The following is a 56458-nucleotide window of genomic DNA, read 5'->3' as shown; positions in this document are numbered from 1 at the left end:
GAGAGCATCATGCCCGACGCGCTTGTGCAGGCGTCCGGGCCATCGTATTTAACCGCTGGACTCTCGTTATGATCGAGGGACTGCCGGGGGGCAGGTCACAAGCTGTCGCACAGTCGGGCCTTCATCGTCAGGGCCTACCTGCTCCAGACCCACGAGATGCTGTTCGATGCCCTGACCCAGGCGTTCAGGGTGCTGGGCGGAGTGCCTCGGCGCGGGATCTTCGACAACATGAAGACCGCGGTCGACCGGATCGGCGCCGGCAAGGTGCGCCAGGTCAACGCCCGGTTCTCGGCGCTGGCCAGCCATTACCTGTTCGAACCGGAGTTCTGTAATCCTGCCGCCGGATGGGAGAAGGGTCAGGTCGAGAAGAACGTCCAGGATGCCCGGCGCCGGCTGTGGCAGCCTTTACCCTCCTTCCCTGACCTTGCGGCGCTCAATGCCTGGCTCGAGCAGCGCTGCATCGAGCAATGGGGCGAGATTCAGCATGGCATCATGCCCGGGACGATCGCCGATGCCTGGGCCGACGAGGTCGCCAGCCTGATGCCGCTGGGGCGCACCTTCGATGGCTTCGTCGAGCATGCCAAGCGGGTCTCGCCGACTTGCCTCGTGCACTTCGAGCGCAACCGGTACAGCGTGCCGGCCTCCTTCGCCAATCGCCCGGTCAGCCTGCGCGTCTATCCGGACCGGATCGTCGTAGCGGCCGAGGGTCGGGTTCTGTGCGAGCATGAACGGATCATCGAGCGGTCCCATCATCTGCCCGGACGGACGGTCTACGACTGGCGTCACTACCTGGCGGTGATCCAGCGCAAACCCGGAGCCCTGCGCAATGGCGCTCCGTTCCAGGAGATGCCCGAGGCCTTCCGCCAGTTGCAGGGCCATTTGCTGAAGCGCCCGGGTGGTGACCGGGAGGTAGCCGAGATTCTCGCCCTGGTCCTTCAGCACGATGAACAGGCCGTCCTCAGCGCGGTCGAACTCGCACTGGACGCCGGCGTGCCGACCAAGACCCACGTGCTCAACCTTCTGCACCGGCTGACCGACGGCAAGACTGGCACACCACCGAAGATCGATGCGCCGCAGGCCCTGACCCTGCGGCGCGAACCCAAGGCCAACGTCGAGCGCTACGATGCGCTGCGCAGCAGGGAGAACGCCCGTGCGTCATGATCCTGCCAGCGCTGCCGTCGTGGTCATGCTGCGTGGCCTCAAGATGTACGGCATGGCCCAGGCCGTTGCGGACCTCATCGAACAAGGCGCACCAGCGATCGATGGCGCCGTGCCGATCCTGTCGCAGCTGCTCAAAGCCGAGGTGGCCGAGCGCGAGGTTCGTTCGATCGCCTACCAGACCAAGGCGGCCCGCTTCCCGGCCTACAAGGACCTCACCGGCTTCGATTTTGCTTCCAGCGAGATCAACGATGCCATGGTCTGCCAGCTCCATCGCGGCGACTTCATCGACGGGGCCAACAACGTCGTTCTGATCGGTGGGCCCGGCACCGGCAAGACCCACATAGCCACGGCCCTCGGGATCCAGGCCGTCGAGCATCATCGCAAGAAGGTGCGGTTCTTCGCCACCGTCGACCTGGTCAATGCCCTCGAGCAGGAGAAGGTGCTGAACCGGGCCGGGCAGCTCGCCGATCGGCTGCTCCGCCTCGATCTCGTGATCCTCGACGAGCTCGGCTACCTCCCGTTCAGCTCATCGGGCGGTGCGCTCCTGTTCCACCTGCTCAGCAAGCTCTACGAGCGCACCAGTGTCATCATCACCACCAACCTGAGCTTCTCCGAGTGGGCCGGGGTGTTCGGCGATGCCAAGATGACTACCGCGCTGCTCGATCGCCTCCCCCATCACTGCCACATCCTGGAGACCGGAAACGACAGCTTCCCCTTCAGGGCCAGCAGCGCCGCCCCACCCAAGACACGAAAGGAAAAATCACCCGCTTGACCCCACCCCCGCATCGGGGGACACATATCCAACCGGGTCAATTCTCAATGGAAATCCCGGGTCACTTCTCAGTGGCAATCAACAATATGCTTATTTTGTGAAGTTAAGTCGCGCTTCCCTGCTTTTCGCCTTACTATGTGCGCTATGTGGCTGTGTCGCACGGCCTTCTTCTCTGGCCTCGGTTCCTTCCACGAAGACGATCATGGCCATCGAAAGTGGATATGCTTTGGCTCAAAATCTGACTGTCGTCGGGGTAGCGGACGCGGCTTCGATGAACAGAGCCTCTCGGGTGAAAGTGCGCAAAACTGCCTGCGCTCGTGAAGGGGATGTGGCGGTTTGCATGTACGAGGCAGATCACTGCCTTGAGGGCGAATCCGATGCGGACGGCGATGGCTGGTGTCGGCCACCTGCTCGATCCGCCGCGCGACCATACGGCCCGCTTCGAGCACCACCGCCTGCCGCCCCGCCTTGCTCGCCTTGCCAGGGTCGGTGGCGGGGGCCTTCGCCACATCGTGCCACGCGCCCTCGGCATCACGCATGGCATTGGCCTTCATGGCAAAGCGCAGGGTATCGCGGTTAACCTGCTGGAGCAGGCCGCCGCCCATCCCGAAGACGATGTTGTCGATGGCAAAGCCTTCCTCGATCAGCCGGTCAATCAGCCGGGCGATGGAGCTAGGCGTCATTCCATCGCCCTGGATCACGCGCACGTGTGGGTCGAGCACGCGGTAGCCCTTGGCGTTGATGGTGCCGCCGAAGGCGTCCCAAAGCGTCTTGATCGTGCGCACCGGAGTTTCCACCGGATCGCCGCTGTCGGGCCGAAGCACCAGCGTCCCCTTGCGGGTCATCACTTTATCGCGAAGGCTTCCGCCCCAGATGCCGGTCAGTGCAGCATCCAGATCGTAGCTGTCCGACACGACCGCCACCAACTTGCCCACGCCCTCGAAGGCGTCGAGCATGTTGGCATAGGCCGCTTCCTCGCGCGCTCTTCCCCAGCTGGTCATCGTGCTGTGTTCGGCCGCCGGGATCGAGAAACCGGCCATGTCTGCACCATAATAGTGGCGCGCAGCGATCAGGCCTTCCATGGTGTCGGTGCCCATGAAGTTGACGAGGTGCGCCATGCCTCCCAGCCCTGCGCTCTCGCCGCTGCTGGTGCCGCGCGCACCGAAATCATGCAGCTTGAACGGCAGTTGGCCGAGGGCGTCCTCGCTGGTCTTCTCCAGCCCTGCACGGATTATCAGGCGGCACTGGCGGCTGAGCGTGGCGACTGTGGTCGGATACCAGATCGCGCGGAGCAATGCGGTCTCGATGAAGGTCGCGAGCCACGGCAGGCGCGGATCGGTGGTCTCGACCTGCACCATGGGCACGCCGGTCGGCACGATCATGCCTTCGGGCAGGGCGCGGATCTCGATCGGCAGGTATCCGCCATGCTCGTCGAGCACGATCTGCCAGCCTTCGCGGTTGAAGGGAACACCGTGCGCGCCACAGATCGCCTCGGCCTCGTCGATGTCGGCTTGCTTGATCGGCCGTTCTAGCCGGTCGATCAGGTAGGGCTGCAGGCCCATGAACAGCACTTCATCGGCAAAGTCGTTTGGCCGCGCCTCAATATAGGCGCTGATCGCACGCGCCTCGGGCGGGTACTGCAGGAAGTGGCTCTGCTTGTAGCTGTCTGTCGCCAGGATCAGGTTGGTCATGATGTGAACTCCTCACATGGTCGCCGGATGCAGGACTCCCCTGCGCGGCGGGTCGTTTTTCAAAGATCGGCCATTTCCTCGATGATGGCCCAGTGGTCCTCGAACAGCATTTCAGGCGAAAGATCGCCGAAGCGGTACCATTGCGCATGGGCCGCATCGTCGCCGCCCTTCACGCTGAACAGCTTGCGACGTTCGGGCAGGCGGAAAAGGAATGCGTGGGTGATGATCCGCCCGCGCATGGACCGGTTCGGCGCATCGAACACCCGCGTGCGAGCATCCTCGATAAAGCTGGCGAGCATGGCAGGCGGGATCTGACCCTTGCCGTCGCTGATCGCGGTTTCCTCGCGCAGTTCACGGATCGCCGCATCGCGGATGCGCTCAGCCGGATTGACGAAGCCGCCTGGCAGGGCGAGCAGCCCTTTGCCCGGCGCGCGTCCTCGCTCGACCAGCAAAATGTGGCCCGACTGGACGACCACCGCATCGGCGGTGACGAAGGGCCCCTTCCCCCACTGCGCCGGATAGGCAGCGAGAAACTCGGCTTCTTCAAGCAATGCCTTGAACATATCGCCCAGCATGAATTCGCGCAGGAAGTCGGCAACGCCCGCAGAGAGGATGCTGGCGGGCACTTCGGCGATACGCTGGAAGTAGCGCACGCGCACATCGCTTGACGAGAAGGTGCCGTACTGGCTGTCGACCTGCAGGTTCTCCCATTCTGGGAAGAGCTTGAGGTAAAAGGACGAGGCATCTTTGCCATAACCTGTCAGCGCCACGCGGAAATCACGCAGGCCGTGGTTCTGGAAGCCGTGACCGTTGCCATGCTCCAGCACCAAAGCACGCACCGTGCGCTGGACCTGCACGACCCACGCGGTGTCGGAATAAACGTGATCGTCGATCGGCGCGATGATCAGGCGGCCTTGCGCCACTTCATGCCGGAAAGCGGAGCGCAGCATGGCCTCACGCTCGTCATACGTGAAAGGATTGCGCGGATCGCGGGCGACATTGGCCGATCCCACCAGCACGATCAGCCGCTCGACCTGTTCGAGCGTGCGCGCGATGACGTGTTCGTGGCCGACGTGCAGTGGCTGAAAGCGTCCAATAAAGACGCCGAAATCAAACTTGCTCATATCCGAGGCTCCCCCAGATCATCAAAGCGAGGCGGCCTCCCCGACTCACACCAACCTTATATGCGCTAGACTTATATTTAGTAAAGATATAAGTATGGTTGTATGAGCTACCCACCCTTCGCCGTCACCGTCGACCTCGTACTGATGACCATTGGCGATGGCACTCTGTCAGTCCTGCTCCAGCGCCGGGCTGAGGAGCCTTTTGCCGATCGGCTCGCACTGCCGGGCGGGTTCGTCAGTCTTGACGAAACGCTGGATCGCGCAGCGCGGCGTGTGCTGGCGGACAAGGCAGGACTTGCCGCCCAGGACAGCGCCTGGCTTGAGCAGCTCTACACCTTCGGCGATCCGCAGCGCGATCTGCGGATGCGCACGGTCAGCGTCGCCTACTTCGCTCTGCTCCCGCATGCAGTGTTGGAAGGGGCCGTGGCATCGCGTTCAGATCTAGCGCTTCTCCCGGTTACCGACCCCAGAGAGTCACTGGCCTTCGATCACTCCGCCATCATCGCCGCCGCGCACGAACGGCTCCGAGGCAAGCTGGCCTACGCGCCTGTCGCCTTTGCGTTGCTGCCGGACCTGTTCACGCTGCGTGACCTGCAAACCGTGCACGAAGCTATCACCGGCACCACCTTCAACAAGCCCGCCTTCCGTCGCAGGATGCTCGACACCGGCTGGATCGAGGCCACCGGTCAGCGCGAAAGCGACACGCCGTTCCGACCGGCTGAGCTGTATCGTCTGCGGTCATAGGTGATGATCAGGTCAAGATCCCCACTGCCTCCTGCACCCGCTGCCAGGCTGCATCGGCTGGGGATTTCTCACCGAGAATGGCGAATGTGCCGTTCATAGCAAAAACACAGTGCCCATGGACGGTTGCGAGAAGCGACCGGGTCAGCGGTTCGGCTTCGTCTTGCCGGGCAGGGGGCAAGGCTTCGCGCACCTCGGCCACGACGATATCGAAGATCGCGCGCACTTCGGCCTGATACCTTTCGGGCGGGACGGTGTCTTCCGGCAGACGGAAATCGTAGATAGCTGCCCATGCGTGCCGGTGCGATGTTGCAAATTCGAAGTAGGCGGCGATCGCCTGACGCAACCTGTCCTGCTGCACATCGACAAGTCGGCGCACCAGATGATCGCGCCAGAGTGCGAGGGTGCGCCCGTTGATCGCCAGAATCAGCGCGTCGTAGCTACCGAACACATTGTAGATCGTGCCGATCGAATAGCCGATGCGCTTGGCGACCTCGCGCGCAGAGAAGTGCGCAAACCCGACCTCTTCCATGTGGCGATGCCCGGCGGCGACAGCGATTTCCCGCAATTCGTCGCGACTGTGATCCGATCTGCGTCCCATAGGAGCCAGACTGTAGGCGTTATACTGAACACTGTCCAATATATCAATTGAACAGTGTATATTTTTGAGTTATCCCTGCGATTCGAGGAAGGGGACCAAGGGTAAGTCCGGCTCTTAACCTCGCCGGAACCCATGGTCCGGTATGGCAGTGTCGAACACGCGAAAGGTGCACATGTCGTCTCCCGATCTCAGCCTGCTGACAAAGCGTCGCTTTGGACCGATTTTCACAGTCCAGTTCCTCGGTGCATTCAACGATAACTTGTTGAAGTTCGCGATGTTGTTCCTCGCAAACTTCGGTATCTTCGCAACCGATCCGGATAACGCAAAGTTACTGGCGGCAGTCGCTACCGGACTGTTCATCCTGCCCTACTTCCTGTTCTCGGCACTCGCGGGGCAATTGGCCGACGCGATCGACAAGGCGCGGCTGATTCGCTGGATCAAGGGCGCCGAAGTGGGGATCATGGGAATCGCGCTGGCGGGGTTCTGGTTCCTGTCGATCCCAGCGCTGCTCACCAGCTTGTTCCTGATGGGTCTGCACTCCACGCTGTTCGGCCCGGTCAAGTATTCGATCCTGCCCCAGCATCTGAAATCGGGCGAAGTCATGGGCGGGACCGGCCTGATCGAAGGAGGCACTTTCCTGGCCATCCTCGGCGGACAACTGCTCGCAGGCGTGATCCCGCCATGGGAAGCAGGGATCGCCGCAATGGGCCTTGCCGTCGTCGGCTTTCTCGCCAGCCTTGCGGTGCCTCCTGCGCCGCCCAGCGGAACATTGCATCACATCGACTGGAACCTGTGGCGCGGCACGAAGGAGATCCTTGCCACCGCTCGCACCGGGCGCGGCGTGTGGCTCTCGATCATCGGCATCAGCTGGTTCTTTGCCGCAGGGGCCGTGCTGGTCAGCGAATTCGCCCCGCTCGTCTCGGGCACGCTGGCGGCCAAACAGGAAGTGGCCACGCTGTTCCTCGTGGTGTTTTCGGTCGCCATCGCCATCGGCTCGCTGATCGTGAATCGTCTGCTCAAAGGTGAGGTTTCGGCGCGCTGGGTTCCGCTCTCGGCGCTTATCCTTGCGTTCGGCTTGATCGACCTGTGGATTGCCACCAGCGGCTTTGAAGTCCGCACCGCAGGCGCATCTACCGCGCAGTTCCTTTCGACGCCCGGCGCCTGGCACATCCTGATCGACCTTGCGGTGATCGCAGTTTCGGGCGGTATGTTCATCGTGCCTCTCTATGCGATCCTTCAGGTCGCCAGCCCCGAAGACAAGCGGTCGCAGATCATCGCAGCCAACAACGTGATCAACGCTGGCCTTACTGTCGTTGCAGTGCTCGCCATCACTGGCCTGCTGGCGGCGGGCGTGGACGTGCCGGGCCTGATCGGGGCGCTTGGCTTCGCCACGCTGTTCGTCGCCCTCGCCTCGGTCTGGCTCCTGCCCGAAACCCTGTTCAAGGACGTGATCCGCCTGACCTTGCGCGTGCTCTACCGCGTGGACGTGTCCGGCATGGAGCACATGCCGGAACCCGGTGAACGCGCGGTCGTCGTCGTCAACCACGTCAGCTTTCTCGATGGCGTGCTGCTCGGCGCGTTCCTCCCCGGCAAGCCCACCTTCGCGGTCAATACCCAGATCGCGCGCTCGATATGGATCAAGCCGTTCCTCAAGCTGTTCCGCGCCTTTCCGGTCGATCCAACCAACCCGATGGCCGCCAAGGCTATGGTCAAGGCGGTCAAGGAAGGCCGTACCCTCGTCATTTTCCCCGAAGGCCGCATCACGCGCACCGGCGCCTTGATGAAAGTGTTCGACGGTCCGGGCATGGTGGCCGACAAGGCCGACGCGCCGATCATTCCGGTGCGCCTCGATGGCCCACAATACACGCGCTTTTCACGGATGCAGGGCAAGGTCCGCCTGCGCTGGTTCCCCAAGGTGACGCTCACCGTCCTGCCCCCGCGCCGCTTTGCGATCGATGGCGAAATGACCGCCCGCCAGCGCCGCGCGATTGCCGGTCGGCGTCTGTATGACGAGATGAGCGCGATGATGTTCGCTACCTCGGACACCGGCCGCACCCTGTTCAGCGCCCTTGCCGAAGCCCGCGAGATCCACGGCGGCAAGGCGCTGGTGGTGGAAGACGTGAAGCGCGAACCGCTCAGCTACGACAAGCTCTTTGCCGGAACCACCGTTCTGGGCAAGCGCCTGGCCCAAGGCACGGTGCAAGGCGAAGCTGTCGGCCTGCTCCTGCCCAACGTGAACGGTGTGGTCGCCGCATTCTTTGCGCTGCAATCCATCGGCCGCGTGCCTGCCATGCTCAACTTCACCGTGGGCGTTGCCAACATGCGCTCGGCCTGCCTCACCGCCGCGGTCCGCACTGTCGTCACCGCACGCGCGTTCGTCGATCAGGCCAAGCTGCACGACGTCATTGCCGCCTTAGAAGCCGATGGCCTGCGCGTCGTCTGGCTCGAGGACATCGGCGCCACCATCGGCGGCTTCGAAAAGCTGCGCGCGCTGCTGGGCGCAGCCGGTGCAGAACGTCGCCACCGCAAGCTTGGCATTTCGCCAAATGCGCCCGCCGTGATCCTCTTCACCAGCGGATCGGAAGGCGTGCCCAAGGGCGTTGTCCTCACCCATCGCAACCTGCTGTCGAATTGCGCACAGCTGGCTTCACGGATCGATTTCAACGCGTCGGACATCGTGCTGAACGCACTGCCGGTGTTCCACTCCTTCGGCCTGACAGGCGGTACGTTGCTCCCACTCCTCAGTGGCATCCGCGTGGTGCTCTACCCCAGTCCGCTGCATTACCGCATCGTGCCTGCGCTCGCCTATGACGCCAACGCCACGATCATGTTCGGCACCGACACCTTCCTGTCAGGCTATGCCCGCATGGCCCATGGATATGACTTCTACTCGCTGCGCTACATCTTTGCTGGTGCCGAGAAAGTCCGTGACGAAACCCGCAAGACGTACGCAGAGAAGTTCGGTTTGCGCATCTTCGAAGGCTATGGGGCAACCGAAGCAGCGCCGGTCATCGCGGTCAACACGCCGATGCACTTCATGGCCGGTAGCGTGGGCCGCGCCCTGCCCGCGATCGAAACCCGCCTCGAAAACGTCCCCGGGATTGCCGAAGGCGGCCGCCTTTACATTCGCGGGCCGAACGTCATGGCGGGATACTTCCTCGCCACCGATCCCGGCAAGCTTCAGCCGCCACACGAAGGCTGGCACGATACTGGCGATATCGTCACCATCGACGATGCAGGCTTCATCACCATCCGCGGCCGCGCCAAACGCTTTGCCAAGATCGGCGGCGAAATGGTCTCGCTCCCGGCAGTCGAAGGCTATGCCGCAAAGTGCTGGCCCGGCTTCGACCATGCCATCGTCACCCGGCCCGATCCGAAGAAGGGCGAGCAACTCGTGCTGTTCACCACTGCGCCCGGCGCAGAGCACAGGGCGCTGCAATCCTGGGCAAAGGCCAACGGCGTAACCGAACTGATGGTCCCGCGCGACATCCGCGTGGTCGAGGCACTGCCCGTACTTGGCACGGGAAAGCTCGACTATGTGACGATGAGCGAGCTTGCATTGCAGTCTGCGGTGAAGGGTCCTGAAGAGGAAAGTGAACTGGAAGTAGCTGACGAGGCCTGAAACGGAATAACTGAACGGTGTCTATTATAAATTAGACATCGTTCAGTTTTTGTCGCATAGTCCTGATGTGGGGGATGCACGACGATGATCAGCCGCTTTGTCATAGCCGGATGGGGTAGTTATCGCCCACGCGAGATCGTAACTTCGGGGGATCTGGATCTTCGACACGGCCATCGCCCCGGCTGGACCCAACGCGAATTCGGCATCGCTGCGCGCCATGTTGCAGGTCCGGACGAGACGACGTCGATGATGGCTGCTGCAGCCGCTCGCGAGGCGCTTGACCGTGCGGCTTGGGATGGCCCGCCCGATGCGATCATCGGCGGGTGCGGGGTGATGGAACAGCCCATTCCGTCGACATCTGCCATCGTGCAGGATCGGCTCGGCCTTGGCCGATCGGGCGCACCCTGCTTCGACGTCAACCAGACATGCCTTTCGTTCGTGGCCGCGCTCGACGTGGCGGGGATGGGCATCGCCACTGGGCGCTGGCGGCGCGCGCTGGTCTTTGCCAGCGACATCGCCTCGGCCGGGCTCGACCCTGCAGAGCCCAAGACGCGATCGATCTTTGGCGACGGTGCTGCGGCGCTGGCTATCGAAGCCTGCGACGATCCCGGGCGCGGCCTTCTCTCGGTTGCCAGCGTGACACAAGGCGCGCATCACCGATTGGCACAGTTGCGCGCCGGTGGCACGCGGCTGCGGGTTGGTGAAGGATACGAAGCGCTGATAGCCGGATCGCACTTCGAAATGGATGCATTCGGCATCTTCAAGGCTGCCGCAAAGGCTCTGCCGGGAGTCATTGCGCAGGCCTTGGCCAAGGCGGACCTTTCGCACGAGGACATCGCCTGCATCGTCTGCCATCAGGCAAGCGCGCCGGGCGTGGCCCATGTGAAAAGGCTGTTCGCCCCGAACAGCGAACGCGTGCTCGATCTTTTTGCCACCACTGGAAACCAGATCGCCGCATCGATCCCCACCGTGCTTGCCCATGCGCTGGAAACCGGAGCCGCGCGGCAAGGCGATGCCGTGCTTTTGCTGGGTACCGCCGCCGGGATCAGTGCAACAGCGATGGTGCTGCGGCTTTGAGCGGGCGGCGCATTCTCGTCACCGGGGCGACCGGCGGGTTGGGGTTTGCGCTTGTGTGTGAAGCGCTCGCGCGCGGGCACAGCGTCGTCGCGACGGGGCGTTCGCGTGACGCAGGCGAAGCCCTGGCAGGAATGGGGGCAGAGTTCGCGCCCTTGGACCTTTCCGACCAAAGCGCGCCACTCGCATCGCTGATCCAGGGATGTGACGGTGTGATTCACGCAGCCGCGCTTTCTGCCAGTTGGGGAAGGCGCCGGGACTTCGTGGCGGCAAACGTCACCATGACCCGCAAGCTGCTGGACGTGGCCGCCGCATCGGGCGTGCAGCGCTTTGTCTTCGTTTCATCGCCCTCGATCTTCGCCTGTCACCGCGATCGCCTGTCCATCGGCGAGAGCGATATCCCGGAGCGGCCGCTCAATTTCTATGCGCAAACCAAGCTTGCTGCCGAGCGCCTGGTGTTGGCACCGCGCGGTGATGCCATGGCCTGCTGCGCCATCCGCCCGCGCGCACTGGTGGGAGCAGGTGACCGGGTCGTGCTGCCACGCCTTGCCGAACTTGCGCAGCGTGCGCGGATGCCTTTGCCAGGCGGGGGGGGGGCGCTGGTCGAACTGACCGATCTGCGAGACGCAGCTTGGGCGATTTGCGAGGCAGAGGAACGCGCACCTGCGCTTTGCGGACATGCCATCAACATCTCGGGCGGCAGGCCCGTCGCCGTGCGCGATCTGGCGATGCGCCTTGCTGAAAGTCTCGGGACCCGCCCCAAGCTTGTAGCAGTGCCGATCGGATTGGCGCGATTGCTGGCAGCTACTCTTGAAGGCATCGCCCGCGCGACAGGTTCCCGCAAGGAGCCTGTCCTCACGCGCTACACGCTTGCGACGCTCGGCTGGTCGCAGACTTTCAATCACGAACCGGCACAGCGCCTGCTTGGATACCAGCCCCGGTACGATGCGGTGGATAGCCTGCTGGACGAGGCTTCCAAGCTTGCACGGGCGGGGGGCTCGGCATGAAACGCGTCGGCTTTCGCTGGCTCGAGCGCGGATCGTGTCGCCATCCCGAGGGCATGACGATCGCCGGTGGCAGTCTGTGTGCAGTGGAATTTCCAGCGCTTGTCGGGGTGATCGAGCATCCCACGCGGGGCCTGTTCCTGTTCGACACGGGTTACGACCCCGCTTTCATCAAGGCCACGAAGCCATTCCCCGAACGTTTCTATCGCTGGACGACGCCCGTCTCCATTGGCGAGGCCGAGCGCTGGCAGGTTTGGCTGAAGCATCACCAGATTGACGAAGCAGCGATTGCGGGAACGATCGTTTCCCACTTCCATGGCGATCATGTCGCAGGCCTGCAGCATCTTGCGCACCTGCCAGTCCACTGCGCGAAGGCGGGACTCGACGCACTTCGCACCAAAGGCCGGATCGCTCGTGTCAGGAACGGGCTGCTGGCCGAACTCGTGCCGCATGACATAGACACCAACGCGCGGTTCTTCGAAGATGCCCGCCCAATTGCTCTGCCAACCGCCTTCGCGCCGTTTGGCCAAGGCCATGACATTCTCGGCGACGGCAGCCTGCTGGCGGTAGAACTGCCGGGGCATTGCGCAGGCCATTGGGGTCTTGCTCTCGAGACGCAGGAAGGGCGCCCCGTGCTGCTCGCGGCCGATGCCGTATGGTCTGGCCGCTCGATTGCCGAACGACTGCCCCCGCCACGTCTTACGACCGCGCTTTTGGGCGACACCCCGTGCTATCGCGAGACGCTTGACCTGCTGTGCAGCGCAGCGCGTTCCAACCCTGAGCTGGCGATCCTGCCATCGCATTGCGCCAGCAGCGCAAGAGCTTTTCGCGGCGATGGCGATGCAGCTTGAACGAATCGTGGCCTCGTGGCTGCGTACCCGCCGCGCTATGTCACTCACGAAAGAAGGGCTGGCACGGCACCGCCTGAAGCAGTGGGCCAAGCTCCAGCCTGCGCTTGCCCGGACCCCGGCACTAGCGCCCTTTGCGCGAAGGCCGATCGAGGCGTTTCCGGTAACCCCAGTTAATGCCATTCGCCGTGATTACGGCGCATGGAACAGCCTTGGCTTGAGCGACAAAGACCTCCGCCAGATGGCCGATGCTTCCGAGAGGGGGCACCAGCCAGCAGACATCAGTGCAGGCTGGTCTACCGGCAGCAGCGAAGCGACACGCGGGCTCTTCGTGGCGACCGGAGCCGAACGCGCCGACTATATCGGCCAGAGCCTTGCGCGCTTGCTGACCTTCTTCGCACTTCTGCGCTCGCAGCGACTGGCGCTGCATCTGCGAGCGAGCAATGCGCTGTATAGCGATGCGGCCCGCGGACGGCTGCGCTTTCACCATTTCCCGATCGAGGTTCCGATTGCCGAAACGGCCGAGGCCCTGTCGGGTTACGCTCCCACGATCCTGATCGCCCCGCCATCGCGCCTGATCGCGCTTGCGACAATGGGAATTGCTTTGCCCAGCTTGCGCCACCTGTTCTTCGGCAGCGAGCCGATGAGTGCGACCGAGCGCGATTTGATAACCGCCCATTTCGGGATCAGTCCAAGATCAATCTGGCAGGCGACCGAAGGCTTTCTAGGCGCCGACTGTGCCGAAGGCCGCTTGCACCTGAACGATCATTCGCTCGAGATAGAACTCCAGCCCGTTACTGGAACGCATGGCTTCCGCCCGATCATCACCGACCTGAGGCGCCGAAGCCAGCCCATCGTCCGCGTGGCAGGCGACGACTATATCGAGTTGGGCGAACGGGGTTGCTCCTGCGGATTTGCCGGACGCATAATCCGGCCGATTGAGGGGCGCGTTCAGGACATCTGGCGCCTTGCAACGCACTGCATCACCCCGCCGCAGGTAGTCGCAGCGGTCGAGCAGGTGCTGCTGCCAGAACTTCGCTGGCAAGCCTCGGCAGACGCGCGGGGAATAACGCTAGCGGTCGGCCCAAAGTGCCCTGCGGAGCTTGCTGTGCAGGCTGGCGCGATGCTTCAGCAGCTCACAGGCTTGGAGCCGCTTTTACGCCACGACTTGCTCGAATGGAGCGGGCCGAAACGAAACAAGGTGGTCTGGCGCGATGGCTAGGGCAGTGCTCATCACCGGTGCGAGGGCCGCTGCTGCCTTAGACCTTGCACGTGCGTTCCATGCCGCCGGGTGGGACGTCCACCTGGCTGACAGCGTCAAGGTGCGCATGGCGCGCTGGTCTCGGCTTCATGTCCGCCATCACCAATATCCTCCGCCGCGAAGCGACGCGCGCGGGTTTCGCGCAGTGATTGCCGGATTGGTCGAGCGCCACGGCATCGAACTGGTCGTGCCGACCTGCGAGGAGGTATTCCATCTTGCCGCACCAGCATTGCACCGTGCGCTGGGCAGCAGGCTCTTTGTCCCAGACATGGCTACGTTGCGGCTGCTTCACGACAAGTTCGCCTTTGCCACCGCCTGCCGGGAATGGGGCCTGAACGCACCGGAGAGCCATGCGATCAACAGCGCTGAAACGCTGGCATCGTTCCTGCCCACAAGCCAGGACTGGGTCTTCAAACCGCGCTTCAGCCGCTTTGGCGACCGCACACTGGTAGGCCCCACACCCACTAAGCTGGAGGCATCCGGTCTGATAACCGCAGGCGACTGGATGGCGCAGCAGCGGATCGAGGGCGAAGAGGCCTGCTTTCATGCCATCGCCCGCAACGGTGTTTTGACCGGCTTTACGGCATACAATTCGCGCTGGCGGCTGGCTGGTGGAGCATCCTATGCCTTCGAGCAGCTTGACGACTGCCGCGCCGAACACTTGCGCCGCATCGCCGCCAAGATCGCCAACAATGGCCACATCCATGGTCAGTTTGCCTGCGACGTCATTTTCGACTGTTCCGGACAGCCATGGTTGCTCGAATGCAATCCTCGGGCAACGAGCGGCGTCCATCTCCTGATCGCGCAAGGCGCAATTGTCGGCGCAATATCCGGCCAAGCGCAATGCGCCGCCATCACCGAGCCTCGGCAAGCATTTCTGGGACCGGCAATGTGGGCTCTCGGATTGCCGCAAGCCCTTCGAACAGGCAGGCTCAGCGAATGGCGCGCCACGATTTCACAGGGTCGAGACGTCATTTCGCAGCCGGGGGACCGCGCTCCGGCCTTGGGCGCGCTGGTCGATGCGGCAGTGTTTTCGCTCAAGGGGCTGGCCAAGGGAATTTCGACCAATGCCGCCACAACGTGCGACATCGAATGGAATGGTGAGGATCACGACTGATGGCCTTCCCTGATGTAGTGACCGATGCCTGGCACATGGTCGCCCTTGCCAGTGACATCCGCCCCGGTGCCGTCCGTAAGGTGATGCTGTGCAACACGCCGATTGCATTGTTCCGCAGCGCTTCCGGGTTAGGCGCCTTGATAGACCGGTGCCCGCACCGCAATTATCCGCTTTCGAGGGGGCGGGTCGAGAACGGAGCCTTGACCTGTCCCTACCATGGTTGGCGGTTCGCTATGGATGGAACCTGCGTTGAAGTGCCGGGCTGTCCGGCTGCGGCCCTTCCGCAGTCGAAGCTTGCTGCGCAGGCGCTGCGCGTGATCGAACGGCATGGCGCCGTTTTCGTGACCTTGAACGGTTCGGCGCCAGATGAGCCTGATCTGCCTCCCGATGTCGGCAATCCGGATCTCGATCATTTCTGGTGGCAGCATGGCACGTGGCAAGGGCGTGCCTTCGATGCGATCGAAAACGTGATGGACCCGTTCCACACCGGCCATCTGCATCACGGTTTCATCCGACGACGCGATCGCCGCCTTCCGGTAAAGCTGGTCGTCAGCAGCCATGGCGACAGTATTGAAATGGCAATCGAGCAGGATGCGCCCGATCTGGGCATCATGTCGCGATTTCTCGAACGCGATCGCCAGCGCAGTATTTCACGCTACTATCCGCCCACCATCGTGCAGGCGCGCTGGCAAGGGCGCGCCGGGTTGACGCTGTGTGTCACGGCGATCTTCACGCCCGCAACGGACGGAAGTTTCACGCCCTTCGCGCGCTTTTCCACGAGGAAGGGACTGGCGCCCGGCTGGCTGAAACAAGCGGCAATCCGGCTATTCCTTGCACCAGTGGTTGCCCAGGATCGCAAAGCGCTCGGACTTCAGCATGCGGTCATGACGCACTTCGGCCACCCGCAATTCGCCGAGGGACCGGGCGATATACTCGGCAACCGGCTGCACCGCCTCTGGTCAGGGCACCGTTTATCGCCAGGCGTGGACGATGGCGTCATGGCAGAGCTCTGAGATCATTTCAGATGCTGAAGGCAGTTTAGCGGAACGGCTGTTCTATCTCACTCGGCCATCTAACCGATTGCTGACTTAGTCCGCTTTGAAGTGCTCTGCGCTTGAGCCGCAATGACTGAAATTAGGGCGCATTGCCGAGCGCCTGCTTTGCCAGTTTGAATTGTCGGCTCTTGGGCCGTTTGCAGAAAGGCAGGTTTTGACTGGCAAAGGGCCAGAGCCGCAGGTCGGCTTTCGAGATGACCTTGCTAGGCCTGGCGTGACCGAAGCGGGGTGGATTTCTGCCGGTTTAGATTCGCTGGCTATCGCCTTCGCAAGAAGGGGCAAGAAGTTTCACAGTTCGGCAATATTGCAACCGCGCGCTTCCAGGATCGGCCGCATATCCCAATAGGCGGCGGGCGTGCGGGTGAGGGGTATATAGGGGTGGAGATGGTGGACAATGTGATATTGCATTCCCATCGAACCGATGTTGCCTAGGCGCGAGCGGAAACTGCGCGTGTCGCGATATCGCCCCTGCGCGCCGGAGTGATGCGGGGCCCATGACAGAAAGAACAGCAAATAGGTCGACCCGATCTGCGCCGGCAGCCACCAAAGTAAGAACGCTTCGAGTGCATGTCCCGTCCACGCCAGCGCGAATAGAATCGCAAAGTAGGCCAGCCGATATGTGAAGGACAACGCGATCAGGTCCTTGCGGCCGGCACGTTCGAGCGATGCGAGATAATTCTGCTGCCGTCTGCCATTGGGTTGGCGCTCGCGGATCGACGTCCAGATAGCGCTCCACGGCCCCTTGGCGCTGGTCTGATGGTCGGGATCGAGCAGCGGGTCATTAGGCATGGCGATGGTGATCGAGATGCGTAACCCTCAGCATTTCAAAGGGGTAGACAATCATCCAGCTGGTGCCATGGCCGACCAGTTCGTTGAGCCATCGCAGGCGTGTGCCGGGCCGTGCGATGATATCATGCTGCGCTTCATGCGTGGGCAAATAGACCAGCGACAGGTTGATCAGGGAAATCGGAAAAGCCGCCCACAGCGGCAAGGTGCCCGTGAACACCAGCGGCCACAGCGCCAGCCAGCATGCCATGTTGCCAAAGGCCCAGACAGGGATCAGCCACGGGAACATCCCGCTGTGCCGCCGCGCAATCTGCCGTTCCATCTTCAAAAGCTGCGCTGCGGAAAGCGCCGCCAGATCGGCCGTGTCAGCAGCCGCCTGTCCTGTCATATCCATCTCCCCATGAACTGCGCGATCAGACCCCAGCCGATTGCAACGCCCAGGCCAAACGGCAGGTTGCCGAATGACACGATCCAGCCGATCGCGGTCAGCGATTGTGAAATCAACGGCGCAAGAAAGCCCGCCGCAAAGATCAGAGGCAGAAATCTTGCGGAGTCAGCCATAAGCGAGGCGATGCTCATGCTGCTTCCTCCAGACCTGCGTGAAACGGCGGTTCAAGCTCGATGATCTTCGCGCGCAGGATGTCCCGGAATTGCGGGGCCGCATCGACGGCCAACGCCATATAGAGCCCGCGCAGCGCCCTTCGGCGAAACTCGCCGACGCTGATCAGTTGGTTGGCCCAGTCGCGGAACGGGCCTCTGAAACCGATAAATATCTGCAGGCCCAGCGTTTCGGCTGCAACATGGCCTTCTAGCAGGCGGGCGCCGTTGGCAGCACGACACGCCGCCGTCATCATGTCTATGGAAATCTGCGCCGCATTGGCAACCGAGGCAGGACCGTCACCAGCGGCGGCAAAGGCGCCCGGCACACGGTCAGACGCAATCACAACGGCGCGATAATAGGCCTCGTCCTCGGCCACGACACAAAGGGCGGTCTCAATGATACCCTCGGCGATGGCGAGGGGCGGAAGATCTTCGCCCAGGGTGGCTCGGCTGCCCACGCGCCCCACCCCGTCGGAAACCAACTGACGGATGATTTCGTTCTTGTCCCCGATCAGGTTGTAAAGCGTCGGCGCGGTGATGCCTGCTTCATCAGCCAGTCGGCGCGTGGTCAGCGCATCAAACCCATCGCGCACGATCAGCGTGCGGGCGGCATGCAAGATGTTTTCCCGGCGTTGTTCCATCTTCGGGGACAGTTTTGTCGCCACAAATCACCTCCATGTGACGCGACCCAGGCGCCATGGACGTAGATTTTATCATTGATAAAGGTTTTATCAATGATAAATTATTCGGCCCGGTTGAAGCGACCTTTGGCCACTACTGGCGGACACGCCAGTGTAGAAGGTTTTCGTCTGTTTCGGCGTCGCCAGCGGACATTCGCCTTTTATTCAGCAACTGAGATATTCTGCCTTTACGCCCTTACGGTCAAACCTTGTAGACCCGAGTGAGTACCCGCCAAAGTCCGGCGAACCGGTTGCCATGGCGTAGATACTTGGCGAGGCGCATCAGCACCGCCGGAAAGCCCAGTACGGGTATTGCCTTCTCTATGGCAGCCACCTGTTTGCGGGTAACGCCGTGCCGCACCATGCCCACGCTTGCGTCGATCCAGTCGCCCTTGCGCGCAGCGTTCACGATGTGGGCGTCTGGCCCTGCGAACGATAGCAGCTTGTGATGCCAGTGGATGATGTTGGCAACGAGCTCGGCATCGAGATGCGCCGCGTGCTGGGTGCGTACGCGCTCGGCCGCTGCTTCCGACGGCTCAAGATAGGCCAGTTCGTGGTCGGTCCACATGCCCACGTCATGGAACACCAGTGCGAAGGCGATGTGTTCGCGTCCCCTCGGATCGTCGCCGAGGAAGTGTGCTGCGTAGCTCAACACCCGGTATATATGGTTGCGGTATGCGGCAAAGTCTGCGCCGAGCGCCTCGGCGATGAACGGCAGAAGCCGCTCAACCGTCGGGTCAGAGACAATGGGCTCAACCATCGAAGGTCTCCATTGGGAACGCCGGGCAGGCGCGATGTCGAGCCTGCCCGGCCTGACGGGATCACTGTGAGCGCAAGAGGACGGGCCCGGCGCCCACCCGGATGCGGAGCAGCTCGTAAGGCTTGCGGCGCAAATCCCGCCCGCTGTTGAAGCCGGGCTGGCGGTGGAGCTGGTTGGCGGTGAAGTAGAGATAGCCGTCCATGCCGATCGACAGTGTGTCGGGCCAGCTGATGCGCGGGTCGCTGACCAGCGTCGACCAGCGCCCTTGATCGAGCATGCGGATCGCGTTGTTCTCGTAATCGCCGGCGAACACGCGGCCCCGGTCGTCTTCGGCTATCCCGTCCGAGGCGCCTTTGTGCCCCAGGCTGCGGACCACGCGGGCCAGTTCCTCTTCGGTCACCGAAGGGTCGCGCAGCATGGCGGTGGGGACCGCGTACAGCGTGCGACCCGATAGCGGTCCGTAGTACAGCAGGCTGCCGCCGTCGGTCTCGGCCTCGCCCGCGAGCGGGCACCGTAGCAAGGCCACTACTGGCCCGGTTGCGACGCCGCCCGCTCAGCAGGGACTGCGCCTATCTATCTGGGGGAGCCGGGCTATCGCGAAGGGCTCGACGGAGACGGTGACGGTGTCGCCTGCGAGCCCTACCACGGCAGTTCGCGGCGGTGGCAGCGGAGCCATTGGGGCACCTGACGTCGACGCAGGCAACGAAGCAGCAGCAGCTTGGAAGTTGTACACCTGATCAGCCTTTGAATCTTGCCGATTCTGGCAAACGCAGCGCTCAGCCGGTCTTGCCCGGTCCGGTCGGTGCTGCAACCCGGCTACACCGAGTCCTCCACTGGCGTTGCGGCCCTGCGGGTGAAGACCGACCTTTGCGACCAGGCGGCACGGCCTCGCGCCGCTGCCCTTGCCATCATGGCAGGACGGCAGACGGCCGGAGGTATGCCATGTCACCCTCGCAGCGCCATCTTCTGTGCCGCCTGCCACCACTGCCCCGCTGGATTACCCGGCGTCGCCTCAAGGCCATGCAGTCGGCGATCGACGCCCTGCCGGCGTTTCACCAGCTGGTCTTCCACCTCATGCGGTTCGAGAACCTGTCGATCAGCGAGGCCGCAGAGCAGCTTCAGTGTGAGCCCGCGACCGTGGAAGCCGCCTTTGCCGAAGTGCTGATTGCGCTGGTGCGCGCCGCCGATCCTTCACAGTAGCACGCTGCAATCCGATGCTGGCCAACGAGCGTCCTATCCTCGGCTCAGACCAGGTGATATATGAGCCTCAAGGGTGCAGAAGGAATCGTACCAGCTCCAGAATAAAGGCCAATTTTTGGGGACTTTTTTGGGGCATAATCGAAAAATCACATCACCTTTTCAATTTAGTATCAGATATATAAGCGATTTTCGCGGTTCCGTCCCCGTCCTTCAGAACGGCGACCGAACCACCTCAGCACGCAGGAAGGACGATAGCGGGAATGTGTGTTTCCGCAGCTGTTATCGGCTTGGACACACTCCGCCAACCTGTGCATCCACATTGACAGTGCCGCACCGCCCACCGAGCGCCATCCTTTCGGTCAGACTGCTGGCGCTCAGCCCGGCTCTGAGCTTCGGGAGCATCGGGCTGCCGTGGGTTCAGGTTCCCGCCACACAGGAAATCCTCATCCGCAATGCTGGAAAGCTGCGCACATTGAGGGCCACCGAGGCGGCCCTCTACATCCGGATCACGCTTTCAGGATGGCTTCTACGCTGCGATGGAACTCCACCATCTCGCGCTCCATGCCGCCACAGGTCATGTAGGGCACAACGCCACTTTTCGCACCCAAAGTGCCCAGTTCCGCTACCCAGAAGTCCTCCTTGGTGGTGAGCTGCGTCATCAGTGCCAGCGACTTGTCATAATGGGCGATCGCCTTTGCCGTTTCCGGCAACTGGTCCACCATCATGTAGTAGTTCACCACGGTGCGGTCGACCGCTTGGGGCGAAAGCAGCATGACGCTGATATAACTTGGGCTGGTGATGATGAGCGCCCCGGGCACGATGGTATAGTGCGCCACCGCCGTCTTGCGGAAATCCTCATAGGTCGCGATGTCGGCACCCTGGCGGTATTCCGCCCGGCCGGACATCACGCGCAAGTGCTCGCCCACCTTCTCGCACGATGTCTTGCGGTCCACGAACATGTTGCCCAGTGACTTCGAATGCAGGCGCGTGACGTGGTAGTTCTCCGAAAAGCTGTCGATGATCAGCTTCCAGTTGGCCTTCACCTCAACTCGCAGGTGATGGCACACTTTCTGTTCGCGCAGGCCAAATGCATCCAGGTCGGGCCCGACCTGTTCCGTCACCACCGAGAAATCGGCCTTGCGCCGGTGGTCTAGGTTCACCCAGATCAGCCCGCCTGCCTCCACGCATTCCAGTTCGACCAGCCCCATCTGCGACTTGTCGAGACCCGGGAATATCTCGGGGCGCGGCAGTGCCTTCAGGCGGCCCTTCATGTCAAAGCTCCACGCATGATACGGGCACACCACCAGCCCGCCCTTCTGCGTCTGGTGCGCCTGGCAAAGCTTGATCGCGCGGTGAGTGCACACATTGAAAAAGGCGTGCACCACCCCCTCTTCGTCACGCGTCAGCAACACGGACGTGCCGTAGTCGTCGATGGCGATGTGCGAGCGGGGCGTCGGCAACAGGGCTGATACGCCGATCGGCACGGGACGTCCGCGAAACAGCCTTTCCTGCTCCAGATCGTATCGCTCCTGCGAGGCATAGATGGCGGTGGGCAGGCGGTCGATTTCCCTGAACACGTCCGATGGGTTCGAATCCTCAAGCCCCGCCAATTGCGAGAGCTGGGCGGCAGTTAGTCTCCTGACGACGGGTGCTTCGGCTGCTTCAACCATGGGTTTACTCCGGTTCATGCCGTGATGCCAACGCGCCTCGGTCGGAATCACTTCGATAGATGTTACATAGTACGTATTTTGTAACATGAAAAGCGCCATTGGCATCCCGCCATATGCAGCACGCCAACACCGCGCCATTTGACAAAGCTGCCGCTCCGAGATAACTGGTATGCATCTAACGCACGTATGCGCGATTATCGCACAAAAACCTGGGAGGGTGTATTTAAATGAAGGACTTCAACCGTTCTGCTCGCTCTCGCTTCATGCTGGGAGGCGCAATTGCGGCCCTCGGCATGGCGGCAACTCCGGCCTTCGCTGCCGATTATCTGCAGACCACCGATGCCGCTGCCGCCCCCGCAGAAACGTCGCCCGAGATTATCGTGACCGCGCAGAAGCGCCGCGAAGCGCTCGACAAGGTTCCGATCTCCATCGCGGCGGTTTCATCCGAACAACTTGAAAAGCGGAACATTTCGCAAGTTCTGGACCTGCCACAGACTGTACCTGCGCTGCGCGTCAACTATGCAGGCACCTTCGTGCTGCCCACAATCCGCGGCGTCGGCAGTATCGTCGCACTTCCCGGCCTGACCCAGAACATCGCGACTTACGTCGACGGGTTCTATGTGCCTGCCCCCAGCTCCAGCAACTTCGACTTGGTCAACGTGGCCAGCATCAACGTTCTGAAGGGTCCGCAAGGCACCTTGTTCGGCGCAAATTCCACCGGCGGCGCGATCCAGATCAACACCAAGGCCCCCTCGTTCGACACCTCTGTTCTGTTCCGCGTGGGCTACAGCTCGTACGACACGGTCAGCTCTGCGTTCTATGGCACCACCGGCCTTGGCGACAAGGCAGCCATCGATCTGGCTGCAAGTTATGAAACCAGCGACGGTTATGTCCGCAACATCGTCACGGGCAACAACCACGTCGCAGCCTATGACAAGTATTCCATTCGCACCAAGCTGCTGCTGGAACCGGTGGAAGGCGTGAAATTCACGCTTGGCTACGAACACAATTTCTCGGACGATCCCATCTCGCAAATGGTGGTCCCGCGTGACGGCATCACACTCGGCGCCCTCGATCCCACCGTGCAGCTTAGCTACGACAGCCCCAAGCGCGTCGCGCTCGACAATCCCGGCTATGCGCGCTTCAAGACCGACGCGTTCATGCTCACGAGCCAGTTCGACTTCGGCTTCGCAACGCTGACGTCTTATACCCAGTATCGCAAGGAGAGCACCAACCAGGGGCTGGACTATGATGCCTCGCCCGCTCCGATCAACTTCTCGTTCTGGACCGTGCGTGACAAGACCTTTACCGAAGAAGTGAACCTTTCTTCCAACGGCGACGGCCGCCTCAAGTGGACCACAGGCCTGTTCTTGCTCGATTACAAGAATTCCTACGATTTCAACACGCACCTTTACGCCTTTGGCATCGATCTGGACGTGTTTGAGACGAGGAACCACACCAAGTCTTGGGGCGGCTTTGCCGACGCGACTTACGAATTGCTCGACAACCTGTTCCTCACCGGTGGCATTCGCTATACCGAGGACAAGCCCTCGCTCGATTTCGACCTGCAGGCATTCGGCCTGACGGGCGCTGGCTCGGCCAAGTTCCACAACACCTCGGTTCGTGGCGTCGCACGCTATCAGCTGACCCCGCGCTCAAACGTCTATGCCTCCTATTCGCAGGGCTATCGCTCGGGTGGTCTGCCTGGGTCTGCGTTCTCGACCATTCCGGTAAAACCCGAAAAGATCGACGCGTTCGAACTTGGCTACAAGAATGCCGAAGGTCCGCTCAACCTCAACCTTGCAGCGTTCTACTACAATTACCGCGATATCCAGGTGACCAGCTATGGAGCGGGCGGCCAGTCATTCACCGTCAATGCTGCAGCAGCGCACATCTACGGCCTCGATGGCGACCTGACCTATGCGTTCAGCCCGGATTTCTCGGTTACGCTGGCCGGCACCTACACCCACGCCAAGTATACCGATTTCCCGAACGCACTGGGCCGCTACCTCGATCCTACCGACACCAACCCGGATCATCCCTTTCTGGGTGCCTTTCAGGTGGATGCCTCGGGCAAGCGGGTCGAACGCACTCCCAGCTTTGCCGGCAGTGTATCGGCCAACTATGGCTTCGACCTTGCAGGCGGGCACATGGCGCTCAGCGGCAACGTGTTCTACACCGGCAGTTATTTCTTCGATCCGGCCCACCAGTTGAAGCAGCCTACCTATACGCTGGTGAACCTCAGGGCCACGTGGACGGATCCGTCGGACCACCTCGACCTGGCGATCTTTGGCAAGAATATTACCAACGCGAAGTACTACGTCGCCAACTTCGTCGATCCGTATTCGGCGCGCGCGCGGTTCGGTCAGCCGGCGATCTTCGGCGGCTCGATTTCCTACCGCTACTGACCGAAAACCCCCTCTGGCGCTGTCGGCGCCGGAGGGGCAACACACACCAACAAGAAGGGGCCGCACGATTATCGTGCGGCCCCTTTTCGCATCCATAAGCCAGCGCCTGGTCACACAATGTGCGATGGATGCCCTCCCAACAGCACGGTCTTCGTCTCCAGAAACGACAGCAGCCCTTCGACACCGCCCTCACGCCCCACGCCAGATTGCTTGAACCCGCCGAACCCGATGGTGAAGTCCACGAAATGCCCGTTGTGCCCGACGGTGCCGGTACGCAGTTGGCGCGCGATGGCATAGGCGCGATCGACGTCGTTGGTGAAGACCGATCCATTGAGGCCAAAGGGCGAGTCATTGGCGATCCGTACCGCATCCTGTTCATCTTCGGCGGCGATCACAACCAGCACCGGCCCGAAGATCTCCTCGCGCGCGATCGCGGCTGCATTGTCCACCCCGGCAAACACCGTCGGCTCCACGTAGAAGCCTCGCTCCAGATGACGCGGACGTCCGCCGCCTGCAACCACTCGGAACCCGTCTGCCCTCGCCCGCGCGATGTGCCCTTCCACCCGGTCGCGCTGGATGCGCGTGGCCAGCGGCCCCATCTGAGTCGCCGGGTCGAACGGATCACCCACCACGACTTGCGCAAAGTGTGCGCCAATGGCCTCGGCCACAGAGTCCGCCCGATGGCGCGGCACGATGACCCGCGTCAACGATGCGCATACCTGCCCTGACATGTCGCACTCGCGCGCGGCAAGCTCACGCGCGGCCGCTTCTGCATCATAGTCGTCAAGGATGATCGCCGCAGACTTTCCGCCCAGCTCCAGGGTGTAACGCGCCATCCGACCGCCGAGGATGGAGGCAATGCGCTGCCCCGTCGCACTGGAGCCGGTAAAGGCGATCTTGTCCACGTCAGGGTTGGAAACAAGCGCCTCAGACGCTTCGCGGTCGGCGATCACCACGTTGATGACGCCCTTGGGCAGACCCACCTTCTCCGCCACTTCGGCCATCAGAAGTGCATGGCCCGGCGCCTCGGGCGATCCCTTGATGACCACCGTGCACCCTGCCAGCAACGCCGGGGCCACCTTGAAGCAGGTAATCATGATCGGTCCGTTCCACGGGATGATGGCACCCACCACCCCCACCGGCTCGCGCACCAGCAGGCCGACCTTGGCGCCCGACACGGTGCAATGCTCCTCTTCGAAGGAGAAGCTGTCGGCCAGCCCGGCATAGTAGCGGAAGAACCCTCCAGCCCCCGGTGCAAAGGCGCTGGCCATGCTGTGCAGAATGCCCATCTCGTTGGGCCAGATCGCTGCAATATCCGCCGCCCGCGCTTCCAGCTCGGTGGCCATTTCAGTCATGTATCCGGCTCGCTCGGCATGGCTCATGCGCGGCCAGGGACCTTCGTCGAACGCAGTGCGCGCTGCGGCCACCGCGCGGTTCACATCTGCCACCTGTGCACTCGCCGTACTGAAATAAACCTCTTCGGTCGCGGGTGATACGACATCGATGAGCGCGTCGGTGGAAGGTGCGACCCACGCACCATCGATAAACAGCTTGCGCGGGTTCCTGAGTGGAACGACCCCGGGGCCAGTCATGGTAATTCATCCTCCGATACAAATGAAAGAAGTGCGATTATCGCCCTTGAGTTCTATTATCGGCGATACTAGCAATCCACTCCACGAAGGCAAGAACGGATAGGAGTCTGTATATGGCAACCAAGCGCTCGATCATCGTCACCGGTGGCGCCAGTGGCATCGGCAAGGCATGTGCCGAACTCGCTTGCGAACGCGGCTGGGCGGTGACCTTGGCCGACCGCGATCCGCAAGGCGCCACCGTGGCCGAGACCTTGCGCGCGGCAGGGGGCGACGTACGCTTTGTGGAAACGGACGTGACCAGCGAGGACAGCGTCCGGGCGCTGGTCCGCGCTGCGCTCGATGCTTGTGGCCAGTTGCACGGCGCCATCAACAGCGCGGGCATTGTGGGCAGTTCCAAGCCGATCCACGAAATCGACCTTGCCGCGTGGGATCGCGTCCATGCAGTCAACATGCGCGGCACGTTCCTGTGCCTGAAGCACGAGATTGCGGCGATGTGGGACCACCGCGCTGGCAGCGTTGTCTGTGTCTCATCGGCGGCGGCGATAAAGGGCCTGCCATGGAGCTCGGACTATTGCGGGTCTAAGGCCGGCATCAATGGCATGGTCCGCAGCGCGGCGATGGACTGCGCGGCACAGGGCATACGCGTTAACGCACTGCTGCCCGGGCCCACCATCACCCCTCTCGCGATGAACTCCTCAAACGCCAATCCGGCGCTTGCCAAGGTCCGCATCCGGCCAATGGAGCGTATGGCCGAACCGGTCGAGGTCGCGCGCGCCGCGATCTGGCTGGTCTCGGACGAGGCAAGCTTCGTCACCGGCGTTTCCATGCCCGTCGACGGTGGAATGGTCGTTGCCTGAAACAGCGACGCGGCCTCCGCCCCCCCGGCAGCCGCGTCGCCTTGCGGCGTCAGCCCACCACTAGCTGCGCCACGCGATCCTTGTGCGCGGCCGGACCGCCGAACATCTGCTGGCTCAGCTTCGCCCGCTTCAGAAACAGGTGGCAGGGGTGCTCCCACGTGAAGCCGATGCCTCCGTGCAATTGCACCGCATCGCCCGAGAACGCGGCATATACGTCACAGGCATAGGCCTTGGCCCCCGACGCGAGCGCGCTTGCATCCCATGCTGCCTCATCCAATGCAGCGCCCGCATGGCGCGCCAGCACCTTCACCGCCTCTATCCGAACCTTCCAGTCGGCGGCGCGATGCTTCAGCGCCTGGAATGAACCGATCGGCCGGCCGAATTGTTCGCGCACCTTCAGGTATTCAACCGTCCGTTCCAGCAGGGCATCCGCCCCGCCTGCCGCATCGCACGCAAGTGCTGCGGCGGCATGATCGGCGAGACGCTCCCAGCCCTGCTCGCCCGGCACGAGAACCGCCGTCGGCACCACGCCGTTCAGGACCACTCGCCCCGCGCTGCGCGTCAGGTCAACCAGCGCGCGCGTCTCTATGGAAAGACCAGACGCGCCGGCTTCCACCATCGCCAGAACCTGCACGCCATCGGCGTTACGTGCGGGCAACAGCAGGATTCCGGCTACGTCGGCAAAGGCAACGTCCTCCACCACGCCGTCCAGCGCCGCACCCATCACCGGAAGTCCCCCCCCGTCGGGCAAAGCCAGCGCGGCCAGGCATTCGCCTGCCGCGATCAGCGGCAGCCATCGCCCCTGCACGTCCGCATCGCCATGCAGAGCCAGCGCGTCTACCGCCAGCAGCGTGGACAGCATTGGCACCGAGGCCAGCTCGCGGCCCAGTTCCTCATGCAACACGCACGCGTGCGCCAAGCCCAGCCCCAGCCCGCCATGCGCTTCCGGCACCGTCAGACCCAGCCAGCCGAGGCCTGCCATTTCGGCCCAAAGCGCGGCGTCGAACCCATTCCCGTCGTCCCCGGGGACCGTTATCGCGCCGCCGGACCGATCCGACAGGACGCTCCGCACCGCCTCGCGCAGTTCCTCAGGGTTGATCGTATCGCTCATCAGCATCCCTCCGAAGCAAGCGCGGGCACCGATGGTTCGGGCCACCGCTTGTCGGCAATATCCAGCGCCATTCCGGTGATGCCGCCCGCCTCGGCCTGCAAGGCACGGATGCGATAGGTCCAGAAGTGCAGCGAATACTCCAGCGTCACGCCCATCCCGCCGTTGAACTGGTGCAGGTCGAACAGCAGGGCCTGAATTCCTTGCACCGCGTGGGCACCGGCAATGTCCGCATCCAGCACGCTGCCACTCCACGCAGCGCGCATCGCCAGATAGTACCCGGCCCGCACGGTGCCGTGACGTTGCACCAGGCGATGCTGGACAGACTGGAACGAACCGACAGGCCGGCCAAACACCTGGCGCTGCTTCACATAGTCGATGGTGAAATCGATCGCCGCCCGCGCAGCGCCGGCAATCTCGGCCGCGATGCCTACGCGCCACCACTGGCGCAAGGCCGCGCCCTTCCCGACAAACCGCTGCCCGCCCGCCAAGTCTGGCAGCGCGATCAACCTGCCAAAGGGATAGCCATAGATCGTCGGGACTGACACGACCTCTGCCTGATCCACCGGCAGCATCACCACATCGTCGCCGCAATCCACCAGCAGGGTACGTGCCACGGTAAGGTTGCGGATCGCCTTGCTGAGGTCGCGCTCCGTCACCAGCGCTACCGGCCCGGCCAGTTCCACGTCGGGCAGCGTCATTGGCGCCACGAGCCCACATACCATCGCCTCGATCGAGAACAGGCTCTTGGCGGTTTCATGCACCACCAGCGCCGCTTCGATCGGGCCGATGCTGCGCGCAGCCCCCAGAAAGCCGTTGTCTTCCAGCAGCGCCTGCAGCGCAGGATCGTGGCAGCAATAGGTTAGTCGCTCGCTCTGTGGCAGATCGGCATTGTCGGCCAGGATCGCCTGAACGGCGTCGACAAGGGCCTGCTGGTCGTCTGTAAGCTGGAAATCCATCGGTTAGGCCTTCGGCAAGCCAAGCCCGCGCTGGGCGACGAGGTCCATCTGGATCTCGTTGGTGCCCCCGGTGATGCCGGCGGGAATGTTGATGCGGTAATAGTCCTCCAGCAGCGCATCGCCGCCGGTCAGGCAATCGGGCAGGTAATCGGCCAGGAAGTTTGACATCTCGGTCACAGCTTCGAGTGACACCACGCGCGAAAGATTGGCGTCGGTGCTCGGTGGCTCGCGCTTCACCCTCTGGTCCACCACCAGATAGGTCATCATGCGCGCCGCCTCGAACTTCGCCACAAGCAGCCCCGCGCGGTATCGCATGATCGGGTCCGCCTCCCAGCGCCCGTCGGCCTTCAATCGCTCGACCGCGAGGTCCAGCGCATCCAGCCCGGTGTGATACCGCGGCACGCCCACCCGTTCATAGGCCAGCGCATGCGTTACGATCGACCACGCCTGCCCTTCCTCGCCCAGCCGGTTTGCCACAGGCACGCGCACGTCGGTGAAGAACACTTCGTTCAGATGCCCGTCCTTGATCAGGCCGGGAAAGCTGGTCACCGAAATGCCGGGGCTGTCCATGGGCACCAGCAGGATACTCACGTCCTTGCGCGCAGGACCCGTGCGCACCAGCAGGAAGCACCAGTCCGCCTTGCGGGCATAGCTGGTCCAGATCTTCGATCCGTTGACGACATAGTGATCGCCGGCCAGTTCCGCCCGCGTGCGCAGCGCGGCGAGGTCCGTCCCCGCGTTCGGCTCAGAAAAGCCCTGGCACCAGATGACGTTTCCGGCAGAAATGCCGCCCACATGCCGTGCCTGCTGTTCGGACGTGCCGTACTTCAGCAACGTCGGCCCGATCCAGTTGACGTTCATGTATTGCGAACCGCGCGGCTCGCCAGCGGCCTTCATCTCTTCGCCCAGAATGAAGTGATACCAGTCCGGACAATCGCTGCCGCCAAAGCGGGCGGGCCAGTGCGGCAGCAGAAGTCCGCGCTCCGCCAGTGCCGCACAGAACTCCCGCGAGTATTCCACCTGCAGATCCGATGCATAGCTTTCGGGCACGTACCGCTCGTCCCAATCGGGGGGCAGCAGTTCGTCCAGCGCCTGCTTCACCTTGCGGCGATATTCGATCTGATCGTCGGTCCAGCCAAATTCCATGGTTTCAGTCCACCCGTCTGGTCAAGCCGCTTGCGGCTCGCGCGGCAGCTTCAGCCCACGCTCGGCAATGATGTTTCTCTGGATTTCCGAGCTTCCGCCCGAGATCGTCCACGCCCACGAATAGAGGTAGTCCTGCATCCAGTATCCGGTCTCGTTGGCACCACCCATCAGCACGCCCTGCAGGAACTGCGCCTCTATGCCGCCGATCGAAACGCCCAGTTCGGTAAAGTCGCGCAGCAGGTCGCTGTAATACAGCTTGATCATCGAAGGCTCGACGCCCGCAGCCTCGCCCTTCAGCACTGCGGAAAGCTGATTGTTCACCAGCAGTCGTAGCGCCTCTATGCGGGTGCGCACGTCCACCATGCGGCGACGGATCTCGTCGTCCTCCAGCGGCAGGCGCCCGGCTCGCGTCGGCACTTTCGCTGCAGCGATCAACAGCTTGAACCCCTCGCGCATGCGCTCGGCCAGTTCCAGCACCGACAAGCCGCGCTCCGATGAAAGCGTCGATTGCGCCACCGCCCAGCCGCCGTGTTCGGGGCCGATCAGATTCTCCGCCGGGATCACCACGTCATCAAGGAATATCTCGTTGAAATGCGACGCCCCGGTCATCTGCTTGATCGGGCGCAGCGTTACGCCCGGGGTCTGCAGGTCCAGGATGAAATAGGAAATGCCGCGGGCCTTCGCCGCCGTCGGATCGGTACGCGCAAGCAGCAGGCAATAGCGGGCAAGGTGGGCGTTCGACGACCACGTCTTCTGACCGTTGACCACGAAATGGTCGCCGCGCCGTTCCGCACGGGTGCGCAGGCTGGCTAGGTCGGAGCCGGCGTTGGGTTCCGAAAAGCCCTGACACCAGATCTCGTCGCCAGCCAGGATTGCCGGCAGATGGCGCTGCCGCTGCTCCTCCGTTCCCCAGTGCAGCAGCGTGCCGGGAACGTGATGCAGCGCAATGAAGTACAGGATCAGGCGCGGGGCACCCGCGCGGGCGATTTCCTCGTACAGCACGATCTGCTGGGCAAAGCTCATCCCGCTGCCGCCCCATTCGACCGGCCAGTGCGGCGCGGCGTAGCCGGGCTCCATCAGTTTGCGGAACCAGGCCTTCTGGAAGACGACGTGGTCCGCCTCGTCCGCACCGGTCATTCTTTCGCGCCAGTCTGCAGGCAGGTTATCCGCCAGCCATTCTCGCACTTGAGCGCGGAATGGCTCCAGCGCGCTCAGTTCAGCCAGCACGTTGCTCATGCCCATCTCCGCAGACGTCCGCCCTCGCTTTCCGCCAGGACACGGATAGTCCCGGACGAAGGCAATATAACGAACTTTGTGCGATAAACGCTCTCTTGTTCCATATATAACCGATGGGCAGTTTGCGACATCAAGTCAACCCGCAAATCCGACCCAGCCCTCCATTATGTGCGATGATCGATGTTTTGCGCGATATCTGTCCAAACCATCTTATTGATATCGAGTCGGCCCGGACTGACCTGCATGGGGTTGAGCCAGACCAGGATCGGTCAAGCCTGCCCGGGAAGAGGTCAGAACCGCTCAATCACCAGCGCCGGCGCGAGGCCTCCGGCCGCGCACATCGTCACCAGCCCGACAGCCTTGTCCTGCCGTTCCAGCTCGTCCAGCAACGTGCCTGCGAGCATTGCCCCGGTCGCACCGATCGGGTGCCCGAGCGCCAGCGCGCCGCCGTTGACGTTCACGGTTTCCGGATCGATATTCAGGTCGCGCGCGAACTTGGCAGGCACGATGGCGAAGGCTTCGTTGACCTCGAACAGATCGACATCGGCCAACGCCATCCCTGCCTTGTCCAGCACCTTGCGTGCAGCGGGGACAGGGCCGTTAAGCATCAGCGTCGGATCGTCCCCCACAGTCGCGATGGCGCGGATCCGGGCTCGCGGCTTAAGTCCGTGCGCGAGCGCAAAGTCTGACGAGGCGAGCATAATCGCCCCTGCCCCATCGACGACCCCCGAACTGGTGGCCGCGGTGTGCACGTGATCAATTGCCAGATCCGGGTAGGCCCGCCGGACCAATGTGGCGAACGTCGTGCCCTCATCATCGATCGGGCGATCCATCATACCCGGAAAGGCGGGTCGCAGTCCGGCCAGAGTCTCGGCGCTGGTCTGCGGCCGTGGAAACTCCTCGCGATCCAGCAGGACGTGGCCTTGCGCGTCCTTGACCGGCACCGTCGAGCGGGCAAACCGCCCTTCGCGGATAGCGCGGTCGGCGCGTTGCTGGCTGGCGAGGGCCACGGCATCCATGTCCTGCCGCGAGAAGCCGTCAAGCGTGGCGATGATGTCCGCGCACAAGCCCTGGTGCGGTTGCGGAATGCGGGCCCGCAAATCAAGGTTGTTCGAATCCAGCATGAGTTCACGCTGCAGCGTACGGGTGTAGGACATCATCTCCACCCCGCCGGCAATGACCAGATCCTGGGCACCTGCGATGATGCCCATTGCGGCAAGGCCCACGGCGGTCAGGCCCGACCCGCAGAAGCGGTCGAGAGAGAAGCCGGGAACGGAGGCTGGAAAGCCGGCATGGAGCGCTGCCATCCGCGCCAGGTTCAGTCCCTGCTTGCCTTGCTGTGTGTTCACCCCGGCGACGATATCGTCGACATCGCCCGCGTCGATTCCGGTGCGTTCTACCAGTGCTTCAAGCACCTGCGCGAACAGGTGCTGGGGATGAAGCCCGGCTAGCGCGCCGTCGGCCTTGCCCTGTCCGCGCGGAGTGCGCACCGCATCGATGATCCATGCTTCGGTCATGTGTCTGCTTTCGTGAAGGGGGCAGCATCGGGAACTGACCCGAAATTACATCCGTATGGCGCCGTCGAGCCGGACGTGTTCGCCGTTCATGTAGGCATTGCGGCACATCTCCAGCGCAAGACTCGCGAACTCCCGCGGCTGGCCCATGCGCCGAGGGAACGGCACGCTGTCGCCCAGTTGCTGCCGCAACTCGGGCCGGGCGGTGGCAAACAGCGGCGTGTCCATGATGCCGGGCAGGATGGCATTGACGCGAATGCCTTCGCGCCGCAGGTCGCGCGCCACAGGCAAGGTCAGGCCAACGATGCCTGCCTTGGACGAGGCATAAGCCGCCTGCCCTGCCTGCCCATCAATGGCGGCAACCGAGGCAGTATTGATGATGCAGCCCCGCTCCCTGTCATCACCCAGCGGATCGAGCGTGAGCATGCCCGCCGCAGAAAGCGCCATGCAGCGGAACGTGCCGACAAGGTTCAGCAGGACGATCCGTTCGAACTGGTCGATGGGAAAATGCGTGATCTGCCCCGTATCGCGCGCACGTTGTGCGATCTTGAATGTGTTGCCGCGTCCGGCGCAGTTGACGAGGATGCGTTCCTGCCCCTGCATCGCGCGGGCCTTGGCAAAGCCTTCGGCTACCGAGACATCCTGCGTGATATCGACCTCGCAGAAGATACCATCCAGTTCGGCGGCGAGCGCTTCGCCCATCTCGCGGTTGAGGTCGAAGATGGCAACTCGCGCCCCTTCGGCGGCGAGTGCGCGGACCGTGGCTTCACCCAGTCCACTGGCGCCGCCTGTGACGACCGCGATTGCTCCATCGAGTTTCATCGTCTGCTCCCTTAAGGACGGATCACTTGGCGTTGCGAAAATGGCGGAACACGCCGCTCGCGCGCAGGACGGGATCACCGTCGGCATCGATCATGGCCGAGATGAAGCCGGTAGAGCGGGCGAGGCGGCTGAGCGTGACACGCGCCTCGACCCACGCACCAAGAGGCGCTGGCGCAAGGAAATCGAGCGAGAGCGTGATCGTGGGGATCGGCGCTGGCACGTCACCCGCCATGCGCAGACCGCGCGCCAGCGCTATATCGGCAAACGTGGCGAGCATCCCGCCATGGCACATCGGCCGCATGTTGCAGTGCTTTTGCGAAGCGCGGAACCCGAAGCGAGCAACCTCGCCTTCACCGACCCGGTCCGTGGTCCAGAAGAACGGGCCAGCGAGGTCGGCAAATTCACCACAGCCGTCCATCCGCTCCCACCTGCGGTCGGCAGGTGCAAGGCCGGATGCAAGGTCACCGATGCCAGACTGCAAGACCCATCCCCACTTACGTGCGATATTCGACGATAACGTCGATATACGACCATTCACCAGTCAAGGGCAAGCTGTCAAGCATTTCGGAGAAGTGCGATACAGCTATGACCGCTACGACCGGACAGGGATTGCCAATGCAGCAAGATTCGCATAAATCGAACGCATGTTACATAGTCGCACACAATGGCGCTGTGTGAGCCGGGTAGAGGAAGGCGGATGAGCTACAGCTTCGAGCAGCACAAGATTGTCGGCGCGATAGAAGCGGACGATCCGTTCTGGCGCAGCCTGGAAGACGGCGTGCTGGCCCTTCCCCGTTGCGCCGGGTGCCACGGCTGGACCTGGCCCGCGCACCATCGCTGCGGCCAGTGCGGATCGTGGCAGTTCGATTGGGTTCCGGTGAAGCCGGAAGGCTACGTGTTCAGCTATACCCGCACCCGCTATGCCTTCGACCGCGTGCTGGAGCGCAAGGACGACGTGCCATACGTGACCTTGGTGGTAGAGCTGCCCGAGGCGGGCAACGTGCGCCTGATGGGTGTGCTGAAAGGCGATGAAACCGGCCTTGCCATCGGCGCGCGGGTGCGCGGCAGCATTGATTCGCCCAGCGCGAAGACGAAGTTCTACCCGGCCCTGCGATGGGAAATCGAGGGTTGAGGCCCCTTGCCGGGCGACGCGCGGATTACGGATATTACGGAGAACTGGTGTGAGCAGGATGCGGGGCGCAACGGCCATCGTAGGCATCGGGCAGACGCCCTATTACAAGCGCGGCACATCGTCCGAACCGGAGCTGAAGCTGGCGCTGCAGGCGATCACGCAGGCCGCAGACGACGCCGGCATCGACGTGCGCGATATCGACGGCTTCATCTCCTATGCGTCCGAGCGCAGCGACCCGGCCAAGCTCATGCCGGCCCTTGGTACGCGGCAATGCCGGTTTGCCTCTCTGGTGTGGATTCACGGCGGCGCCTTGGCGGGCACGCTGAACATTGCGGCGGGCGCGATCCTGTCCGGGCAGGCAGAGATCGTGGCAGTCTACCGGTCCATGGCCGAGAGCAGCAACCAGCGGCTCCGCGTGGCAGTGGCGCAGAACGACACATCGTCGCAGTATCTGGTGAACGGGCTGGATTCGCCAGCACAGATCCTCGCCTTGCGATCGCAGCGGTTGATGGAGCACCACGGCGTTCCGCAATCCGCGCTCTATGCCACGGTGGCGGCATCATACTACCATGCGCGCGCCAACCCGCGAGCCTATGGCCGCAACACCGAGATGACGGCGGAAATCTATGCCGCAGCGCGGATGATTTCGGAGCCCTATCGCCTGTACGACTGCTCGCGCGAGAATGACGGCGCAGCCTGCGTGCTGGTTGTTTCGGCCGAGCGCGCAAAAGACATGAAGCAGACGCCCGCCTATGTTCTGTCCGCGCCAATGGGCACGATGGAAGGCGGCGGCGCGCTGGAGGAGAACTGGCGCCCCTATTACGCCACGGCCGGGCAACGCGAACTGGCCGAGCGCATGTGGCGCGAATCCGGCTATGGCCCGAAGGACGTGGACGTGGCGCAGATCTACATGAACATGAACGCGATGGGCATCGGATCGATGGTGGATCACGGGTTCTTCGATTTCGAGGAGGCAGGCGATTTCTGCACCTTCGAGAATCTGATCGCGCCTTCGGGCAAGCTGCCGATCAACACATCGGGCGGCGATCTGGCCGAAGGGTTCATCCACGGCATGGGCCTGATACCCGAAGCGGTGCGGCAGATTCGAGGCACGTCAGTGAATCAGGTGCCCGGAGCGAGGCTTTCGCTGTTCACCGGAGGGCCGGGCGACCTGATGAGCAGCACCGCCCTGCTGGGCAGCGCGGATACGCTTTGAGCGGGACGGGACGCAGACGATGATGGGATTTACGGTCAGTCGCGCGCTGAAGTGGTGGGCGTGGGAAAAGCCGGACCGCGTGGCGCTGAACTATGAAGGCGAACCGGTTACCTATGCCGGGCTTTATGACTGGGGCCGGAAGGTGGCAGACTGGCTGCGCACCGAGGGCGTCGCACCGGGCGACCGCGTGATGATGGTTGCGGAAAATTCGCTGGAGTATGCGGTCCTGCTGGTCGGCACGATGCTGGCGGGCGCGATCGCCGCACCGGTGACGTTCCGGTCGAGCGAGCGCGAAGTGCAGCGTGCGCTTGCTCTGCTCGAACCGCGCCTTCTTGTGGCGGATTGCGGGCACATGGAATTGTGCCGGGCGGCGCTGGGCAAGGGCGCCAACGCGGTGCTGCGTGCGATCGAATCGGTGCGCGGCTTGCGCGACGGGCCCGATCCTTCTGCCGCTCACGTCCCTGCACCCGAGGACGCGTTGTTCATCATCGGCACCAGCGGGTCGACCGGGCAGCCCAAGGGCGTTGTCTACACCCAGGGCACGACGATGGCCTATGCCGCCGAGTTCGCCATCATGGAACCTGCGACAGGCAACGGCGGCAGCGTTCTGGCGGCGGGGCCGTATTCGTCGTCATCGGGCACCTTGCTGCTGTTCCAGTTCCTGTCCGTCGGTGCGACCATCTTTGCCGAAAACCGGTTCACGCCCGAGCGCGCGCTGGAACTGTTGAGCCGCAACCGGATCACCGCGTTCCTTGCCTCGACCATTTTCTTCGAGCGGCTGGCTGCCCTGCCCGAATTCGAAGCCGCCGACCTTTCCGCGCTTGCGTTTGCACAGATCGGCGGAGCACGGGTCGGCCCTGCTCTCACTGCGAAGTTCAAGGCCAAGGGTGTGGTGCTGCGGCAGGCCTACGGCTGCACCGAGGCGGGCGGCGCCTGGGCGGCGCGCGACGAAACCGCGTTGACCGATGCGACCAAGTGCGGACCCGGCGGCCTGTTCTCCGAATATGCCGTGATCCGACCAGACGGGACAATCGCCGATGCGGGCGAGCCTGGCGAAATCCTGATCCGCAGCGCAGCGATGGCGGCCGGATACTGGAAAGATGCAGAGCAGACTGCGGCGACGTTCCGCGAGGGCTGGCTGCACACCGGCGACCGCGGCATGCTCGACACGCGCGGGAACCTGACCTTCATCGACCGGATCAAGGACATCATCAAATCGGGTGGCCTGAACGTTTCAGCAATGGAGGTAGAGAACACGATCGCCGAAATCGATGGTGTGGTCGAAGTCGTGGTGCTGGCAGCGGCGGATGCCGAGTTCGGCGAGACGCCGCTGGCGGTGGTGCATGGCGATATCGCGCGGATCGAGCCGCGCGAGGTGGTGGCGCACTGTCGGCGCGAACTGGCTTCGTACAAGGTGCCACGGTATGTGGTGCTGGAAGCCGAGGCGCTGCCGCGCCTGCCTTCGGGCAAGATCGACAAGAACGCGCTCCGCGCTCGGTTCAAGGATGCCACGGCAACGATGGAGCGGATACGCTAGTCCAGGTCGAGGATCTCGGCGGCCATCGTCGCGAGGTCGACCACCGCACAACTGCGGACGAAGCCGTCCGCCGTGGGCCGCCCTTCCCCCACCGAGCCGGGATTGACCACCAGCACATCGCCCAGCCAGCGCACCAGTGGCTGGTGCGTATGACCATACAACACGAGGTCCGCACCGGGGACGGCGAAGCGATGGAAGTCGCGGTGGTGGCCGGGAATGTAGGCGTGGCCGGAATCCCACGGCGTGGAATGGACGATATGCAGGCACCGCCCCGCAAGGGTCGTCTCGATAGTGGACGGACGGGTGGCAAGCCAGTCAGCGAGGTCACCCGATGGCGCCGCCGGACCGGAGAACAGGAGTTGCTCATGATTGCCAAGGATGGCCAGCGGATCATGCGCGTGCAGCAGCCCAACGGTTTCGGCGCAGAATCGGGTCTGGCTGACGGCGTCACCGAGGCAGACCAGCCGGTCGAACGGGGCCATTGCCGCAAGCGCCCGTTCCAGCACGCGCGGCTGGCCATGGATATCGGATACGATGCCCAGCTTCATTCCGCACGCAATAGCTTGACGGGTGGCGGAAGGACAAGCCAAAAGTCCGTTATCGTACCATACGGGCGATAATCGCTCATTATGATTCCCGCGTACCTGCCGAGAGGATTGATCGCGCCATGACCGGCCCCAACGTTTCCCCCCTTGCCCATCCGGACCGGCTCTACATTGGCGGGGCCTGGGTGCCTGCCAGCAGCGGGCGCAAGATCCGCGTGGTCAACCCCGCCACCGAAGAAACCTATGTCGAGGTAGCCGAAGCCGACGAAAACGACGTGGCGCGCGCAGTGGCCGCAGCGCGCGAAGCGTTCGACAACGGGCCATGGCCGCGCCTTTCACCGGTTGAGCGGGCAGAGTGGCTGCGACGACTGGCCGACGCCATCGATGCGCGGGCCGATGATTTCTCCACCGTCTGGCCCAACGAAATGGGCATCGTCCACGCCATGGCCAAGGCAATGGCGCCGGGCTTTTCCTATACCTATCGCAGCTATGCCCAGATCACCGAGCGGTTCGCCTTCGTCGAGGAGCATCCGACGATCTCGGGTGCGAAGCTGGGGCTGCTGGTCCGCGAGCCGGTCGGCGTGGTAGGCGCGATCGTGCCGTGGAATGCCCCGGCCGCGCTGGCCGCGCTGAAGGTCGCCCCGGCGCTTGCAGCAGGTTGCACGGTGGTGCTGAAAGCATCGCCCGAAGCGCCGAGCCACGCGCTGCTTCTGGCCGAAGCGGCCGACAGTATCGATCTGCCGCCAGGTGTGCTCAACGTGATCACCGCCGACCGCGACGCATCCGAGGCGATGGTGCGTGACGAGCGGGTGGACAAGATCAGCTTCACCGGATCGAGCGTGGCGGGCTGCCGGATCGCCTCGCTCCTGGGCGGACGCATGGCGCGCTACACCATGGAACTGGGCGGTAAATCCGCTGCGATCATTCTCGACGATTACGACGTGGAGGCAGCCGCAACCGCTCTGGCCAAGCGCGCGCCGGACATGACCGGACAGGTCTGCGCCGCACTGACCCGCGCCATCGTACCGCGTGCGAAGCACGATGCATTTGTCGAGGCACTGGCAGCCGCGCTGGCCAAGGTGAAGGTGGGCGATCCATTCGATCCCGCCACGCGCATGGGCCCGCTGGCCACGGAACGTCAGCGGGGCCTGGTGGAAGGATTCATTTCCGAGGCACGCGCGAGCGGCGCAGTCCTGGCGACGGGCGGCGGGCGACCGTCGCATCTGGAGCGGGGCTTCTTCATCGAACCCACAGTCTTCGGTCATGTCGATCCGGCATCTTCCATCGCCTGCGAGGAAGTGTTCGGCCCGGTGCTCTCGGTGATCGCGGCAGATAGTGAAGAAGACGCGGTGCGCATCGCCAATGCCTCGCGCTACGGCCTGAACAATGCCGTGTTCACCAACGACGTCGACCGTGCATATCGAATCGCGCGGGAGCTGCGATCCGGAACAGTGGGGCACAACGCACAACGGCTCGACTTCTCCATCGCGTTCGGCGGGTTCAAGCGGTCCGGCGTAGGGCGCGAGGGCGGTGTCGAAGGGCTGCTGCCCTATCTCGAAAGCAAGACCGTGCTGCTGCAGGATCGTCCTGCGGCGCTGGCGGGCGGGAACAACTGATGGCTGATTTCGACTACATCATCGTCGGTGCAGGGTCGGCCGGCTGCGTTCTGGCCAATCGCCTGAGCGCAGATCCGGCGATGCGCGTCTTGTTGCTCGAAGCGGGTGGGCGCGATGCGCACCCGTTCATATCGATGCCCCGTGGTTTGGCGAAAGTGATGTCGGACCTGCGCTACGTGTGGCTCTATGCAACCACGCCCGAGGCGCGCTCCAACAACGTGGCCGAGATCTGGGCGCGCGGGCGCACGCTGGGCGGATCGAGCGCGGTCAACGGTATGGTCTATGTGCGCGGCAGCCGCCCGGACTTCGACGAACTGGCCGCGCAGACCAGCGACGACTGGGCGTGGCACCACATCGGCGCTGCCTATCGCGCGATGGAAGCGCATGAACTGGGCGGAACGCCGACACGTGGCGCACGCGGGCCGCTGCGCATATCGCTGCCCGAAGTGAAGTCGCGCATCACCGAAGCCGCCATCGAGGCCGGCCGCGCGCTCGGGCTGGTGCCGATGGAGGACATCAACGATCCCGAAGACCGTGAACGTATCGGCTATGCCCCGCGCACGATCTGGAAGGGAAAGCGTCAGAGTGCGGCCACCGCGTTTCTGCACCCGGTGGCACACCGCCCCAACCTGACCGTGCGGACGGGCGTCGTTGTTGACCGTGTGCTGTTCGACGGCGCGCGCGCCGTGGGCGTGGCCGCGACGCTGGAGGGAGCGGCGGTGACCTTCTCCGCCGGACGCGAAGTGATCCTGAGCAGCGGCACCCATGGCAGCCCCGCCATCCTTCAGCGCTCCGGCATCGGCGCGGCACCGCATCTCGAAGCGCTTGGCATCCCTGTGATAGCCGACGTGCCCGCCGTGGGGCAGAACCTGTTCGAACATCGCGGGCTGGTCTTCCAGTGGAGGGTTCCCGACGCGCTTTCACAGAACCGGGAGTTCCGGGGCCTGCATCTGGTGCGCAGCGTCCTGAAATATTACCTGACGCATCGCGGTGCGATGGCGGGCGGTGCATACGACATGGCAGCCTATGCCAAGTCCGATCCGGCGCTGGACCGGCCGGACCTGCAACTGCTGATCTCGCCCTATTCGTTCAACTTCGATGCGGTACCACTCAAGATCGAGGACCACGGCGGCTTCAACATCTGCATCTATCCCATTCGCCCTCGTTCACGCGGGTCCGTGGCCATTGCCTCGCGCGATCCGTCCGCCCTGCCCGCGATCACACCCAACTATGGGTCGGACGCATGGGACAAGGCGATGATTCCGATGATGTTCGACTATGTTCGCAAGTTTGCCGCGCAGCCCCCGCTGGACGGGCTGATCGAGGCAGAAACCCGTCCCGGCCCTGCCTGCACCAGTGCAGAGCAGATCGACGCCGCATATCTGCGCTTCGGCTATGCCAACTATCATTCCAGCGGCACCTGCCGCATGGGCAAGGACGCTGGCTCGGTGGTAGACCCGCATTGCCGCGTACGCGGCGTGGAAGGGTTGCGCGTGGTAGACACATCGATCTTCCCGTTCATGCTGGCTGGCAACATCAACGCGCCGGCCATGGCCGTGGCATGGCGCGCGGCTGACCTGATCATGGACGCTGGCGCAGAAGCCCGCTAGAGCGCGTCTGGTGCATTATCGCACGCAATCGCCAACGGGAGGAACTGTGGACCGCGAAGCAGAAGACATCGCAACGGCGACAGGCGATGAGGGCAAGAAGCCGCTGCGCGACGTCGATCGGATGGGCGGCTTTGCCAAGGGCCTGTCGGTGATCGAGGCGTTCGGGCGCGGGCGCAACCGCCTGACCATTGCGGAAGTGGCGCGGCTGGCCGAACTGGATCGCGCCTCGGCCCGGCGCTGCCTGCTGACGCTGGTGCAGAAAGGCTATGCCAAGACCGACGACCGCTATTTCGAACTGACGCCGCGGATCCTCAGCCTGGGCCACTCCTATCTGGCAGCGTCGCTGCCGCGCCTGGTTCGGCCTTCGCTCGACCGGCTGGCAGACCGTATCCGCGAGTCCTGCTCGGCGGCGGTGCTGGATGGCACCGAGGTGGTCTATATCGCCCGTTCATCGCACCACCGCATCGTTGGCGCAGGGCTGCATCCGGGCAGCCGCCTGCCCGCCTATTGCACGTCGCTGGGCCGGGTGCTGCTGGCCGCCCTGCCCGAAGATCAGGCGCGCGAGCTGATCGAGGCAAGCGAACGCACCCGCTTTACCGACCACACGCTGACCACCGTCAAGGCTCTGATGGCCGAGCTCAAGACCGTGCGTGAGCAGGGCTTTGCCTATATCGATCAGGAGCTGGAACTGAATTCCCGCTCCGTCGCGGTGCCGATCGTCAACTTTGCCGGTGAAGCCGTAGCTGCAGTGACGGTGGGCCTGCACGTCTCGCGCGGATCGCCCGAGCGCATCCGGGGCGAGATTCTGGAGGCGTTGATCGACATGCAGCGCGAACTGGCCGAGATCCTTCCCTGAAAAAGCGCCACTGTCTTAGAAGTAATGGGCTGGAAGTGTCAGTCCTGACACACCCGCGATGACATTTGGCGATAGCGAAGGAAAGTGCAGTGCTCTCGCCAATGTCGCCCAGGCGGAGCCGACACAGCTGGTCGATGCCGGGCGTGACTTCGGCCAGATCGGTCCCAAAGCGCAGGACAGCGCTCAATCCTCAGGCGCGATGGTCACGGTTAGGCCGTCAAGCTCCGGCGTCAGCTTGATCTGGCAGGAAAGGCGCGATGCCGGCGTGCGGTGATCGGAGCTGTCCAGAAGGTCGTTTTCGTCCTCGGTCATCGCAGGCACCTGCGCAGCAAAGGCCGGATCGACATAGACGTGGCAGGTCGCGCACGAACAGCAGCCACCGCACAGCGCCAGCAATTCGTCGATACCGTTGTCGCGGATCAGTTCCATCACCGAAAGGCCGTCCTGCCCTTCAATTGCGGCTTCGCTGCCATCGCGGCGGCGGACGATCAACTTGGTCATGAGGGTCAGCTTCCCTTGAATGCGGGCGGACGCTTTTCAAGGAACGCCTTTGCGCCTTCCTTGTGATCGTCGGTAAACAGGGTGAGTTGGTCGTAAGCGAGCGAGGTTTCGAACGCGCCTGCGGTCATCTGCTTGAGCAGCAGGTTGACCGACATCTTGGCATAAGAAATCGCCAGCGGCGCCCCCTTGGTCAGGCGCTGGGCGAAACCGTCAACAAAGGCGTCAAGTTCGGCATCGGGCACACAATAATTGATGAGGCCGATCTCGATAGCCTTACTGGCCTCGATCGGTTCGCCCAGCATCAGGTATTCCTTGGCGCGGTGGAAACCCAGCAGCAGCGGGAACAGCGCCGCACCGCCATCGCCCGGCGCGATGCCCATGCGTACGTGGGAATCACAGAACCGCGCGCCCTCGGCGGCGATCACCATGTCGCACGCCAACGCGATGTTGACACCCACGCCATAGGCCGGCCCGCGCACCTTGGCGATGATCGGCTTTTCGGCATCGAGCATGTTCCAGAACAGGCGCCGTGCTCCGCGCGTGGGCGGACGCTTCTTGCGGCCGGCCTCGTTCTCCGCATCTTGCACTGACAAGTCGGTTCCTGCGCAGAAGGCGTCGCCTTCCCCGGTGAGGATGACGACACGGATATCGTCGTCGGCGTCGATGTCGTCCCATATGCGCTCCAGTTCGCGGTGCATGGGGCGCGACACCGCATTCTTGCGGCGAGGATTGTTGAGCGTCAGAGTGACGATACCGTCATGCCCCTTGTCGATCTTGATCCATTCGTAGCGGGTGGGGTCGATCGCTGGCACGATCCTTCCTTTCTGCAATGCGGGCGCGGGTCAGTTACGCGCGCGGGTAAAGACCATCGGCAGCGCGATGATGCCCTGCCCCAACCCGCTGAGGTGACGGATGGGGCGACTCTCATCAATGCGGAAATCAGAGAAGGCGGCGAGCATTTCCTCGAACGCCACCTTCAGTTCGGCCTTGCCGATGAACGATCCGATACAGCGGTGGTTGCCCGCGCCAAAGCCCAGATGCGGGTTGGGCTTGCGATGCGGATCGATTGCATCCGGACAGGCAAAGCGCGTGACGTCGCGGTTGGCCGCGCCAAATGCAACCAGCACGGAATCTCCTGGCTTCAGCATCGTTCCGCCCAGTTCCACCGGCTCTGTCACTTCGCGCCGCAAATAGGTCGCGGGCGAGGTGAAGCGCACCAGTTCTTCAACCACTGCGGGAATCTGCGTCGGATCTGCGCGAAGGCTTGCGGCTTCATCAGGGTTGGTTGCCAGCCAGCGTGCGGTTTCCGCAAGCGTCGCGGACGTCGTGTCGAAACCACCGATCAGCAACAGGCGGACCATGGATACCTGTTCCTCCTCGGTCAGCGGACGTCCCGCAACCTCGCCCAGCACGATGGATGAGAGCAGGTCTTCGTCGGCTCGGATGGCCGTGGCACGGCGACGGTTGAGCGCGAGCCGTGCGTAGTCCTCCAGCCGGTTGATTGCCCCGCTTGAAACGCCCGTGGCCACATCGCGGTGCAGCGCCTCGACGAGGTCTTCCAGATCGGGCGCGTCGGCGTCGGGCAGGTCCATGAAGGCCAGCGTGACGCGGATCGGCAACGGGCGCGCAAGGGCACGGACAAAGTCGACCGGCTCTCCATCCGGAATGGCAGCAACCAGTTCGCGCGCGATGGCGCGGATGGCAGGCTCGCGTCGGCGCGCCTGTTCAGGCGTGACAAAGGGCATCAGCAGCGCGCGATACTGCCCGTGCATTGGGGGATCGACTTCCGCGGGCACGTGCATGGAGCGGATGGCCGTGGGAGGCGGCAGAGTGATGCCGCGCGCCGACGAGAATACCTTGGGGTTGGTCAGCACCTTGAGCACGTCGTCATACCGTGCGGCGACATAGTATCCGCCGTAACGGTCGCTATGATAGAGCCCGGTCATGTCGCGCATCTGCGCCCAGAGGCATTCGGCGCCTGCGCGCGCATTGACGGCGTGAATATCAAAGGTGTCGAGCGTTTGCACTTCGTCCGTCATCCCATCCTCACCATAGCAATTTGATCGATTAACGCACGATTGTTTTATGATCGCACGTTGGCAAAATACTTGTCCGCTTGTCAATCACGATCCGAAAAGCATGGAAGGCCCCACCGCCCGCAAGCGGACGCAGTGACCGCATCACTGCGCGGTCAGGCCTCCATCGACGACCAGTTCGGCCCCGGTGACATAGGCGGCATCGTCAGACAGAAGAAACGCAATGGCCGCCGCAAGGTCATTCGGATGGCCCGTGCGGCCAAGCGGTACGGCAGCGGAGATCGCGGCGGAATCCGACGGGTTTGCACTGCGCACGCCTTGCTGGATGTCGGTTTCGATTACGCCGGGGTACACCGAATTGACTCGGATACGGTGCGGCGCACCCTCCAGTGCCAACGTCTTCGACAGCAGGCGTACTCCGCCCTTGCTGGCAGCGTAGGCGGCCGTGCGGCGCATCCCGACCAATCCCGCCACCGACGCCACGTTGACGATGACGCCCCCACCGACCTCGCCGCCAGCCCCGCCGTCAGCCCCATCGCCGACCTGTGCAGTCATCCGGCGCATGGCAGCCCGGCAGCCCAGGAAAACGCCTGTCAGATTGATCTCCACCTGCCGGTTCCAGGCATCGAGACCGGTCTCCTCCACTGGTGCGAGCATGACGATGCCTGCGTTGTTGACCAGCCCGTCGATCCGGCCCGAGCGCGCCACGACGTCGGCGATCAGGCTGTCCCACCCGGCCTCGTCGGTCACGTCCTGCGCCAGACCCGTGGCCGCGAAACCCTGCGCCTGCAGTTCATCCGCCCTTGCCCGCACCGCCTCGCCATCGATGTCGGTCATCACCACGCTTGCGCCTTCGGCGGCGAGCCGGGCTGCCGTGGCAAAGCCGATACCGCGCGGCGATGCAGCGCCGGTGACCACCACGCAGCGACCTGCCATCCGCGCGGCCACTACCGCGGGGTGTGGCGTGCTCACTCGCCAGACCCGATGCGCACGGCTGCACCATCGAGGAGGTCCGTGAACTGTACCTGGCATGCCAGCCGCGATCCCGCCGCGCGATCAGGCACGATATCCAGCAGATCGAGTTCGCATTCCTCGGGTGCGGGCAGCAGTTCCGCTACCGTATCGTCGAAGATCACATGGCATGTCCCGCAGGAGCAGCAACCGCCGCAGTTGGTGATGCCGTGCACTTCGTAGATCCCGGCATCGAGAATGACTGCCTTTACCGTTTCCCCGACCTTGCCCTCGATTTCACGGCGCTCGCCCGAACGCAGCGTGACTGTCAGCTTGGACATCATGTTCCTCCTTCGTCCGGTCAGGCCGCTGCATCGGTCGGACGTGCGTCCCACTTCAGCTTCAGGTGCTCCAGCGCCATGACCATGCCCGGGCGCCACGAAGGCTTGTCCGCGCCATCGAGCGTGAAGTTCGCGATGCGCTTGAGCCATTCGCGCGTGAACACGCGCATTTCCAGCCGCGCCAGCATATTGCCGATGCAGGTGTGCGCACCGATGGAAAAGGTGATGTGGCCGCGATCCGGGCGGTCGATGTCGAATGCCTCGGGATCGGGATTGCGCCGTTCATCCAGCCCGGCGCTCGTCAGCGGGCAGATGAGCATCTGCCCTTCGCGGAATTGCGCGCCCTTGATCTCGATATCCTTCTTCACGATGCGCGTCTGGTTGACGACAGCGAAGCGGCGCAGCGATTCCTCGACGTAGTCGGGTAGCTTTTCAGGCTCGGCCACGAGTCTCGCCTGCAGATCGGGGCGCTGAGCAAGATTGCGGAAAGAGAAGGTCAGCGCATTGGCGACCGTGTCCAGCCCGCCGAGGAACAGCAGGTAGCCGATCGACTCCAGCTCATCCTGCGTCAGCTTGCGCCCGCGCACCTCGGCCTCGATCAGGCTGGTAGCGAGATCGTCCGCCGGATTGCGGCGCTTTTCGTCGAACAGCTCGCGCCAGATTGTGAATATCCGGTCCTGCAACTGACCGCGCCGTTCGGGTGTGATGTTGCTGAAGTATTCAAGCACGATACTGCGGAATTCGTCGAACCGGTCGAGCGGCATCCCGGCCAGTTCCATGAACACCGAGACCGGGAATCCCGCCCCCAGCGTTTCGGTGAAATCGCATTGCCCATCGGCGATGACCCTGTCGATCAGGCGATTGGCCCATGCCACCAGCTTGGGCTCCATGCGCGCGATCGGGCCGGGGCCGAAATGCTTCATCAGCACCGCGCGGTAGCGGGTGTGCTCGGGCGGATCGAGATTGAGCGGAATCATCATGACGCCGTTGTTCATCGGCGGAATGTGCAATTCACGACTGGAAAAGTGCTCCGGATCGGTCAGCACCTTCACCTGATCCTCATACCGGGTAATGACCCAGTGCCCGCCGTTGCGCGGCGTCCAGAAGATATCCGGCGCGCTTTCGTGCAACGAATGCCAGCCAAGGTGAATGTCCTCGAGCAGTTCGGGCTGGGTATAGATGTCCCAGTCGCACACCGGCGCACGAGCCACGCCTTCAGACACGGTGTTGGTCGAAACTGCCATCTGCATCGCCTTTCATCCTGCCGGATTGCTGCTCCGGCCCTTGGTTCCGCCCCCGCTATCGCAGCGTCCGGCAAGGGGACGACACTCGCCGGATCGGTCCGGACTCGATAACTGATGCGGTTATAATAAGAATGTTGTTCACATTCTATTCGCGTTTTGGCAAAGAGCTTTCATGAGCGTACAGACCAACAACACCCCCGCGCCGCGCACCGGCGAACCGCTCCCGCGAAAAGCGCTTCACCGCCGCCGCCTGCCGCAGCAGATGCGCGCGCGGAACACGGTAGACGCCATCTTCGAAGCTACTGAACGACTGGCCGCTGCGCATGAATTCGATGCGCTCAACACCCGCATGATCGCGGAGCGGGCCGGGGTCAGCATCGGCTCGCTCTACCAGTACTTTCCCACCTGCGAAGCGATCCTGCTGGCCTGGTACGAACGCGTTTCCACCGACGCTGCCAAGGATATCCGCCTGTCCACCATCGAAGTGCTGGACCGCTCGCTGCGTGAAGCGCTGAAGATCGCCATCCGGCGGCTGCTGGACATTTACACCCGCAATCGCCTCGTGCTGATCGACTTGCCGCTGCAGGTTCCACGGATCGAGCAGGTGATCCGCTACACCTCGCTGGAAGTGCTGAACCGGGGCAACATCCGCCTGTACCTGAGCCATCACCCCGAATACGATCTCTCGCGGATGGAGGCGCACGTGTTCTACATCGAAACGCTGATCCACGCGCTGATGCGCCGCCATGTGCGCGATGCGCCCGAGGGGATCGGTGCCGACGATCTGGTGGAGCAGATCTGCGGCTTCATCATGGGGTATCTGGAGGGCCAGCGCGTGGCACTCCCGCCCGGACGGTTGCCCGATGGTCCCCAAGGCACATAAGGAAAGGCATGACATCCACCCGCAGCCACGCCGCGCCCGAAGCGACCACCACGATCGAGCAACGCATCCTCGACGCGGCATTCGCCTGCTTCGAACGTTTTGGCGTGGGCAAGACGACAATGGACGACGTTGCCCGCACCGCCAAGGTTTCGAGGCAGTCGGTCTATCGTCACTTCGCTGGCAAGGATGACCTGCTGGACGCCGTCTGCTGTCGCGAAGCAGTCAGCATCAACCAGGTGGTGCGCAAGCGCGTCGGCAAGGCCGACGATTTCGCCAGCCTGGTTTCCGAGGCGCTGTTCGTCATCATCACCGAAGGCAACCGCAATCCATATCTGCGCCAGATCGTGGGTTCACCCACGCTTCAGGCCGTGGTGACCAACCCGCGCAGCCGCGCTTACCAGCTCAATGTCAGCTACTGGCACGAACTGATGGAGCGCGCCCGCGAAGCCGGGCATCTGGCCGAGGACATCACGCTGGACGAGATCGTGGGCTGGCTGCTGATGATGCAATCCGTGCTGCAGGTCCGCCTTGCCGAAGGCGGGCTTGGCGAGCCGGACCTGCGCCGATTGATAAGCCGCTTCACCGTCGCTCCGCTTTTGCAAAGGCCGAGCGGCGGCTGAACGCGGTCAGACCCGTTCGAAGATCGCGGCAATTCCCTGCCCCACCCCGACACACATGAACGCCAGCGCATAGCGGCCCGCGGAGCGGTGCAGTTCTTCCACCGCCGTCTGTGCAAGGCGCGCGCCGCTCATGCCCAGCGGGTGGCCAAGCGCAATGGCACCGCCATTGGGGTTGACGCGCGGATCGGAAGGATCGACCGCGAGATCGCGCAGACTTGCGATGGCCTGCGCGGCGAAAGCCTCGTTCAGTTCTATCACGTCCATGTCCGCCATCGACAGGCCGGTCCGCGCAAACAGGCGGCGCGCGGCGTCGACCGGGCCGATGCCCATCACGCGCGGAGCCACGCCAGCCGAAGCCATGCCCACCAAGCGCGCTCGCGGCGTCAGTCCGTGCGCGCGTGCGGCCCGCTCGCTTGCAACGATCATCGCCGCAGCGCCGTCGTTCAGGCCAGAGGCGTTGCCCGCCGTGATCGTTCCATCGGCGCGCACAACCGGCTTGAGTGCGGCAAGCATGTCGAGCGTCGTGGCGCGCAGGTGCTCGTCAGCGGCGAACAGCAGTGGTTCACCCTTCTTCTGCGCGATGGCCACGGGCACGATCTCGGACGCGAAACGGCCAGATGCCTGCGCCTGCGCAGCCTTTTCCTGCGAGGCCAGCGCAAAGGCATCCTGCGCCTCACGCGAAACGCCCCATTCGGCGGCGACGTTCTCGGCGGTTTGCGGCATGGTATCCACGCCATGGACCGCCTTCATTGCGGGGTTGACGAAGCGCCAGCCCAGCGTCGTGTCCTCGATCTTCTGGTCGCGGCCGAATGCAGCACCGGCCTTGCCCAGTACATAGGGCGCGCGGGTCATGCTCTCTGCCCCGCCAGCCACGATCAGGTCGGCATCACCGGCGCGGATCGCCTGTGCGGCAATGCCCACGGCATTGAGGCCTGATCCGCACAGCCGGTTGACTGTTACGCCGGGCACTTCGGTGGGCAGGCCCGCCAGCAGCGCAGCCATGCGCGCGAGATTGCGGTTGTCCTCGCCCGCCTGGTTGGCGCAGCCCAGGATCACGTCGTCCACTGCCGCCCAGTCCACGCCTGCATTCCGCTCCATGAGCGCTCGCAGCGGCAGCGCGGCCAGATCGTCGGCCCGCACTGTGGACAGGCTGCCGTTCAGGCGCCCGATGGGGGTGCGGACGGCATCGCAGACGAATGCCGCGCTCATGATCGGGCCTCCACGATGCGCAACGGAGCGCCGGTGCGCGCCACTACCTCGTCAGCGGCAACGCCCGGTGCGCATTCCAGCAGGGTCAACCCGCCGCCCTGACGATCGACCGCGATCACCGCGAGATCGGTAATCACCAGATCGACCACACCCTTTCCGGTCAGCGGCAGGGTGCAACGCTCCAGGATCTTGGGGCTGCCGTCCTTTGCGCAGTGGTCCATCACCACCACGATGCGCTTCACTCCCGCAACAAGATCCATGGCACCGCCCATGCCCTTCACCATCTTTCCGGGGATAGTCCAGTTGGCCAGATCGCCATTGGCGGCAACTTCCATTGCCCCGAGCACGGCCATGTCGATATGGCCGCCCCGGATCATCGCGAAGCTGTCGGCCGAGGAAAAGAAGCTGGATGTCGGCAGCGCTGTCACCGTCTGCTTGCCCGCGTTGATGAGGTCAGGGTCCGCCTCGCCCTCGAACGGAAACGGACCGATGCCCAACATCCCGTTTTCGGACTGGAGCGTCACCTCGATGCCGCTTGGCACGTAGTTCGCCACCAGCGTGGGAATGCCGATGCCGAGGTTCACGTAGAACCCGTCGCGCAGTTCCCGCGCTGCGCGGGCAGCCATTTCATCGCGGGTCCAGGCCATCACGCCACCGCCTTCGCGCGCGTCGTCAGCTTTTCGATGCGCTTTTCGTTGATGGTGGAAAGCACGATGCGGTCGACATAGATGCCCGGCGTGTGGATGCAGTCGGGATCCAATGTGCCGGCGGGGACGATCTCCTCCACCTCCACTACGGTGACCTTGCCTGCGGTCGCCATGTTAGGGTTGAAATTGCGCGCGGTCTTGCGGAACATGAGATTGCCCTCGGGATCGGCCCGCCAGGCCTTTATGATCGAAAGGTCGGCGCGCAGCCAAGTTTCGCGAACGTACTCCTCGCCCTCGAGCACCTCGGTCGGCTTGCCTTCGGCCACCACGGTGCCGACACCGGTTCTGGTATAGAATGCAGGAATGCCCGCCCCGCCCGCGCGGATGCGTTCTGCCAGCGTACCTTGCGGGGTCAGCTCCAGTTCCAGCTCACCTGACAGGTACTGTTGCTCGAACAACTTGTTCTCGCCCACGTAGGACGCGATCATACGGCTGATCTGCCGCGTTTCCAGCAGCATCCACAAACCAAATCCTTCAGCACCGGCATTGTTCGATATGACGGTGAGGTCTTTCACGCGCGCCTTGCGGATTTCGGGAATCAGGCTTTCCGGATTGCCGGATAGACCGAAACCTCCGGACATTATGGTCATGCCATCGTGCAACAGCCCGGCAAGCGCCGCGCCAGGGTCGGAATAGATCTTGCTGGTCACGCGCACCTCATTGAGCGATTATCGCTCATAATGATCATTAATCGACCAGTTCTTATGGCGAACTCTGCGACATGGCAATCGATACTGCGGTTTCGGCATCGCAAAAACGCCCGCCTTGAACGCCTTTCTCGCCGTCCGCCTTCTTGAACGCAGATGTCTCGAAAGCTTCAGACATCCTTAAACCTTTCAGACGCAGGGAATTTTTCAAAGACACACGGCCGGGAACGCAACCCATGATGGAACAATTTGAAGGCTTGGATCTGCCCCAGAGCCTGAGAGATCTGGCGTTGCGCCATTAACGGAACATTGCCGACCTGGTCTGGCGTCTGCAGGAGGTCGGGCTGGTGATCCGACACCATTCTCTGGACCACTCCGGGTTGGAGTTTCCCGGCCAGGGTCACGGTGACGGGCTGGGTGCGTCACCGGGATCTATCAGCGTGATCGGGGGCTTGTTGTCAATGGCACCGTGTGGCCGATCCTCGTTGTAGTATCTGCGCCACTCCTCCAACTTTTCGCGGGCATCTGCAAGTGTCAGGAACCAGTGGGTGTTCAGGCACTCGGCCCGGAAGCGCCCGTTGAACGCTTCGATGTAGGCATTATCCGTGGGCTTGCCGGGCCGGGAGAAGTCCAGCGTCACCCCGTTGATGTACGCCCACAGGTCGAGGTCCCGGCTGACGAACTCGGAGCCCTGGTCGACCCGGATCGACTTTGGATAGCCAACCACGGCGCAGGTCGCCTGAAGGGTCTGGACGACGTCCTCACCGCGGTAGCTGAACCGTGGATCGAGCACCGGCGAGAAGCGTGAGAACGTGTCCACGACCGTCAGGACCCGGATCTTCCGGCCGGTAGCCAGCTGGTCATGGACGAAGTCCATGGCCCAAACATCATTCACGCGCGAGGCCGCGCAGCGGTCTTCCCTCAGCTTTGCCTTCACCCTGCGCTTCGGTGTCTTGTTGCGGAGTTGGAGGCCCAACTCGTTGTAAATCCTGTGCGTTCGCTTCATGTTGATCTCCCAGCCCTCACGGCGAAGAAGAACGTGGAGGCGGCGATACCCATAGCGGACGCGGGTCTCGCAGATCTCACGGATGCGGGCTTCGATGCCGGCCTGCTCGCGGCGGCGGGATTTGTAGTGATAGGTCGAGGTGTCCATCTCCAGAATCCGGCAAGCCCGGCGGATAGACACGCCCCAGTCACTGCGAACCCCGTTCACCAGCTCGCGTTTACGAGCAGGCCTTACAATTTTCGGCGGATGACATCCTGCAGCATCTCCTTGTCGAGCGAGACATCCGCCACGAGCTTGCGCAGCTTACCGTTCTCGTCCTCGAGCTGCTTCAACCGGCGCATATCCGGTGGAAGCATGCCGTCGTATTTCTTCTTCCAGTTGAAGTACGTCGCCTGGCTGATCCCGGCCCTGCGGCAGATGTCCGCAACTGGAACGCCGTCCGCGCCCTGCTTCAGGATGAACGCCTTCTGGGCGTCAGAAAACCTCGATGCCTTCATCGTCTTTCGCTCCTCCCAGCCAGGGAGAGTACGGCGAAAAACTCTAACTCGAAACGATCCAGTTTTCCGGGATCAGATCACGAGGTTTTGAGAAAAACGAGCAATTCACTCGCGACGGGTCAACGGTACGTCCATCGCCGAAAGCTGACGCTCAGCGAGCGGTCCGTCGGACCGGAATCATGACCGCAACAGGGCTGGAGGCCGAATGGCGGGTTCTTGGCGGCAAGATGTGGATAGCGGCCCTCCAATGTGGCCTAGGCAACGGGAATCCTCGACCAGATTGCGACGTTCGCTTCGTCCTTTTGACGCACTACTCCAGACAGATTGATTCGGCATCTACGTTTCTTCGTCTCTACGACATAGCTCCAATGCACCTTGGAAAATCGTCAGTGAAACCTCCTGCTGATCGCGTATATCAGGACATCCGGCGGCAGACCGGGTGCCCTTGACAGGCCCCTCCTTTCAAGCTCGTGCCTTCCCTTGCGACGCCAACACGCGTGGCAAAGTAGCGCCGAGCACTGAGAGAATTTCGGGGCCATAAGACGCGCTGTTGCGTTCAAACTCACCCTGAGTGATCCGCTCAAGCCCTTGGGCACCGAACAGCACGACCTCGTCTCCGAGGGCAATCGCATCCTGAAAGCCGGTTACGTCGGCCAGCAGCGTGTTCATCGTTACCCTGCCGACCAGCGGAAAGCGCCGTCCGCCGATCAACACCTCGGTCTGGTTTGCTACCTCGCTGGCAAACTCCGGGCGATTGGCATGACTGAAGGCGCGGCGGTATCCGTCCGAATAGCCCATCGGAATGTTGGCAAGCCAGCTTTCGCGCTCAAGCCGGTAGGTGCGGTCGTAATTGACCGTCTGTCCGGCGGGAAAATGGTTCACTGCCGCCACGCGTGACTTAATCGTTATCGTCGGTGCAAAAGCGTCGGTCTTAACGCTGCCGGGATCGCCATAGAGCAGCCCGCCGACCCGCACCATGTCGAGCCGCGTTGTCGGGTGCTCAAGCGTGGCAAACGAGTTTGCAGTGTGCCGGACGGCGTCTTTGCCGAGTAGCCCTTCGGCCTGCAGCCAGGCAATATCCGCTTCAAAGCGAGCGAGCTGGGCGAGGATGTCATCGGCCGCCTCGCTCGGGTAATGGGTCATCACGCCGCAAACAGAAAGGCCTCCGATGCCGAGCAACGCACGGGCATCGGCCTTGCCCCACGAGCACGACAGCTCCAGCCCGTTGCGCGACATGCCGCCGGAATTGAGCGCGAGTTGCACCGGCAAAGGCTTGCGGCCTCCGCGCTTGCGCCACATCAAGGCTAGGCGCTGTGCCGCGTCGGCGTTGGCGATGATCTCCTCGATCCCGAAGGTGAGGCCGTCTTCCATTTCCACGGGTGCGGCGGCGCGGATGCGCAAAAGACGTCCGCGATACCCCAGCGCCCGTGCCACCCGAGCCTCGTCGTTGGCGGTGATGGCCACTTCTGTGATGCCCAGCTTGCGGATCGAAGGCATCAGTAACGCGATGCCATTGCCATAGGCATCGGCCTTCATCACCGCGCAGAGGCCGACAGGCCCCAGAAGTTGTCGCACAGCGAGCACGTTCGCCTCGAATGCCTGGGCGTCGACCTCGATCCAGCCGTTGCGGCGGGATGCCGACCGAGCAGTTAGGCCGAAATTGTCGGGCGAGAGGACCGGCGCGGCGGCAGCCTGCGCCGCTATCGCAACAAGAGCACCGCCACCCGCCTGCATAAAACGCCGACGCTGCATTGTCACTTTGCCCCACGCTGCAGGAACTGTCCGGGATTGGCACCGGTCGGCTTGCCATCGCGCGCGACAACTGTGCCGTTGACTATGACCAGCACCACGCCCTCGGCCGGGGCGGCGGGATTCTCGACGGTCGCCCGGTCCGCAACCCGCTCGGGATCGAACAGAACGAGGTCTGCCTTATAGCCGGGCTTGATCAAACCGCGCCCGGCGATGCCGAGTTGTTCGGCGGTCTGGCCAGTCATCTTGTGGACCGCCTGGGCCAACGTCAGCCGCTTCTGTTCGCGCACGTAGAGCCGCAGGATTTTGGCAAAGGCTCCCGCTCCGCGCGGGTGACGCGAGCCAATGGCACCGTCCGAGCAGATCACGCTGTGGTCCCAGGCGATGAAGTCCGCGACGTCGCGCGGGTCCATCGCGGTGCCGATCACCGCCTCCGCCCGCCCGCCTTCGGGGTGGCCTGCGCGCCAAGCCTCGGCTGTCTGGATCAACCAGAGGTAGGTCTTCGCCGGCTCCTCGCCGCGCATCACCGCCACATCCGCAATCGTTTTGCCGACAAGTGAGGGATCGGGCGCATAGAAACCGAGCAGCATGCCCTGTGGCGTGGTCAGATGGGTCAGGGCAAAGCGGGCGGCCTCAATGTCGGTGTAATCGCGCTTGGGGAACAGCACGGTCAAGGTCGATTGCCAGTATTCGTAAGGATAGACGTCCGCCGTCACCTTGATGCCATGCGCGCGCGCCGCATCGAGCTTCGCCAGAACATCCTTGGCGGTGCCCCACTTGTCGACCACGCCAAGCTTGATGTGCGAGACCTGCACCGGGATGCCGGTCTTGCGGCCGATGTCGAGCAACTCGTCGAGCGCGGCCTCGAAAGTGACATCTTCGTTGCGCATGTGGCTTATGTAGCGCCCACCGCCTGCTGCCGCCGTGCGGGCCAACATCAGCACCTCTTCATGTGCCGAATAGATACCGGGATCGTATTCTAGCCCGGTGGACAGTCCGAGCGAGCCGGCTGCCATGTCTGCTGCCAGCAGCTTTTGCATCGCCGTCACTTCGGCAGGCGTGGCGTCCCGCTTGTAATCCGTGCCCATGACTCGCTCGCGGAGCAGGCCATGTCCGGTGTAGCTGGCAACGTTTATGGCGGCGGGATGCATCCTGAATTTTGCGGCGACTTCGGCAAAGGGTGCGTCGCTGTCGCCGTCCTGCCCGATGACGATGGTCGTCACGCCCTGTGCCACGACCGGCGGTATGGCAGGGTCGGAATAGTCGCCCCGGTCATGGTGGCTGTGCGCATCGATGAAGCCGGGCGCAAGGACAAGGCCGCGCCCATCGATCACCGTCTCGCCCTTGCGCGGCTTGAGCGGGCCGATCGCAATGATACGGTCCCCGTCAATTCGCACGGCAGCTTCACGCCCCGGCGCGCCGGTGCCGTCGATCACCATGGCTCCGGTGACCAACGTCGAAGCCTGCACCGACACACTCGCACACAGACCGACAGCCAGCATCAGCAGTACTTCGCGCATGGAATTACCCTCCTGCGCTGGTGACTGACGCAGGCGGGCCGGAACTGGCAAGTGTAAGGCCATCGCGATTGCCGCCTAAACCATTGCGATCATTCTCACAATTTTTGTTGCACGCTGGGACGAGGCCAGACACACTGGTTTTGGGCCTATGACTGATCGGTCGAACTTCCGCTTCATCCATGACGAGTCATCCGTTGAGCACGATCCGAATGGTCGCCTAGTCCCAGACCCGGCTACGCGGGCCAATTGGCAACTCTGTCCGCTTTCAGGTCATCGGCAGGCGGGCCACGATGACCGAAATTGGGGCGCTTTGCTGAACTTCCGGTTTCCCCTCAGCAAGCGTTCGCTTAGATTCGCTGTTCAACGCAGCCAATTTCAGCGATCAGGTCTGGTCTGGAGCGACCGCTCCGAAACCGGCCAGCGACTGGCGTATGCCGCCTTGATTCCGGACGTTCGAGCATCAGTTTGTCGTGATCGATTCCTGCCCTTCGTTCAGCAGGCTGTAGCAAAGGCGGAAAGACTTGGGCTGGGACAAGTACGAACCCGCTGGCGCGGGAGTGGCGCTTGTTTTGAGGCTTGGCAAGTGATCGGCGGCCTGAGCCTAAGTTGAGGTCTGGGCCAAGTAG

General features: G+C 63.2%; 52 protein-coding genes and 1 pseudogene. 22 read left to right on the top strand and 31 right to left on the bottom strand.

Annotated features, from left to right (window positions below):
• Positions 1–99: 99 nt before the first annotated feature.
• Positions 100–1161: pseudogene (istA, locus tag HGI47_RS19305) on the top strand (IS21 family transposase); the annotation flags it as partial.
• The gene (istB, locus tag HGI47_RS19300; protein WP_168854407.1) at positions 1151–1933 is read left to right on the top strand and encodes an IS21-like element helper ATPase IstB; all 783 of its coding nucleotides are present in this window, start codon (positions 1151–1153) and stop codon (positions 1931–1933) included. The pseudogene istA and the gene istB, both read left to right, overlap by 11 nt.
• Before the next feature lie 200 nt (positions 1934–2133).
• On the opposite strand, the gene HGI47_RS19295 is transcribed toward istB, so the two are convergent.
• Positions 2134–3624 (bottom strand): nicotinate phosphoribosyltransferase, encoded by a 1491-nt coding sequence (locus HGI47_RS19295; RefSeq protein WP_168854406.1) that lies wholly within the window; start codon positions 3622–3624, stop codon positions 2134–2136.
• Between the two features lie 59 nt (positions 3625–3683).
• Positions 3684–4748, bottom strand: coding sequence for a bifunctional nicotinamide-nucleotide adenylyltransferase/Nudix hydroxylase (locus tag HGI47_RS19290; protein ID WP_168854405.1), 1065 nt, complete (start codon positions 4746–4748; stop codon positions 3684–3686).
• 102 nt (positions 4749–4850) lie between these two features.
• Here HGI47_RS19290 and HGI47_RS19285 point away from each other — a divergent pair, with 102 nt between their 5' ends.
• The gene (locus tag HGI47_RS19285) at positions 4851–5492 is read left to right on the top strand and encodes an NUDIX domain-containing protein (RefSeq protein ID WP_144908064.1); all 642 of its coding nucleotides are present in this window, start codon (positions 4851–4853) and stop codon (positions 5490–5492) included.
• 7 nt (positions 5493–5499) lie between these two features.
• On the opposite strand, the gene HGI47_RS19280 is transcribed toward HGI47_RS19285, so the two are convergent.
• Positions 5500–6090: a TetR/AcrR family transcriptional regulator gene (locus HGI47_RS19280; RefSeq protein WP_168854404.1), complete on the bottom strand. Its 591-nt coding sequence runs from the start codon at positions 6088–6090 to the stop codon at positions 5500–5502.
• Between the two features lie 172 nt (positions 6091–6262).
• Between HGI47_RS19280 and HGI47_RS19275 the strand changes: the two genes are divergently transcribed.
• The 7 genes from HGI47_RS19275 (at position 6263) to HGI47_RS19245 (ending at position 16029) form a co-directional block, all read left to right on the top strand.
• Entirely contained in the window at positions 6263–9712 is a 3450-nt protein-coding gene (locus tag HGI47_RS19275) for an acyl-[ACP]--phospholipid O-acyltransferase (RefSeq protein ID WP_240950303.1), read from the top strand.
• An 84-nt stretch (positions 9713–9796) separates the two neighbouring features.
• Positions 9797–10789 carry a 3-oxoacyl-[acyl-carrier-protein] synthase III C-terminal domain-containing protein gene (locus HGI47_RS19270; protein WP_168854403.1) on the top strand — a complete coding sequence of 331 codons (993 nt, stop codon included), beginning with the start codon at positions 9797–9799 and terminating at the stop codon, positions 10787–10789.
• Complete coding sequence (locus HGI47_RS19265) at positions 10786–11793, top strand: NAD(P)-dependent oxidoreductase (RefSeq protein WP_168854402.1); 1008 nt, start codon at positions 10786–10788, stop codon at positions 11791–11793. The genes HGI47_RS19270 and HGI47_RS19265 overlap by 4 nt, the downstream gene beginning before the upstream one ends.
• Entirely contained in the window at positions 11790–12641 is an 852-nt protein-coding gene (locus HGI47_RS19260) for an MBL fold metallo-hydrolase (RefSeq protein ID WP_168854401.1), read from the top strand. The genes HGI47_RS19265 and HGI47_RS19260 overlap by 4 nt, the downstream gene beginning before the upstream one ends.
• Positions 12631–13860, top strand: coding sequence for a hypothetical protein (locus tag HGI47_RS19255; RefSeq protein ID WP_168854400.1), 1230 nt, complete (start codon positions 12631–12633; stop codon positions 13858–13860). Before HGI47_RS19260 ends, HGI47_RS19255 begins: the two co-directional genes overlap by 11 nt.
• A complete protein-coding gene (locus HGI47_RS19250) occupies positions 13853–15016 on the top strand; it encodes an ATP-grasp domain-containing protein (RefSeq protein ID WP_168854399.1) in 1164 nt (387 codons plus the stop codon). The genes HGI47_RS19255 and HGI47_RS19250 overlap by 8 nt, the downstream gene beginning before the upstream one ends.
• Positions 15016–16029 (top strand): aromatic ring-hydroxylating dioxygenase subunit alpha, encoded by a 1014-nt coding sequence (locus HGI47_RS19245; RefSeq protein ID WP_168854398.1) that lies wholly within the window; start codon positions 15016–15018, stop codon positions 16027–16029. The genes HGI47_RS19250 and HGI47_RS19245 overlap by 1 nt, the downstream gene beginning before the upstream one ends.
• A gap of 330 nt (positions 16030–16359) precedes the next feature.
• Here the strand turns inward: HGI47_RS19245 and HGI47_RS22445 are convergent, their stop codons facing one another.
• The 6 genes from HGI47_RS22445 to HGI47_RS19220 form a co-directional block, all read right to left on the bottom strand.
• Complete coding sequence (locus HGI47_RS22445; protein WP_206066305.1) at positions 16360–16860, bottom strand: fatty acid desaturase; 501 nt, start codon at positions 16858–16860, stop codon at positions 16360–16362.
• On the bottom strand, positions 16853–17245 hold the full coding sequence (locus HGI47_RS22440; protein WP_206066304.1) for a fatty acid desaturase: 393 nt from the start codon (positions 17243–17245) through the stop codon (positions 16853–16855). Before HGI47_RS22440 ends, HGI47_RS22445 begins: the two co-directional genes overlap by 8 nt.
• The gene (locus HGI47_RS19235; RefSeq protein ID WP_168854366.1) at positions 17242–17436 is read right to left on the bottom strand and encodes a hypothetical protein; all 195 of its coding nucleotides are present in this window, start codon (positions 17434–17436) and stop codon (positions 17242–17244) included. Before HGI47_RS19235 ends, HGI47_RS22440 begins: the two co-directional genes overlap by 4 nt.
• Positions 17433–18098 (bottom strand): TetR/AcrR family transcriptional regulator, encoded by a 666-nt coding sequence (locus tag HGI47_RS19230; RefSeq protein WP_168854397.1) that lies wholly within the window; start codon positions 18096–18098, stop codon positions 17433–17435. Before HGI47_RS19230 ends, HGI47_RS19235 begins: the two co-directional genes overlap by 4 nt.
• A 241-nt stretch (positions 18099–18339) precedes the next feature.
• Positions 18340–18897: a phosphohydrolase gene (locus HGI47_RS19225; protein WP_168854396.1), complete on the bottom strand. Its 558-nt coding sequence runs from the start codon at positions 18895–18897 to the stop codon at positions 18340–18342.
• 61 nt (positions 18898–18958) lie between these two features.
• Complete coding sequence (locus HGI47_RS19220; RefSeq protein ID WP_370521795.1) at positions 18959–19423, bottom strand: L-dopachrome tautomerase-related protein; 465 nt, start codon at positions 19421–19423, stop codon at positions 18959–18961.
• A gap of 45 nt (positions 19424–19468) precedes the next feature.
• On the opposite strand from HGI47_RS19220, the gene HGI47_RS19215 reads away from it, so the two are divergent.
• Both HGI47_RS19215 and HGI47_RS19210 read left to right on the top strand, forming a co-directional pair.
• Positions 19469–19585: an excalibur calcium-binding domain-containing protein gene (locus HGI47_RS19215; RefSeq protein ID WP_370521796.1), complete on the top strand. Its 117-nt coding sequence runs from the start codon at positions 19469–19471 to the stop codon at positions 19583–19585.
• 254 nt (positions 19586–19839) lie between these two features.
• Positions 19840–20097 carry an RNA polymerase sigma factor gene (locus tag HGI47_RS19210; protein WP_168854395.1) on the top strand — a complete coding sequence of 86 codons (258 nt, stop codon included), beginning with the start codon at positions 19840–19842 and terminating at the stop codon, positions 20095–20097.
• 506 nt (positions 20098–20603) lie between these two features.
• On the opposite strand, the gene HGI47_RS19205 is transcribed toward HGI47_RS19210, so the two are convergent.
• The gene (locus tag HGI47_RS19205; protein ID WP_168854394.1) at positions 20604–21866 is read right to left on the bottom strand and encodes an aromatic ring-hydroxylating dioxygenase subunit alpha; all 1263 of its coding nucleotides are present in this window, start codon (positions 21864–21866) and stop codon (positions 20604–20606) included.
• A gap of 164 nt (positions 21867–22030) precedes the next feature.
• Between HGI47_RS19205 and HGI47_RS19200 the strand changes: the two genes are divergently transcribed.
• Complete coding sequence (locus HGI47_RS19200; protein ID WP_168854393.1) at positions 22031–24175, top strand: TonB-dependent receptor; 2145 nt, start codon at positions 22031–22033, stop codon at positions 24173–24175.
• Positions 24176–24285: 110 nt separating this feature from the next.
• On the opposite strand, the gene HGI47_RS19195 is transcribed toward HGI47_RS19200, so the two are convergent.
• Positions 24286–25767 (bottom strand): aldehyde dehydrogenase, encoded by a 1482-nt coding sequence (locus tag HGI47_RS19195; protein WP_168854392.1) that lies wholly within the window; start codon positions 25765–25767, stop codon positions 24286–24288.
• A gap of 113 nt (positions 25768–25880) precedes the next feature.
• Here HGI47_RS19195 and HGI47_RS19190 point away from each other — a divergent pair, with 113 nt between their 5' ends.
• A complete protein-coding gene (locus HGI47_RS19190; RefSeq protein ID WP_168854391.1) occupies positions 25881–26624 on the top strand; it encodes an SDR family NAD(P)-dependent oxidoreductase in 744 nt (247 codons plus the stop codon).
• Between the two features lie 49 nt (positions 26625–26673).
• Here HGI47_RS19190 and HGI47_RS19185 read toward each other — a convergent pair whose 3' ends face one another.
• From HGI47_RS19185 to HGI47_RS19155, 7 genes are all read right to left on the bottom strand, one after another.
• Positions 26674–27735, bottom strand: a complete 1062-nt coding sequence (locus HGI47_RS19185; protein WP_168854390.1) for an acyl-CoA dehydrogenase family protein — start codon at positions 27733–27735, stop codon at positions 26674–26676.
• Positions 27735–28691, bottom strand: a complete 957-nt coding sequence (locus tag HGI47_RS19180; protein WP_168854389.1) for an acyl-CoA dehydrogenase family protein — start codon at positions 28689–28691, stop codon at positions 27735–27737. The genes HGI47_RS19185 and HGI47_RS19180 overlap by 1 nt, the downstream gene beginning before the upstream one ends.
• A 3-nt stretch (positions 28692–28694) precedes the next feature.
• A complete protein-coding gene (locus HGI47_RS19175) occupies positions 28695–29837 on the bottom strand; it encodes an acyl-CoA dehydrogenase family protein (protein ID WP_168854388.1) in 1143 nt (380 codons plus the stop codon).
• A 21-nt stretch (positions 29838–29858) separates the two neighbouring features.
• On the bottom strand, positions 29859–31073 hold the full coding sequence (locus tag HGI47_RS19170) for an acyl-CoA dehydrogenase family protein (protein WP_206066303.1): 1215 nt from the start codon (positions 31071–31073) through the stop codon (positions 29859–29861).
• A gap of 290 nt (positions 31074–31363) precedes the next feature.
• Positions 31364–32590: an acetyl-CoA C-acetyltransferase gene (locus tag HGI47_RS19165; RefSeq protein WP_168854387.1), complete on the bottom strand. Its 1227-nt coding sequence runs from the start codon at positions 32588–32590 to the stop codon at positions 31364–31366.
• 45 nt (positions 32591–32635) lie between these two features.
• Entirely contained in the window at positions 32636–33409 is a 774-nt protein-coding gene (locus tag HGI47_RS19160; protein WP_168854386.1) for an SDR family NAD(P)-dependent oxidoreductase, read from the bottom strand.
• A gap of 22 nt (positions 33410–33431) precedes the next feature.
• On the bottom strand, positions 33432–33890 hold the full coding sequence (locus tag HGI47_RS19155) for a PaaI family thioesterase (RefSeq protein ID WP_168854385.1): 459 nt from the start codon (positions 33888–33890) through the stop codon (positions 33432–33434).
• Positions 33891–34106: 216 nt separating this feature from the next.
• Here HGI47_RS19155 and HGI47_RS19150 point away from each other — a divergent pair, with 216 nt between their 5' ends.
• Genes HGI47_RS19150 through HGI47_RS19140 form a run of 3 tightly spaced genes read left to right on the top strand, consistent with a single transcriptional unit; the run spans position 34107 to position 37294 of the window.
• Positions 34107–34541 (top strand): Zn-ribbon domain-containing OB-fold protein, encoded by a 435-nt coding sequence (locus tag HGI47_RS19150; RefSeq protein WP_168854384.1) that lies wholly within the window; start codon positions 34107–34109, stop codon positions 34539–34541.
• A 58-nt stretch (positions 34542–34599) separates the two neighbouring features.
• Positions 34600–35757: a transporter gene (locus HGI47_RS19145; RefSeq protein WP_168854410.1), complete on the top strand. Its 1158-nt coding sequence runs from the start codon at positions 34600–34602 to the stop codon at positions 35755–35757.
• 19 nt (positions 35758–35776) lie between these two features.
• Entirely contained in the window at positions 35777–37294 is a 1518-nt protein-coding gene (locus HGI47_RS19140; protein WP_168854383.1) for a class I adenylate-forming enzyme family protein, read from the top strand.
• Here the strand turns inward: HGI47_RS19140 and HGI47_RS19135 are convergent.
• Positions 37291–37842 (bottom strand): metallophosphoesterase, encoded by a 552-nt coding sequence (locus HGI47_RS19135; RefSeq protein WP_168854382.1) that lies wholly within the window; start codon positions 37840–37842, stop codon positions 37291–37293. The two genes, HGI47_RS19140 and HGI47_RS19135, sit on opposite strands and share 4 nt — an antisense overlap.
• A gap of 119 nt (positions 37843–37961) precedes the next feature.
• Between HGI47_RS19135 and HGI47_RS19130 the strand changes: the two genes are divergently transcribed.
• The 3 genes from HGI47_RS19130 to HGI47_RS19120 are packed head-to-tail and all read left to right on the top strand — an operon-like array spanning position 37962 to position 41921.
• Complete coding sequence (locus HGI47_RS19130; RefSeq protein ID WP_168854381.1) at positions 37962–39455, top strand: aldehyde dehydrogenase family protein; 1494 nt, start codon at positions 37962–37964, stop codon at positions 39453–39455.
• A complete protein-coding gene (locus tag HGI47_RS19125; protein ID WP_168854380.1) occupies positions 39455–41065 on the top strand; it encodes a GMC family oxidoreductase in 1611 nt (536 codons plus the stop codon). The genes HGI47_RS19130 and HGI47_RS19125 overlap by 1 nt, the downstream gene beginning before the upstream one ends.
• Before the next feature lie 46 nt (positions 41066–41111).
• Positions 41112–41921: an IclR family transcriptional regulator C-terminal domain-containing protein gene (locus tag HGI47_RS19120; RefSeq protein WP_206066302.1), complete on the top strand. Its 810-nt coding sequence runs from the start codon at positions 41112–41114 to the stop codon at positions 41919–41921.
• A gap of 183 nt (positions 41922–42104) precedes the next feature.
• On the opposite strand, the gene HGI47_RS19115 is transcribed toward HGI47_RS19120, so the two are convergent.
• The 6 genes from HGI47_RS19115 to HGI47_RS19090 form a co-directional block, all read right to left on the bottom strand.
• The gene (locus tag HGI47_RS19115; RefSeq protein WP_168854379.1) at positions 42105–42422 is read right to left on the bottom strand and encodes a 2Fe-2S iron-sulfur cluster-binding protein; all 318 of its coding nucleotides are present in this window, start codon (positions 42420–42422) and stop codon (positions 42105–42107) included.
• 5 nt (positions 42423–42427) lie between these two features.
• Positions 42428–43234 carry an enoyl-CoA hydratase-related protein gene (locus tag HGI47_RS19110; protein ID WP_168854378.1) on the bottom strand — a complete coding sequence of 269 codons (807 nt, stop codon included), beginning with the start codon at positions 43232–43234 and terminating at the stop codon, positions 42428–42430.
• 30 nt (positions 43235–43264) lie between these two features.
• A complete protein-coding gene (locus HGI47_RS19105) occupies positions 43265–44461 on the bottom strand; it encodes a cytochrome P450 (RefSeq protein WP_168854377.1) in 1197 nt (398 codons plus the stop codon).
• 141 nt (positions 44462–44602) lie between these two features.
• Entirely contained in the window at positions 44603–45430 is an 828-nt protein-coding gene (locus HGI47_RS19100; protein ID WP_370521794.1) for an SDR family NAD(P)-dependent oxidoreductase, read from the bottom strand.
• On the bottom strand, positions 45427–45750 hold the full coding sequence (locus tag HGI47_RS19095; RefSeq protein ID WP_168854376.1) for a 2Fe-2S iron-sulfur cluster-binding protein: 324 nt from the start codon (positions 45748–45750) through the stop codon (positions 45427–45429). The genes HGI47_RS19100 and HGI47_RS19095 overlap by 4 nt, the downstream gene beginning before the upstream one ends.
• Before the next feature lie 20 nt (positions 45751–45770).
• On the bottom strand, positions 45771–46994 hold the full coding sequence (locus HGI47_RS19090) for a cytochrome P450 (protein ID WP_168854375.1): 1224 nt from the start codon (positions 46992–46994) through the stop codon (positions 45771–45773).
• A 172-nt stretch (positions 46995–47166) separates the two neighbouring features.
• On the opposite strand from HGI47_RS19090, the gene HGI47_RS19085 reads away from it, so the two are divergent.
• Both HGI47_RS19085 and HGI47_RS19080 read left to right on the top strand, forming a co-directional pair.
• Positions 47167–47877, top strand: a complete 711-nt coding sequence (locus HGI47_RS19085) for a TetR/AcrR family transcriptional regulator (protein WP_168854374.1) — start codon at positions 47167–47169, stop codon at positions 47875–47877.
• 8 nt (positions 47878–47885) lie between these two features.
• Positions 47886–48497: a TetR/AcrR family transcriptional regulator gene (locus HGI47_RS19080; protein ID WP_168854373.1), complete on the top strand. Its 612-nt coding sequence runs from the start codon at positions 47886–47888 to the stop codon at positions 48495–48497.
• 6 nt (positions 48498–48503) lie between these two features.
• On the opposite strand, the gene pcaF is transcribed toward HGI47_RS19080, so the two are convergent.
• From pcaF to HGI47_RS19050, 6 genes are all read right to left on the bottom strand, one after another.
• Entirely contained in the window at positions 48504–49706 is a 1203-nt protein-coding gene (pcaF, locus tag HGI47_RS19075; protein ID WP_168854372.1) for a 3-oxoadipyl-CoA thiolase, read from the bottom strand.
• A complete protein-coding gene (locus HGI47_RS19070; protein WP_168854371.1) occupies positions 49703–50353 on the bottom strand; it encodes a 3-oxoacid CoA-transferase subunit B in 651 nt (216 codons plus the stop codon). Before HGI47_RS19070 ends, pcaF begins: the two co-directional genes overlap by 4 nt.
• Complete coding sequence (locus HGI47_RS19065) at positions 50353–51063, bottom strand: CoA transferase subunit A (protein WP_168854370.1); 711 nt, start codon at positions 51061–51063, stop codon at positions 50353–50355. The genes HGI47_RS19070 and HGI47_RS19065 overlap by 1 nt, the downstream gene beginning before the upstream one ends.
• Positions 51064–51460: 397 nt before the next feature.
• Positions 51461–52563 (bottom strand): IS3 family transposase gene (locus tag HGI47_RS19060; protein WP_168854369.1). Its coding sequence is split into 2 segments (ribosomal slippage): positions 51461–52302 and positions 52302–52563, totalling 1104 coding nucleotides; the frame shifts between segments, so codons are not numbered across the junction.
• 462 nt (positions 52564–53025) lie between these two features.
• Positions 53026–54315, bottom strand: coding sequence for an alanine racemase (gene alr / locus HGI47_RS19055; RefSeq protein ID WP_168854368.1), 1290 nt, complete (start codon positions 54313–54315; stop codon positions 53026–53028).
• Positions 54316–54317: 2 nt separating this feature from the next.
• Positions 54318–55832 (bottom strand): amidohydrolase family protein, encoded by a 1515-nt coding sequence (locus HGI47_RS19050; RefSeq protein WP_168854367.1) that lies wholly within the window; start codon positions 55830–55832, stop codon positions 54318–54320.
• Positions 55833–56458: the final 626 nt, after the last annotated feature.

The sequence above is a fragment of the Novosphingobium sp. ERN07 genome, assembly GCF_012641335.1.
GTDB lineage: Bacteria > Pseudomonadota > Alphaproteobacteria > Sphingomonadales > Sphingomonadaceae > Novosphingobium.
Note: the sequence above shows the minus strand (reverse complement) of the source record. Positions and strands in the feature narration are given on the sequence as shown.

Coding starts and splice junctions, on each gene's coding strand:
- HGI47_RS19295 (WP_168854406.1), bottom strand. CDS start 3,624: ATGACCAACCTGATCCTGGCGACAGACAGCTACAAGCAGAGCCACTTC.
- HGI47_RS19290 (WP_168854405.1), bottom strand. CDS start 4,748: ATGAGCAAGTTTGATTTCGGCGTCTTTATTGGACGCTTTCAGCCACTG.
- HGI47_RS19285 (WP_144908064.1), top strand. CDS start 4,851: ATGAGCTACCCACCCTTCGCCGTCACCGTCGACCTCGTACTGATGACC.
- HGI47_RS19280 (WP_168854404.1), bottom strand. CDS start 6,090: ATGGGACGCAGATCGGATCACAGTCGCGACGAATTGCGGGAAATCGCT.
- HGI47_RS19275 (WP_240950303.1), top strand. CDS start 6,263: ATGTCGTCTCCCGATCTCAGCCTGCTGACAAAGCGTCGCTTTGGACCG.
- HGI47_RS19270 (WP_168854403.1), top strand. CDS start 9,797: ATGATCAGCCGCTTTGTCATAGCCGGATGGGGTAGTTATCGCCCACGC.
- HGI47_RS19260 (WP_168854401.1), top strand. CDS start 11,790: ATGAAACGCGTCGGCTTTCGCTGGCTCGAGCGCGGATCGTGTCGCCAT.
- HGI47_RS19255 (WP_168854400.1), top strand. CDS start 12,631: ATGCAGCTTGAACGAATCGTGGCCTCGTGGCTGCGTACCCGCCGCGCT.
- HGI47_RS19250 (WP_168854399.1), top strand. CDS start 13,853: ATGGCTAGGGCAGTGCTCATCACCGGTGCGAGGGCCGCTGCTGCCTTA.
- HGI47_RS19245 (WP_168854398.1), top strand. CDS start 15,016: ATGGCCTTCCCTGATGTAGTGACCGATGCCTGGCACATGGTCGCCCTT.
- HGI47_RS22445 (WP_206066305.1), bottom strand. CDS start 16,860: ATGCCTAATGACCCGCTGCTCGATCCCGACCATCAGACCAGCGCCAAG.
- HGI47_RS22440 (WP_206066304.1), bottom strand. CDS start 17,245: ATGACAGGACAGGCGGCTGCTGACACGGCCGATCTGGCGGCGCTTTCC.
- HGI47_RS19235 (WP_168854366.1), bottom strand. CDS start 17,436: ATGAGCATCGCCTCGCTTATGGCTGACTCCGCAAGATTTCTGCCTCTG.
- HGI47_RS19230 (WP_168854397.1), bottom strand. CDS start 18,098: ATGGAACAACGCCGGGAAAACATCTTGCATGCCGCCCGCACGCTGATC.
- HGI47_RS19225 (WP_168854396.1), bottom strand. CDS start 18,897: ATGGTTGAGCCCATTGTCTCTGACCCGACGGTTGAGCGGCTTCTGCCG.
- HGI47_RS19210 (WP_168854395.1), top strand. CDS start 19,840: ATGTCACCCTCGCAGCGCCATCTTCTGTGCCGCCTGCCACCACTGCCC.
- HGI47_RS19205 (WP_168854394.1), bottom strand. CDS start 21,866: ATGGCGCTTTTCATGTTACAAAATACGTACTATGTAACATCTATCGAA.
- HGI47_RS19200 (WP_168854393.1), top strand. CDS start 22,031: ATGCTGGGAGGCGCAATTGCGGCCCTCGGCATGGCGGCAACTCCGGCC.
- HGI47_RS19195 (WP_168854392.1), bottom strand. CDS start 25,767: ATGACTGGCCCCGGGGTCGTTCCACTCAGGAACCCGCGCAAGCTGTTT.
- HGI47_RS19190 (WP_168854391.1), top strand. CDS start 25,881: ATGGCAACCAAGCGCTCGATCATCGTCACCGGTGGCGCCAGTGGCATC.
- HGI47_RS19185 (WP_168854390.1), bottom strand. CDS start 27,735: ATGAGCGATACGATCAACCCTGAGGAACTGCGCGAGGCGGTGCGGAGC.
- HGI47_RS19180 (WP_168854389.1), bottom strand. CDS start 28,691: ATGGATTTCCAGCTTACAGACGACCAGCAGGCCCTTGTCGACGCCGTT.
- HGI47_RS19175 (WP_168854388.1), bottom strand. CDS start 29,837: ATGGAATTTGGCTGGACCGACGATCAGATCGAATATCGCCGCAAGGTG.
- HGI47_RS19170 (WP_206066303.1), bottom strand. CDS start 31,073: ATGAGCAACGTGCTGGCTGAACTGAGCGCGCTGGAGCCATTCCGCGCT.
- HGI47_RS19165 (WP_168854387.1), bottom strand. CDS start 32,590: ATGACCGAAGCATGGATCATCGATGCGGTGCGCACTCCGCGCGGACAG.
- HGI47_RS19160 (WP_168854386.1), bottom strand. CDS start 33,409: ATGAAACTCGATGGAGCAATCGCGGTCGTCACAGGCGGCGCCAGTGGA.
- HGI47_RS19150 (WP_168854384.1), top strand. CDS start 34,107: ATGAGCTACAGCTTCGAGCAGCACAAGATTGTCGGCGCGATAGAAGCG.
- HGI47_RS19145 (WP_168854410.1), top strand. CDS start 34,600: ATGCGGGGCGCAACGGCCATCGTAGGCATCGGGCAGACGCCCTATTAC.
- HGI47_RS19140 (WP_168854383.1), top strand. CDS start 35,777: ATGATGGGATTTACGGTCAGTCGCGCGCTGAAGTGGTGGGCGTGGGAA.
- HGI47_RS19135 (WP_168854382.1), bottom strand. CDS start 37,842: ATGAAGCTGGGCATCGTATCCGATATCCATGGCCAGCCGCGCGTGCTG.
- HGI47_RS19130 (WP_168854381.1), top strand. CDS start 37,962: ATGACCGGCCCCAACGTTTCCCCCCTTGCCCATCCGGACCGGCTCTAC.
- HGI47_RS19125 (WP_168854380.1), top strand. CDS start 39,455: ATGGCTGATTTCGACTACATCATCGTCGGTGCAGGGTCGGCCGGCTGC.
- HGI47_RS19115 (WP_168854379.1), bottom strand. CDS start 42,422: ATGACCAAGTTGATCGTCCGCCGCCGCGATGGCAGCGAAGCCGCAATT.
- HGI47_RS19105 (WP_168854377.1), bottom strand. CDS start 44,461: ATGACGGACGAAGTGCAAACGCTCGACACCTTTGATATTCACGCCGTC.
- HGI47_RS19095 (WP_168854376.1), bottom strand. CDS start 45,750: ATGTCCAAGCTGACAGTCACGCTGCGTTCGGGCGAGCGCCGTGAAATC.
- HGI47_RS19090 (WP_168854375.1), bottom strand. CDS start 46,994: ATGGCAGTTTCGACCAACACCGTGTCTGAAGGCGTGGCTCGTGCGCCG.
- HGI47_RS19085 (WP_168854374.1), top strand. CDS start 47,167: ATGAGCGTACAGACCAACAACACCCCCGCGCCGCGCACCGGCGAACCG.
- HGI47_RS19080 (WP_168854373.1), top strand. CDS start 47,886: ATGACATCCACCCGCAGCCACGCCGCGCCCGAAGCGACCACCACGATC.
- pcaF (WP_168854372.1), bottom strand. CDS start 49,706: ATGAGCGCGGCATTCGTCTGCGATGCCGTCCGCACCCCCATCGGGCGC.
- HGI47_RS19070 (WP_168854371.1), bottom strand. CDS start 50,353: ATGGCCTGGACCCGCGATGAAATGGCTGCCCGCGCAGCGCGGGAACTG.
- alr (WP_168854368.1), bottom strand. CDS start 54,315: ATGCAGCGTCGGCGTTTTATGCAGGCGGGTGGCGGTGCTCTTGTTGCG.
- HGI47_RS19050 (WP_168854367.1), bottom strand. CDS start 55,832: ATGCGCGAAGTACTGCTGATGCTGGCTGTCGGTCTGTGTGCGAGTGTG.